General features: G+C 70.3%; 64 protein-coding genes (2 of these 64 cut by a window edge). 8 read left to right on the top strand and 56 right to left on the bottom strand.

Annotated features, from left to right (window positions below):
- The 3 genes in view from C2L58_RS37955 to glmS are tightly spaced (at most 56 nt apart) and all read right to left on the bottom strand, a layout consistent with a single transcriptional unit that may run on beyond the window.
- Positions 1-32, bottom strand: the 5' end (the start) of a protein-coding gene (locus C2L58_RS37955) for a DeoR/GlpR family DNA-binding transcription regulator (RefSeq protein WP_103342448.1). 814 nt of this gene lie to the left of the window's left edge; only the first 32 of its 846 coding nucleotides appear in the window; the start codon lies at positions 30-32; its stop codon lies beyond the left edge, outside the window.
- Positions 33-88: 56 nt separating this feature from the next.
- On the bottom strand, positions 89-1528 hold the full coding sequence (locus C2L58_RS37950; protein WP_103342447.1) for an NAD(P)H-hydrate dehydratase: 1440 nt from the start codon (positions 1526-1528) through the stop codon (positions 89-91).
- Between the two features lie 15 nt (positions 1529-1543).
- Positions 1544-3406: a glutamine--fructose-6-phosphate transaminase (isomerizing) gene (gene glmS / locus C2L58_RS37945; RefSeq protein WP_103342497.1), complete on the bottom strand. Its 1863-nt coding sequence runs from the start codon at positions 3404-3406 to the stop codon at positions 1544-1546.
- 340 nt (positions 3407-3746) lie between these two features.
- Here glmS and C2L58_RS37940 point away from each other — a divergent pair, with 340 nt between their 5' ends.
- Positions 3747-4571, top strand: coding sequence for a dienelactone hydrolase family protein (locus C2L58_RS37940; protein ID WP_103342446.1), 825 nt, complete (start codon positions 3747-3749; stop codon positions 4569-4571).
- A 19-nt stretch (positions 4572-4590) separates the two neighbouring features.
- On the opposite strand, the gene C2L58_RS37935 is transcribed toward C2L58_RS37940, so the two are convergent.
- The 5 genes from C2L58_RS37935 to C2L58_RS37915 form a co-directional block, all read right to left on the bottom strand.
- On the bottom strand, positions 4591-5058 hold the full coding sequence (locus C2L58_RS37935; protein WP_103342445.1) for a hypothetical protein: 468 nt from the start codon (positions 5056-5058) through the stop codon (positions 4591-4593).
- 96 nt (positions 5059-5154) lie between these two features.
- Positions 5155-7725: a WXG100 family type VII secretion target gene (locus C2L58_RS37930; RefSeq protein WP_103342444.1), complete on the bottom strand. Its 2571-nt coding sequence runs from the start codon at positions 7723-7725 to the stop codon at positions 5155-5157.
- Positions 7725-8039: a hypothetical protein gene (locus C2L58_RS37925; protein WP_233226169.1), complete on the bottom strand. Its 315-nt coding sequence runs from the start codon at positions 8037-8039 to the stop codon at positions 7725-7727. The genes C2L58_RS37930 and C2L58_RS37925 overlap by 1 nt, the downstream gene beginning before the upstream one ends.
- Before the next feature lie 154 nt (positions 8040-8193).
- On the bottom strand, positions 8194-8454 hold the full coding sequence (locus tag C2L58_RS37920) for an acyl carrier protein (RefSeq protein ID WP_103342443.1): 261 nt from the start codon (positions 8452-8454) through the stop codon (positions 8194-8196).
- Positions 8447-9985 (bottom strand): fatty acyl-AMP ligase, encoded by a 1539-nt coding sequence (locus tag C2L58_RS37915; RefSeq protein WP_103342442.1) that lies wholly within the window; start codon positions 9983-9985, stop codon positions 8447-8449. Before C2L58_RS37915 ends, C2L58_RS37920 begins: the two co-directional genes overlap by 8 nt.
- A 30-nt stretch (positions 9986-10015) precedes the next feature.
- Between C2L58_RS37915 and C2L58_RS37910 the strand changes: the two genes are divergently transcribed.
- Positions 10016-10900, top strand: a complete 885-nt coding sequence (locus C2L58_RS37910) for a cytochrome P450 (RefSeq protein ID WP_103342441.1) — start codon at positions 10016-10018, stop codon at positions 10898-10900.
- A gap of 35 nt (positions 10901-10935) precedes the next feature.
- On the opposite strand, the gene glmM is transcribed toward C2L58_RS37910, so the two are convergent.
- The 3 genes from glmM to rplM form a co-directional block, all read right to left on the bottom strand.
- On the bottom strand, positions 10936-12270 hold the full coding sequence (glmM, locus tag C2L58_RS37905; RefSeq protein ID WP_103342440.1) for a phosphoglucosamine mutase: 1335 nt from the start codon (positions 12268-12270) through the stop codon (positions 10936-10938).
- A 185-nt stretch (positions 12271-12455) separates the two neighbouring features.
- Entirely contained in the window at positions 12456-13040 is a 585-nt protein-coding gene (gene rpsI / locus C2L58_RS37900) for a 30S ribosomal protein S9 (RefSeq protein ID WP_103342439.1), read from the bottom strand.
- A 14-nt stretch (positions 13041-13054) separates the two neighbouring features.
- Positions 13055-13507 (bottom strand): 50S ribosomal protein L13, encoded by a 453-nt coding sequence (rplM, locus tag C2L58_RS37895; protein WP_103342438.1) that lies wholly within the window; start codon positions 13505-13507, stop codon positions 13055-13057.
- Positions 13508-13768: 261 nt separating this feature from the next.
- Between rplM and C2L58_RS37890 the strand changes: the two genes are divergently transcribed.
- Together C2L58_RS37890 and C2L58_RS37885 are read left to right on the top strand one after the other, a co-directional pair.
- Positions 13769-14662, top strand: a complete 894-nt coding sequence (locus C2L58_RS37890) for a hypothetical protein (protein ID WP_103342437.1) — start codon at positions 13769-13771, stop codon at positions 14660-14662.
- A gap of 29 nt (positions 14663-14691) precedes the next feature.
- Entirely contained in the window at positions 14692-15408 is a 717-nt protein-coding gene (locus tag C2L58_RS37885) for a DUF4333 domain-containing protein (protein WP_103342436.1), read from the top strand.
- A 93-nt stretch (positions 15409-15501) separates the two neighbouring features.
- On the opposite strand, the gene C2L58_RS37880 is transcribed toward C2L58_RS37885, so the two are convergent.
- The 5 genes from C2L58_RS37880 to eccCa all read right to left on the bottom strand — a co-directional run bounded on the left by C2L58_RS37880 (position 15502) and on the right by eccCa (position 22902).
- The gene (locus C2L58_RS37880; protein WP_103342435.1) at positions 15502-15795 is read right to left on the bottom strand and encodes a WXG100 family type VII secretion target; all 294 of its coding nucleotides are present in this window, start codon (positions 15793-15795) and stop codon (positions 15502-15504) included.
- 57 nt (positions 15796-15852) lie between these two features.
- Positions 15853-16179, bottom strand: a complete 327-nt coding sequence (locus tag C2L58_RS37875) for a WXG100 family type VII secretion target (RefSeq protein ID WP_103342434.1) — start codon at positions 16177-16179, stop codon at positions 15853-15855.
- Between the two features lie 255 nt (positions 16180-16434).
- Entirely contained in the window at positions 16435-16782 is a 348-nt protein-coding gene (locus tag C2L58_RS37870; protein ID WP_103342433.1) for a hypothetical protein, read from the bottom strand.
- 14 nt (positions 16783-16796) lie between these two features.
- On the bottom strand, positions 16797-18785 hold the full coding sequence (locus tag C2L58_RS37865) for an Hsp70 family protein (RefSeq protein WP_103342432.1): 1989 nt from the start codon (positions 18783-18785) through the stop codon (positions 16797-16799).
- Between the two features lie 103 nt (positions 18786-18888).
- Positions 18889-22902 carry a type VII secretion protein EccCa gene (gene eccCa / locus C2L58_RS37860; RefSeq protein ID WP_103342431.1) on the bottom strand — a complete coding sequence of 1338 codons (4014 nt, stop codon included), beginning with the start codon at positions 22900-22902 and terminating at the stop codon, positions 18889-18891.
- Between the two features lie 308 nt (positions 22903-23210).
- Between eccCa and eccD the strand changes: the two genes are divergently transcribed.
- Both eccD and C2L58_RS37850 read left to right on the top strand, forming a co-directional pair.
- Positions 23211-24575, top strand: coding sequence for a type VII secretion integral membrane protein EccD (gene eccD / locus C2L58_RS37855; RefSeq protein WP_103342430.1), 1365 nt, complete (start codon positions 23211-23213; stop codon positions 24573-24575).
- A 20-nt stretch (positions 24576-24595) separates the two neighbouring features.
- Positions 24596-26203: a S8 family serine peptidase gene (locus C2L58_RS37850; protein ID WP_103342429.1), complete on the top strand. Its 1608-nt coding sequence runs from the start codon at positions 24596-24598 to the stop codon at positions 26201-26203.
- A gap of 39 nt (positions 26204-26242) precedes the next feature.
- Here the strand turns inward: C2L58_RS37850 and C2L58_RS37845 are convergent, their stop codons facing one another.
- The 3 genes from C2L58_RS37845 to eccB form a co-directional block, all read right to left on the bottom strand.
- On the bottom strand, positions 26243-27307 hold the full coding sequence (locus C2L58_RS37845; RefSeq protein WP_103342428.1) for a WXG100 family type VII secretion target: 1065 nt from the start codon (positions 27305-27307) through the stop codon (positions 26243-26245).
- A complete protein-coding gene (locus C2L58_RS37840; RefSeq protein WP_233226168.1) occupies positions 27304-27621 on the bottom strand; it encodes a hypothetical protein in 318 nt (105 codons plus the stop codon). The genes C2L58_RS37845 and C2L58_RS37840 overlap by 4 nt, the downstream gene beginning before the upstream one ends.
- Positions 27622-27685: 64 nt before the next feature.
- A complete protein-coding gene (gene eccB, locus C2L58_RS37835) occupies positions 27686-29323 on the bottom strand; it encodes a type VII secretion protein EccB (protein ID WP_103342426.1) in 1638 nt (545 codons plus the stop codon).
- A 663-nt stretch (positions 29324-29986) separates the two neighbouring features.
- Between eccB and eccE the strand changes: the two genes are divergently transcribed.
- Both eccE and C2L58_RS37820 read left to right on the top strand, forming a co-directional pair.
- A complete protein-coding gene (gene eccE / locus C2L58_RS37825) occupies positions 29987-31168 on the top strand; it encodes a type VII secretion protein EccE (RefSeq protein WP_199191645.1) in 1182 nt (393 codons plus the stop codon).
- Complete coding sequence (locus C2L58_RS37820) at positions 31165-31884, top strand: hypothetical protein (RefSeq protein ID WP_103342423.1); 720 nt, start codon at positions 31165-31167, stop codon at positions 31882-31884. The genes eccE and C2L58_RS37820 overlap by 4 nt, the downstream gene beginning before the upstream one ends.
- 58 nt (positions 31885-31942) lie before the next feature.
- Here C2L58_RS37820 and truA read toward each other — a convergent pair whose 3' ends face one another.
- From truA to fusA, 37 genes are all read right to left on the bottom strand, one after another.
- Complete coding sequence (gene truA / locus C2L58_RS37815) at positions 31943-32776, bottom strand: tRNA pseudouridine(38-40) synthase TruA (RefSeq protein WP_103342495.1); 834 nt, start codon at positions 32774-32776, stop codon at positions 31943-31945.
- Positions 32777-32849: 73 nt separating this feature from the next.
- On the bottom strand, positions 32850-33398 hold the full coding sequence (rplQ, locus tag C2L58_RS37810) for a 50S ribosomal protein L17 (protein WP_103342422.1): 549 nt from the start codon (positions 33396-33398) through the stop codon (positions 32850-32852).
- Between the two features lie 44 nt (positions 33399-33442).
- Positions 33443-34513 carry a DNA-directed RNA polymerase subunit alpha gene (locus C2L58_RS37805; RefSeq protein ID WP_004558887.1) on the bottom strand — a complete coding sequence of 357 codons (1071 nt, stop codon included), beginning with the start codon at positions 34511-34513 and terminating at the stop codon, positions 33443-33445.
- 106 nt (positions 34514-34619) lie between these two features.
- A complete protein-coding gene (gene rpsD / locus C2L58_RS37800) occupies positions 34620-35225 on the bottom strand; it encodes a 30S ribosomal protein S4 (RefSeq protein ID WP_013222624.1) in 606 nt (201 codons plus the stop codon).
- A 23-nt stretch (positions 35226-35248) separates the two neighbouring features.
- Positions 35249-35656 (bottom strand): 30S ribosomal protein S11, encoded by a 408-nt coding sequence (gene rpsK / locus C2L58_RS37795; RefSeq protein WP_004558885.1) that lies wholly within the window; start codon positions 35654-35656, stop codon positions 35249-35251.
- An 18-nt stretch (positions 35657-35674) separates the two neighbouring features.
- The gene (locus C2L58_RS37790) at positions 35675-35860 is read right to left on the bottom strand and encodes a hypothetical protein (RefSeq protein ID WP_013222623.1); all 186 of its coding nucleotides are present in this window, start codon (positions 35858-35860) and stop codon (positions 35675-35677) included.
- The gene (rpsM, locus tag C2L58_RS37785; RefSeq protein WP_034285908.1) at positions 35857-36237 is read right to left on the bottom strand and encodes a 30S ribosomal protein S13; all 381 of its coding nucleotides are present in this window, start codon (positions 36235-36237) and stop codon (positions 35857-35859) included. The genes C2L58_RS37790 and rpsM overlap by 4 nt, the downstream gene beginning before the upstream one ends.
- Positions 36238-36443: 206 nt before the next feature.
- Positions 36444-36557 carry a 50S ribosomal protein L36 gene (gene rpmJ / locus C2L58_RS37780; RefSeq protein WP_004558882.1) on the bottom strand — a complete coding sequence of 38 codons (114 nt, stop codon included), beginning with the start codon at positions 36555-36557 and terminating at the stop codon, positions 36444-36446.
- A 33-nt stretch (positions 36558-36590) separates the two neighbouring features.
- Complete coding sequence (infA, locus tag C2L58_RS37775; protein WP_004558881.1) at positions 36591-36812, bottom strand: translation initiation factor IF-1; 222 nt, start codon at positions 36810-36812, stop codon at positions 36591-36593.
- 291 nt (positions 36813-37103) lie between these two features.
- On the bottom strand, positions 37104-37880 hold the full coding sequence (gene map / locus C2L58_RS37770; RefSeq protein WP_103342421.1) for a type I methionyl aminopeptidase: 777 nt from the start codon (positions 37878-37880) through the stop codon (positions 37104-37106).
- A gap of 44 nt (positions 37881-37924) precedes the next feature.
- A complete protein-coding gene (locus C2L58_RS37765) occupies positions 37925-38479 on the bottom strand; it encodes an adenylate kinase (RefSeq protein ID WP_103342420.1) in 555 nt (184 codons plus the stop codon).
- Positions 38476-39783 (bottom strand): preprotein translocase subunit SecY, encoded by a 1308-nt coding sequence (gene secY / locus C2L58_RS37760; RefSeq protein ID WP_103342419.1) that lies wholly within the window; start codon positions 39781-39783, stop codon positions 38476-38478. Before secY ends, C2L58_RS37765 begins: the two co-directional genes overlap by 4 nt.
- 254 nt (positions 39784-40037) lie before the next feature.
- On the bottom strand, positions 40038-40652 hold the full coding sequence (locus C2L58_RS37755; protein ID WP_103342418.1) for a LysE family translocator: 615 nt from the start codon (positions 40650-40652) through the stop codon (positions 40038-40040).
- A gap of 19 nt (positions 40653-40671) precedes the next feature.
- Positions 40672-41334, bottom strand: a complete 663-nt coding sequence (locus C2L58_RS37750; RefSeq protein ID WP_233226166.1) for a hypothetical protein — start codon at positions 41332-41334, stop codon at positions 40672-40674.
- 491 nt (positions 41335-41825) lie between these two features.
- Entirely contained in the window at positions 41826-42272 is a 447-nt protein-coding gene (gene rplO, locus C2L58_RS37745) for a 50S ribosomal protein L15 (protein WP_103342417.1), read from the bottom strand.
- Positions 42269-42454, bottom strand: a complete 186-nt coding sequence (rpmD, locus tag C2L58_RS37740) for a 50S ribosomal protein L30 (RefSeq protein WP_013222615.1) — start codon at positions 42452-42454, stop codon at positions 42269-42271. The genes rplO and rpmD overlap by 4 nt, the downstream gene beginning before the upstream one ends.
- A 1-nt stretch (position 42455) precedes the next feature.
- Positions 42456-43103, bottom strand: a complete 648-nt coding sequence (gene rpsE, locus C2L58_RS37735) for a 30S ribosomal protein S5 (RefSeq protein ID WP_103342416.1) — start codon at positions 43101-43103, stop codon at positions 42456-42458.
- A gap of 37 nt (positions 43104-43140) precedes the next feature.
- Complete coding sequence (gene rplR, locus C2L58_RS37730) at positions 43141-43539, bottom strand: 50S ribosomal protein L18 (protein WP_233226165.1); 399 nt, start codon at positions 43537-43539, stop codon at positions 43141-43143.
- Positions 43540-43541: 2 nt separating this feature from the next.
- The gene (rplF, locus tag C2L58_RS37725; RefSeq protein ID WP_103342414.1) at positions 43542-44081 is read right to left on the bottom strand and encodes a 50S ribosomal protein L6; all 540 of its coding nucleotides are present in this window, start codon (positions 44079-44081) and stop codon (positions 43542-43544) included.
- A 16-nt stretch (positions 44082-44097) separates the two neighbouring features.
- Entirely contained in the window at positions 44098-44496 is a 399-nt protein-coding gene (gene rpsH, locus C2L58_RS37720) for a 30S ribosomal protein S8 (protein WP_103342413.1), read from the bottom strand.
- 90 nt (positions 44497-44586) lie between these two features.
- Positions 44587-44772 carry a type Z 30S ribosomal protein S14 gene (locus C2L58_RS37715; RefSeq protein ID WP_004558870.1) on the bottom strand — a complete coding sequence of 62 codons (186 nt, stop codon included), beginning with the start codon at positions 44770-44772 and terminating at the stop codon, positions 44587-44589.
- Between the two features lie 4 nt (positions 44773-44776).
- A complete protein-coding gene (gene rplE / locus C2L58_RS37710) occupies positions 44777-45340 on the bottom strand; it encodes a 50S ribosomal protein L5 (RefSeq protein ID WP_103342412.1) in 564 nt (187 codons plus the stop codon).
- Positions 45340-45654 carry a 50S ribosomal protein L24 gene (gene rplX, locus C2L58_RS37705; protein WP_013222610.1) on the bottom strand — a complete coding sequence of 105 codons (315 nt, stop codon included), beginning with the start codon at positions 45652-45654 and terminating at the stop codon, positions 45340-45342. Before rplX ends, rplE begins: the two co-directional genes overlap by 1 nt.
- Entirely contained in the window at positions 45654-46022 is a 369-nt protein-coding gene (gene rplN / locus C2L58_RS37700) for a 50S ribosomal protein L14 (RefSeq protein WP_004558867.1), read from the bottom strand. Before rplN ends, rplX begins: the two co-directional genes overlap by 1 nt.
- A gap of 108 nt (positions 46023-46130) precedes the next feature.
- On the bottom strand, positions 46131-46409 hold the full coding sequence (gene rpsQ, locus C2L58_RS37695) for a 30S ribosomal protein S17 (protein ID WP_103342411.1): 279 nt from the start codon (positions 46407-46409) through the stop codon (positions 46131-46133).
- On the bottom strand, positions 46406-46654 hold the full coding sequence (rpmC, locus tag C2L58_RS37690; RefSeq protein ID WP_013222608.1) for a 50S ribosomal protein L29: 249 nt from the start codon (positions 46652-46654) through the stop codon (positions 46406-46408). The genes rpsQ and rpmC overlap by 4 nt, the downstream gene beginning before the upstream one ends.
- Positions 46654-47073: a 50S ribosomal protein L16 gene (gene rplP / locus C2L58_RS37685; protein WP_004558864.1), complete on the bottom strand. Its 420-nt coding sequence runs from the start codon at positions 47071-47073 to the stop codon at positions 46654-46656. Before rplP ends, rpmC begins: the two co-directional genes overlap by 1 nt.
- A gap of 3 nt (positions 47074-47076) precedes the next feature.
- Positions 47077-47916, bottom strand: a complete 840-nt coding sequence (rpsC, locus tag C2L58_RS37680; RefSeq protein WP_013222607.1) for a 30S ribosomal protein S3 — start codon at positions 47914-47916, stop codon at positions 47077-47079.
- Positions 47916-48335 (bottom strand): 50S ribosomal protein L22, encoded by a 420-nt coding sequence (gene rplV / locus C2L58_RS37675; protein WP_013222606.1) that lies wholly within the window; start codon positions 48333-48335, stop codon positions 47916-47918. Before rplV ends, rpsC begins: the two co-directional genes overlap by 1 nt.
- A gap of 31 nt (positions 48336-48366) precedes the next feature.
- A complete protein-coding gene (rpsS, locus tag C2L58_RS37670; protein ID WP_003102083.1) occupies positions 48367-48648 on the bottom strand; it encodes a 30S ribosomal protein S19 in 282 nt (93 codons plus the stop codon).
- Positions 48649-48666: 18 nt separating this feature from the next.
- A complete protein-coding gene (gene rplB / locus C2L58_RS37665; protein WP_003102084.1) occupies positions 48667-49503 on the bottom strand; it encodes a 50S ribosomal protein L2 in 837 nt (278 codons plus the stop codon).
- A gap of 15 nt (positions 49504-49518) precedes the next feature.
- A complete protein-coding gene (gene rplW / locus C2L58_RS37660) occupies positions 49519-49830 on the bottom strand; it encodes a 50S ribosomal protein L23 (RefSeq protein ID WP_003102087.1) in 312 nt (103 codons plus the stop codon).
- A complete protein-coding gene (rplD, locus tag C2L58_RS37655; protein ID WP_103342410.1) occupies positions 49827-50516 on the bottom strand; it encodes a 50S ribosomal protein L4 in 690 nt (229 codons plus the stop codon). Before rplD ends, rplW begins: the two co-directional genes overlap by 4 nt.
- On the bottom strand, positions 50513-51169 hold the full coding sequence (gene rplC, locus C2L58_RS37650; protein WP_013222604.1) for a 50S ribosomal protein L3: 657 nt from the start codon (positions 51167-51169) through the stop codon (positions 50513-50515). Before rplC ends, rplD begins: the two co-directional genes overlap by 4 nt.
- Before the next feature lie 34 nt (positions 51170-51203).
- Complete coding sequence (rpsJ, locus tag C2L58_RS37645; RefSeq protein WP_003102098.1) at positions 51204-51509, bottom strand: 30S ribosomal protein S10; 306 nt, start codon at positions 51507-51509, stop codon at positions 51204-51206.
- A 504-nt stretch (positions 51510-52013) separates the two neighbouring features.
- Complete coding sequence (gene tuf / locus C2L58_RS37640) at positions 52014-53207, bottom strand: elongation factor Tu (protein ID WP_103342409.1); 1194 nt, start codon at positions 53205-53207, stop codon at positions 52014-52016.
- A gap of 129 nt (positions 53208-53336) precedes the next feature.
- A protein-coding gene (gene fusA, locus C2L58_RS37635; protein WP_103342408.1) for an elongation factor G crosses the window boundary here: on the bottom strand, positions 53337-54664 show its 3' portion. Its footprint extends 772 nt past the window's final position; 1328 of the gene's 2100 nt are visible here — the last part of the coding sequence; the start codon falls outside the window, past its right edge; its stop codon occupies positions 53337-53339.

The following is a 54664-nucleotide window of genomic DNA, read 5'->3' as shown; positions in this document are numbered from 1 at the left end:
GATGATGATGCAGATGCTGTGCCGCCGCTCACACGGACTTCTTACCAGATTTATCGCGCGAAGTTAACAGAGAACTCGATAAGTCTTCTCAGGACGTTAGCGAGCGGATCGACCGGATGGCCTCCGGGATCGCGTGGACCAGGCCGGACGCCGAGGTCGGCGCGTTTTGCGCCGCGATCGCCCCGGCCAGCGAGTGCACGTCGGCCGCGGCGGCGGCCGCCAGCCAGGGGTCCAACCCGGCGGCCAGGAGGGCGCCCACCAGGCCCGACAGCACGTCGCCGGAACCGGCCGTGGCCAGCCAGGCTCCTCGGGGGCGGTTCACCGCGACCCGGCCGTCCGGGGCGGCGATCACCGTGCAGTGCCCCTTCAGCAGCACCACCGCGTGGTACTTCTTCGCCGCTTCGCGCGCCGCCGTCACCCGGTCCGGGCCCGGCTTGCGGCCCATCAGCCGCTCGTACTCGCCCGCGTGCGGGGTCAGGACCAGCGGCGTGTCCGGGTCGCGGGCGTCGAGGACGTCCGGGGACTTCGCGATGATCGTCGTCGCGTCGGCGTCCGCGCAGACCGGGACGCCCTGGCCGAGGACGTACCGCAGCACATCGCGCCCGTCGGAGCCGGTGCCGATGCCCGGCCCGACCACCCACGCCTGGACCCGGCCCGCGTCGGCCACCGTGCCGGTCGCGATGACCTCCGGCCACTGCGCGCGGACGACGTCCGCCGCGTGGCCGGCGTACCGCACGAGACCCGAGGTCGCGCGGACCGCCGAGCCCGCGGCCAGCACCGCCGCGCCCGGATACGTCGCCGAACCCGCCGCGACGCCCACCACGCCCTGGCTGTACTTGTCGTCCTCCGGGCCGGGCACCGGCCAGGCCGCGGCGACGTCCACGATGTCGAGCCGCCGGAGATCGGGGTCCGTCAGGTCGAGGCCGATGTCGACCAGCACGACCTCGCCGCACCACGACGGCGCCAGCACGTGCACCGGCTTGAGCGCGCCGAACGTGACGGTGCGGGTGGCTTTGACCGCGGGCCCGTCGACCGCGCCGGTGTCCGGGTCGACGCCGCTGGGCAGGTCGACCGCCACGATCGGGGCCTCGGCCAGCTCGACCAGCCGGGCCGCGTCCGGCCGCAGCGCACCGCGGCCGGAGATGCCGACGATCCCGTCGACCACGACGTCCGCCTGGGCGATCCACTGTGGACCGTCCTCGGCGGACACCACGCGGCCCCCGGCTCGCTTCAGCGCCGCGAGCCCCTTCGCGTGCGCCTTCTCGGGCTTGAGCAGGATCGCCGTCACCGCGACCCCGCGGCGGCGCAGGAACGCCCCCGCCCACAGCGCGTCGCCGCCGTTGTCGCCCGAGCCGACCAGCAGGACCACCCGGCGGCCGGAAATCCCGCCGGTGTGGTCTTCGAGGAAGTCCGCGAGCTGCACCGACAAGCCGAACGACGCTCGCCGCATCAGCTCGCCCTCGGGCGTGACGGCGAACGCCCGCCCCTCCGCCTCGCGAATCCGTTCCGTGGTCCAGATTCCCTGCACGGCGGCAACCCCGCTTTACTCGACGGTGACGGACTTCGCCAGGTTACGCGGCTTGTCGACGTCGTACCCGCGGGCGCGGGCGATCTCCGCGGCCAGCACCTGCAGCGGCACGGTGGACACCAGCGGCTGCAGCAGCGTCGGCACCGCCGGGACCTCGATGAGCTCGTCGGCGAACGGCCGGACCGTCTCGTCGCCCTCTTCGGCGATCACGATCGTGCGGGCGCCGCGCGCCTGGATCTCGCTGATGTTCGACACGAGCTTCGAGTGCAGCACCGCGCGGCCCTTGGGCGAGGGCATCACGACGACGACCGGCAGGCCGTCTTCGATCAGCGCGATCGGGCCGTGCTTGAGCTCGCCGGCGGCGAAGCCCTCGGCGTGCATGTACGCGAGTTCCTTGAGCTTCAGCGCGCCTTCGAGCGCCACCGGGAAGCCGACGTGCCGGCCGAGGAACAGGATCGCCTTCGAGTCGGCGATCCGGCGGCCGAGATCCCGCACCTGCTCCACAGTGGACAGTACCTTTTGGACGGCCGCGGGCATGGCCTCCAGCTCGGCGTACTCGCGCGCGACCTCGTCCGGGTACTTCGTGCCGCGGGCCTGCGCCAGCGCCAGGCCGACCAGGTAGTTGGCCGCGATCTGGGCGAGGAACGCCTTCGTCGAGGCGACGCCGATCTCGGGCCCGGCGTGGGTGTAGAGGACGGCGTCGGACTCGCGCGGGATCTGCGCGCCGTTGGTGTTGCAGACGGCGAGGACGCGCGCCTTCTGCTCACGCGCGTGCCGGACCGCTTCGAGCGTGTCCGCCGTCTCGCCGGACTGGGAGACGGCGACGACCAGCGTGTCGCGGTCGAGGACCGGGTCGCGGTAGCGGAATTCCGAGGCCAGCTCGACCTCGACCGGCAGCCGCGTCCAGTGCTCGATGGCGTACTTGGCGACCAGGCCGGAGTGGTAGGCCGACCCGCAGGCGACGACGAAGACCTTGTCGACGTCCCGGAGGTCCTGGTCGGAGATGCGCTGCTCGTCGAGGATGATCCGGCCGGACTCGAAGTGCCCGCGCAGCGTGTTGGCCAGCGCTTCGGGCTGCTCCTCGATCTCCTTGAGCATGAAGTACTCGTGGCCGCCCTTCTCGGCGGCACTGAGGTCCCAGTCGACGGTGAACGGCTTGGCCTGGGCGGCGTCGCCGTGGAAGTCCAGGACGTCGTAGCCCTCGCGCGTGATGACGACGAGCTGGTCCTGGCCCAGCTCGACGGCCTCGCGGGTGTGCTCGATGAAGGCGGCGACGTCGGAGGCGACGAAGTGCTCCCCCTCGCCGACCCCGACGACCAGCGGCGACGACCGGCGCGCGGCCACGATCGTGTCCGGGTGGTCGGCGTGCGTCACGACCAGGGTGAACGCCCCTTCGAGGCGGCGGCAGACGGCGGCGACGCTGGCGGTGAAGTCGCCCTTGGTGTCGCCTTCGGTGTACGCGCGGGCCACCAGGTGGGCGGCGGTCTCGGTGTCGGTGTCGCTGGCCATCTCGACACCGTCGGCTTCGAGCTCGGCGCGGAGGGCGGCGAAGTTTTCGATGATGCCGTTGTGCACGACGGCGACGCGCTCCGAGGCGTCCCGGTGCGGGTGCGAGTTGCGGTCGATCGGCGCACCGTGGGTGGCCCAGCGGGTGTGCCCCATGCCGGCGGTGCCGCCGAAGTGCTCGCGGCCGACCTCGTCGAGCCGGCCTTCCAGGTTGGCCAGCCGGCCCGCCTTGCGCTCGACGGTCAGCGCACCGGCGCCGTCGAGGACCGCGACACCGGCGGAGTCGTAGCCGCGGTACTCCATGCGCCGGAGCCCGCCGAGGACGACGTCCAGAGCCGGGCGGTGCCCGACATATCCCACGATTCCACACACGCTCACCAGCCTAACGAGGGATATTCAGCGGGCCGACCGGGTCCGCAAACCACCCCCGACCTGCGGAAAAACGCAATACGTGGTTCGAACCAATAATACGTACCCGGAGAGTCGGCCCGCGTATCCGGAGGGTCGGTTCGCGTACCCGGAGAGTCGGCCCGCGTATCTGGAGGGTCGGCCGGTGAACCGACCGTGTGGGTACGCGGGCCGACCGTGTGGGTACGCGGGCCGACCGTGTGGGTACGCGGGCCGACCGTGTGGGTACGCCGGCCGACCGTTTGGGCGGCGCGCCGGGGCGGCGGGCGAGCCGCGGGAGGGCTCGCACAGTAGGGTTCCGGACATGGCCAGCAAGCCCAAGCAGCTGCTCGCGGAGTTGACGCACCCGGGTCCGCACGAGGTCCTGCGGGGCAACCTCGCCCTGGTCGGGCTGCCCGGCGTGGTCTTCACGCCGCGCGCCGGGCTCGGGTTGCCGGCCGTGGCCTTCGGGCACGGGTGGCTGCAGCCGCCCGATCGGTACCGGGAGCTGCTGCGGCACCTCGCCAGCTGGGGCATCGTCGCCGCCGCGCCGGCCACCCAGCGGGGGCCGCTGCCCTCGCACCGGCTGCTCGCCGCCGACCTCTTGACCACCCTCGACGTCGTCACGACCGTCCGGCTCGGCCCGGACGGCATCAGCGTCGACCCCGGCAAGCTCGGCCTCGCCGGCCACTCCACCGGCGGCGGCTCCGCTGTCCTCGCCGCGGCGCAGGACGCGCTGAGCGAGCACCCGCGGATCAAGGCCGTCGCCACCATCACCGCGGCTCAGACGCTGCCGCCGGCCAGCGAGTCGGCGAAGGCGATCACCGTCCCCGGGCTGCACCTCGCCGCCGAGGCCGATCTGGTCGCCCCCGCCTCCGCGCACGCCGAGGCCATCGCGGGCGCCTGGGGCGGTGACGACGTCCAGCTGCGGTTCCTCGGCAAGGCGTCCCACCTGGGCGTCACCGAGGGCAGGCACTGGTCGCAGCTGTTCATGCACGGCAAGCCGCACCGCAAGACGCAGCAGCTCACGCGCGCGCTGTTCACGGCCTTCTTCCTGACCCACCTGACCGGCACCGACAAGTACCGGCCCCTGCTCGAGGCGGACGTCAAGCGCGCCCCCATCGAGCGCGAAGAGGAGCCCGCCCACTGACCCGGACGGGTTCCTCTGCTCAGACCAGCCAGCTGGTGCTGGAGAAGTCGTCCTCGTCGTCGGGCTGACGCGCGTGCCGCCCCCGCTTCGGCGGCTCGGGCGCCGCCGGTGGGGGTTCCGGTGCCGGTTCCGGCCGGGGCGGGACCACCGCCGCCGCCGGGGTTCCGTAGCTCGGGGTCGGGTAGTTCGTGTAGCCGGTGTCCGCCTCTTCCTCGTGGACGCCGAACTCCATCAGCGACTCGCGGGACTTGTCGGCCAGCGTCTTCTCAGTCGCCCAGCCGCCCGCGCTCTGCTTGCGCTTGTTGAGCTCGTCCATGTGCTCGGCGTACTTCTGCGCGGCGGCCAGCTCCTTCTGCATGCCTTCGCGGGCCTGCTGCTGGGCCTCCGCGAGCCGGCGTTCGCGCAGCCCCCGCTGCTCGTCCTGCTCGCGTGCCGCCGCTTCCATCGTCGAAATCGCCGCGCGATACCGGTCTTCGGCGCTGCTCATGCGCCGGCCTCGCTGACGCTCAGCTCGGCCTGAGCGGCGAGCGCTGTGTTGAATGATTCGTTCGCAAGCTCACTCATCGGCCCTCCTCGGCCCTCGTCACCGGTCGTACCGGATCGAACGGTCACCCTCGTCGTCGAGCGAGCCGCTGATGCGGCCCTTCGCGCCACTCGTCTCGAACACGCCGCCCTCGATGCGGTACTGGCTGGGCCCGCGCTGCTGGTCGCCGCCGCCGCCGCCACCGGGCGCGCCGCCCATGCCGCCCATCATGCCCATGCCGCCCATGCCCGACATCGCGCTCGAGCTCGACGAATTCGCGGCCGCCTGGTGCATGCCGGGGTCGACCGGAGTCGCCCCGAGCCCGCCGCCGTCGGACATCGGCAGCGAAGCGTCGCTGCCCGTCTGGGCACGCGGGTCGAGCGCGACGGCGCCGGCGAAGTCCGGCGACCCGCCGCCGGTGACGGCCGAGCCGAAGTCGCTCGCGCCGGCCGTCGTGGTCGAGTCCGCGGAGCCGGCACCCGCCCCGACGCCCGCGTCGGCCGTCGCCACCGCCGGCTCGGCCCCGACGCCGACACCGCTGCCGCCTCCGCCGAGGTCACCCTCGAAGCCGCCGGGCGCGCTGAACCCGCCGCCCCCAGAGGCCGCTTCGCTGCGCGTGAAGCCCGGGTCGGGGTTGACCGGTGCGGGGTCCTTGGCCGACGGGAGCTCGGCGTTCGCGTCGTGCCGGATCTCCGCGCCCGCGCCGTCGGTCACCGGCTTGACGTCCGCCTTGAGGGCGTCCCCCTTGAGGTCCGCGGCCTTGGGGTCGTCCTTCTCGTCCAGGGTGTAGGTGGTGGGCTCGCCCTTGCCGTCGTCGACCGTCACGATCGTCGGGCCGTCCGGGCCCTCCGGCCGCTCCGCGGTGATCTTGAGGTTGCCGTCCTGGATGTGGATCTTGCCGTCCGGGCCTGGCTTGTAGGAGCCGTCGGCCGAGGGCTGGCCCTCCTTGACCCCCTGCGGCCCGAAGGCGGCCTTGTCCCCGGTGGCGGCGCCGTCCTTGCCGGCACCATCCTTGCCCGCGCCGTCCTTGCCGGCCTCGGCCTTGTCGTCGTCACCCCAGTCGAGGTGGTAGTCCTTCTTGTTGCCGTGGCCGTCGTCCACGGAGATGTCCTGCTTGCCCTCCTTGTCGGGCTCGGACATCGCGATCGTGTTGTCGCCCTTCTTGACCGACACCGTGTCCGTGTCGTCGGTGTCCTTGATGGCTTCGCCGGTCTTCGGGTCGATCGGGTACGGCTCACCGGTCGACGGGTCGACTTCGAGGGGCTTCCCGGTGATCGGGTTCTTGCCCTCTTCGGGCTTCGCGGGCTCCTCGGCCTTCGGGGGCTCGGCCGCCGACGGCGTCGTGGCGCCGCTCCCGGTGCTGCCCGTGCTCCCGGATCCGGTGCTGCCCGTGCTGCCGGTGCCGGTGCTCCCCGTGTTCCCGCTGTTGCCGCTGTTGCCGGTGTTCCCCGTGTTGCCGGTGTTCCCCGTCTTGTCGCCGCCGCCTTCGTTCTTGGCCTCGGTCAGCTGGTTGCGGTAGCCGTCCATGTACCGTGCCAGCGCACCGAACTGCTGGTCGATGGTCTGCTTGGCCGCCCGGCACGAACCGTCGAACGCGGTGATCAGGCTCTTGTACTCGGTCGAAAACGCGCCGTCGCGCCAGTAGCGGCAGACGTTGCGGCCGTATTCCTTGTTCTCGTCGTTGAAGCCGCAGTCGTCGTTCTGCAGGCGCTCGGCGAGGTTCGACGGGTTGCCGTTCTTCGCGTTGACGGCGTCGATCCAGCCGGCGACCTTCATGAAGTCGTCGAATTCCCCGGTGTCGCCGTTGGCGATCTTGAGGACGTCCTTGGCCATCGGGATGTCCGCCTCGGCGATCACCGGGCGGTGCAGCTGCAGGACCTCGTCGACCTTCTTCTTGACCGCGGTGAAGACCTGCGTCACGGTCTGCGGGATCAGCTTCGCCGCCCCGTCGATCTGCTGCGACAGCTCCTTGGCGTGCGGCTTGATCGTCTCGTCGTACTTGATCTCCGCGGCGTTGGCGCCCTTGCCCTTCCACTCGCCGAAGAGGGTCTGGAGCTCGGTGTCGCTCTTGCCGAGGGTGTCCTCGACGACCTTGTGCGCCTTGCCGAGGTCGTCGGCGTCGCTCAGGAACTTCTGGTACTGGATCCCGCGGTTCTCGTGGAACTTGTCCTTGAGGTCCGTCTGGGAGTTCTTCTTCTCGCTCTCGCCGCCCTTGATCTGGTTCCAGACCTCGTCGGTCCACTTCGCCAGCAGGTCGACCGCGACATTGCCCTGGTCGAGCTGTTCGTCGGAACTCTTCGCGCCGACCCCCAGCGTCGGTGTGGCGATTCCGTCGAGGTTCTTCTTCGCCTGGTCACGCTCGGCGGTCTGCCGCTGGTGTTCCTGGTTCTTGGCCGCGGATTCCTGCTGGGCTTCCTTCAGCGCTTCGTCGACGTCGGAGGACGAACCCGGCAGCCAGTCGTTGGTGGGGTTCCAGCCGGAGTAGTCCTCGATGTACTTCTTCGCGTATTCCTCTTCTTCCGCGTTGAAGTTGAACGTGTCCTCGCCGTATTCGTCCATCAGCTTGGACTTGGCGGCCATGGAGACGTTCGGGTCGTCGAGGACCTTCTTGATCTCAGCCCATTCGGCCATCAGCGGTTACCCCCGGCCTGGTTCGCCGTCGCGCCGGCGTTCGCTTCCTGCGTGGTGTACTTGCCGCCCGCGGTCCCGATTCCGCCGCCGAGGTTCATCAGGGCGTTCGACAACCCCGTCAGGCCCGCGCCGATCTCGTCCATCCCGGCCTTGTACTTGCCGAAGCTCTCCTGGTGCACGCGGCCGAAGTCCACGGCGACGATCTCCGTCGGCGCGACCTTCTTGGCCTCGGCCGCCGGGTCGTCGGCGACGTCCGCCAAGCGGATCTGCGCCCGCGTCATCGCCTCCGAACTCGCTTCATACCCGTTCGGCATGGTCGCTGCCCCCTTCGATCCCCACAGGTCCCTACTGACGTTCCGGGACTGTGACGCGCCCGGACACCGTTCGGTGCCGTCGCAGATGCACACAGAGTCTAGCGGTCGGCCGGGCGGCGGACCTGGGCTTCCGCCAACTGCACCCGGCCGGGACCTACCCGCCGGCGCGCTGCGCCGCGACCGCCTCGGAGATCACCTCGGCGACGCCGCGGATGTCCACCAGCCGGTCGAGCTCGTCGAGGTCGACCGAGACGCCGTAGTTCACCTCGACCCGCGCCAGCAGCTGGATCCGCTGGCGGGACGTCATGCCGAGGTCGTCGAACGGCGTCGTGTCGGCGAGCCGCTCGGGCGGGATCTCCAGCGCGAAGCTGATGATCCGCCGGATCTCGTCGACGTAGGTGCCCGGGTCAGCCATGCCGCTCATTCTCGTCCCACCAGCGCTCGCGGGCGGCGGTGCGGGACACCTTGCCGCTGGTGGTCCGCGGCACCTCGCCCGGCCGCACCAGCCACAGGGCGCGCAGCGGCAGGTCGTGGGCCGCCGAGACGGCCCGCCGCACGGCCGTCTCGACCGAGGCGTCCGGCGCGGTGCACCCGGCCACGACCGCGACGCCTTCGCCGTGGCCGTCCCGCACGGCGAACGCGGCGACGCGCCGGATGCCGGGGTGCGCGGCCTCGACGGTGGCTTCGATGTCCTGCGGGTGGTGGTTGCGGCCGTCGACGATGATCAGGTCCTTGAGCCGTCCGGTGACGTAGAGCTCGCCGTCGTGGACGAAGCCGAGGTCGCCGGTGCGCAGCCAGCCGCCGGGGGCGATGACGTCGTCCCGCCCCCAGTAGCCGTCGGCGACGTTGGGCCCGGACACCTGGATCTCTTTGTCGACAATGCGGATCCGCTGGCCGTACGGCCGCCCGACCGACACGCGCGGCTCGCCGTCGAACGTCCGCACGGTGGGCCCTTCGGCGCCCGCGCTCGTGACGAACACCGTCGCCTCGGCCAGCCCGTAACACGGCTTGTGCGCGGCCCGCGGCAGCCCGAAGGGGGCGAAGGCCCGCGCGAAGGCCTCGACGGTGGCCGCGCGGACCGGCTCGCTGCCGTTGAGCACCGAGTTCACCCGCGAGAGGTCGACGGCTTCGAGGTCCCCCGCCGCTTCCGCGGCCAGGTCGAAGGCGAAGTTGGGCGCGGCACTGACGACTCCCGGCAGCTCGGCCAGCAGCCGGATCCAGCGCAGCGGGTCGCGCACGAACTCCATCGGCGTGCCGAAGACCGACCGCGAGCCGAGGAAGACCGGCGTGCCGATGAGCAGGACCAGGCCCATGTCGTGGAAGAACGGCACCCAGCCGGCCAGCGGGGTCGACGCGTCGGCGCCGTAGCACCGCGTGGTCTGCCAGCAGGCGGCCACCAGCGCGCGGTGCGAGATCACCGCGCCGGCCGGGCGGCGCGTCGAGCCGGACGTGTACTGCAGGTACGCCGGGTCGGTCATCGCCACGGCGGCGGCCGGCTCGGCGTCGCCGGGCCCGGCGTCCTCGATGTCCTCGACGGCGAACGCGGTGCCCGGCGGGACCTTGTCCAGGAAGTCCTTCGAGGTCAGGCAGGCCGCCGGGGTGGCGTCCGCGAAGGCCGCCTCGATCCGGGCGCGGCCGGTGCGGCCGGTCGGGACGGACAGCGGCACCGCGACGCGCCCCGCGTAGAGCGTCCCGAGGAAGGCGGTGACGTAGCCGAGGTCCTGCCGGGCGACGATCGCCACCCGATCACCCGGCCGGGTGACGCGCCGCAGCTCGCGGGCGACCCCGCGGACGCGGGCCAGCACCTGCGGCCAGGTCAGCGTGTGGTCGGCCGGTCCGGGGAACGTGCGGCAGGTGAACGCGGGGCGGTCCGCGGCCGCGTTGCGGAGCAGGTAGTCCGTGAACGGCGTGGCCAGGACGTCATCCGGGACGGCTGCGGGCGGCACCGCCCCATCCTGCCCTACGGTGTCGAAGCGATGGACGAGTTCGAACGGCACGGCATCGGGGTGGTCTCCGGCCGCGACGCGTGCGCGCGGGCCCTGCGGTCACCCGAGCTGACGTCGGATCCCGGCGGCGGCTCGCCCAGCGTGCTGCTGCGGGACGGCGAAGAACACACTCGCCTGCGCGCGGTGCTGCGGGAGATCATCGCCGGCCTGGAGCCGTTTCCCGCGTCCCTCCGAGCCGGGATCGAAACGACCGTGGCCGGGCTGGGGACGTCGTTCGACCTGGTGCGTGACTTCGCGCGGCCGGTGGCGGGCGCGGTGACGTCGGCGGTGCTGGGCGTGCCCCTCGACGACGTGTTCCTGGACCACCTCGAGGCGACGACGGCGAACCTCGACGTCTTCGGCGGCACCGACCGGGCGGGGCAGGTGTCGGCGTTCCGGCTGGCCGTGCAACTCAGCCGGACCCAGGCGGGGCCGGGCGGGCTGACGGCGCTGCGGGCCGCGCACGTGGCCGGGCGGGTGGACGACGACGAGCTGATGTTCAACCCGGTGGTCTTGGCGCACGCGGCGTACGAGAACTCGCTGAACTTCCTGGCCGGCGCCGGCCTGGAACTCGCGACTTCGGGTCCGCGGAGCGTGCGGGAGCTGGTGACGGCGATCTGCCCGGCCCGGTACGTCCTCCGGTTCGGCCCGGACGGCCCGGTGGCGATCTCCCTGGCCGGCGGCCTGCCGTTCGGCCTCGGCCGGCACGCGTGCCCCGGCTCCGGGGTCGCGGTGGCCGAAGGCGAGATCGCGCTCACGGCGCTGGCGAAGGTCCTCGGCCCCGGCTGCCGGGTGGACGAAGTCCGCTGGAAGACCCACCCGGTGTTCCACGGCTTGGCCTCGGCGCACGTCGTCGTGAGTGGTAAGGCGGGTTAGAACCCGCGTTACCACTCACGACAGCCGCGGCAGACTCAGGAAACCGCTGAGACGACGCCGGCCAGGCGGTCGGCCGCGGCCTGGGCGGTGGACTGCGCCGGCGCCTCGACCATCACGCGGACCAGCTGCTCGGTGCCGGACGGGCGCAGCAGCACCCGGCCCTCCTCGCCCAGCTCGGCCTCGACCTCGCCGACGGCGGTGCGGACCTCGGAGGAGCCGGCGACCGCGGCCTTGTCGGCGACCGGGACGTTGACCAGCACCTGCGGCAGGCGGTTCATCACGGCCGCCAGGTCGGCCAGGGACTTGCCCGTCTCGGCCATGCGGCTCATCATGCGCAACGCGGTCAGCAGGCCGTCGCCGGTGGTGGCGTGCGCCGGGAGCACGACGTGACCCGACTGCTCGCCGCCCAGCGCGAACCCGCCGGCCCGCAGCTCCTCCAGGACGTACCGGTCGCCCACCGCGGCCGTGACCACGGTGATGCCGTGCGCCTTCATGGCCAGGTGCAGGCCGAGGTTGCTCATCACGGTGGCGACCAGGGTGTCCTTGGTCAGCTCGCCGGACTCGGCCAGCGCGAGCGCCAGGACCGCCATGATCTGGTCGCCGTCCACCAGCTCGCCGGCGGAGTCGACGGCCACGCAGCGGTCGGCGTCGCCGTCGTGCGCGATGCCGAGGTCGGCGCCGTGGGCGACGACCGCTTCGCGCAGCTTCTCCGGGTGGTTGGAGCCGCAGTGCTGGTTGATGTTGATGCCGTCCGGGTCGGCGTGCAGCGCGACGACCTCGGCCCCGGCGCGGCGGTAGACCTCGGGCGCGGCGGCCGACGAAGCCCCGTTGGCGCAGTCGACGACCACCTTGAGCCCGGCGAGCGGGTTCGGCGTGGCGTCGAGCAGGTGGGCGGCGTAGCGGTCGAGGGCGTCTTCGACGTCTGTGACGCGCCCCACACCGGCACCCGTCGGGCGGACGGCGTCGGCGGACACGCCGGCTTCGATCTCGTCCTCGATGCCGTCGGGGAGCTTGTGCCCGCCCGCGGCGAAGAGCTTGATGCCGTTGTCGGGCATCGGGTTGTGCGACGCGGAGATCATCACGCCGAGGTCGGCCTCGAGCGCGCCGACCAGGTGGGCGACGGCCGGCGTGGGCAGCACCCCGACGCGGCGCACGTCGGCCCCGGCGGACGTGAGGCCCGCCACGACCGCGGCTTCCAGCATCTCGCCGCTGGCGCGCGGGTCGCGGCCGACGACCGCAACCGGCCGGTGCGAGCGGTCGTGCGCGGCGAGCACGCGGGCGGCACTGGCCGCCAGCGCCAGCGCGAGCTCCGGCGTCAGCTCGGCGTTGGCCAGGCCACGGACCCCGTCGGTTCCGAACAGGCGTGCCATCTGTCGACCTCCTTCTGCGACCACCACGACAACCTAGCGATCCTCGCGGACCGCGTTCCCCCACCCCGATGATGTCGCTCCGGGGCACGGAAACGACACGGTGCCCGAGGCAACCCAGAAAAACGCCGGAGCGCCCATCCGATGGACGGATGGGCGCTCCGGTGGTTCGCGCCTGGAGGGCGCGATCAGCGCTTGCTGTACTGCGGGGCCTTGCGGGCCTTCTTGAGGCCGTACTTCTTCCGCTCCGTGGCGCGCGCGTCACGGGTGAGGAAGCCGGCCTTCTTGAGGGCCGGGCGGTCGTCGGCGTCGACCTCGATGAGCGCACGGGCGATCGCCAGGCGCAGCGCGCCCGCCTGACCCGAGACGCCGCCACCGTGGAGGTTGGCGAAGATGTCGAACGAGTCCGGCTTCTCGACCAGGACCAGCGGGTCCTTGATGAGCTGCTGGTGCACCTTGTTCGGGAAGTACTCCTCGAGGGTGCGGCCGTTGAGCTTGAACTGGCCGGTACCCGGGACGACCCGCACGCGGACGACGGCTTCCTTGCGGCGGCCGACGGTCTGCGCGTTGCCGCCCGCGGCGCGCGACGGGCGCGGCGCGGCGGCGCTCTCGCTCGTGGCGACCGGGGTCTCGCTGGTCGCAGCGGGGGTTTCGCTGGTCGCGGCGGGGGTCTCGCTGGTCGCGACCGGGGTTTCGCTGGTCTCGACGGCGCCGGACTCGGTCGCCTCGGGGGCCTCGACGACCTCGGGGGTCTCGGTCTCGGTGCTGGTCACAGACTGTTCCTCACTCACTGCGCGACCTGCGCGATCTTGGTGATCTCGCGCGCCTGCGGCTGCTGCGCGGCGTGCGGGTGCTGCGAGCCGGCGTACACCTTCAGCTTCTTCGCCTGGGCGCGGCCGAGCTTGTTCTTCGGCAGCATGCCCTTGACGACCTTTTCGACAAGGTGCTCGGGCTTGGTGTCCAGCAGCTCGCCGAACGAGCGCTTCCGCAGACCGCCCGGGTAACCGCTGTGCCGGTACGCGAACTTCTGCTCGCGCTTGTTTCCGGTGAGCGCGACCTTCTCGGCGTTGACGATGATGACGAAGTCACCGGTGTCCACGTGCGGGGCGTAGGTCGGCTTGTGCTTGCCGCGCAGCAGCGTGGCGACCTCGGTCGCCAGCCGTCCGAGCACGACATCCTCGGCGTCGATCACGTGCCAGGCACGAGTGACGTCGCCGGGCTTGGGGCTGTACGTGGGCAAGGGTCTACCTCGTCGTCAACATTGCGTGTGGGTTCTGTGCGGGCCTAGCGCTTACGCGCCGCAGCGCACAACGACATATGAAGATACCCCCACGGTCACCGCACCCGCGCATGGGGGGTGGTGGAAGCGCCCATATTAGGCTCCTAGCGGCCCGGGCGCAGCCGGGACCCTACCGGATTTTCGCGCCGAAGCGCCTGCACGCACCGCCGCGGCACGCGAGGATGGGGCGATCCGGACGGCACCAGGCGAGCAGGGGACGGCATGAGCAAACGACCGACGGCGATCTTCGTCCTGGGCGCCCTGCTGGCCCTGGTCAGCGCCTGCGGCCAGGCGAAGGCGGGCACCGCGCTGCCGAAGGGCGACGACGCGGCGGACTACGTCGGCGCCAAGTTCGAGCAGGTGATCGGCAAGCTCTCCGACGCCATCACCGACACGCGCGACGTCACCAACTCGCTGGACGCCTACTTCAAGTTCGACGACAAGTGGATCCACAGCACCGTGACGTCGGCGCGCACCGGCAACCCGGAGAACCGCGCGGTGCGGCACCGGTCGCAGAAGAACCCCGACGAGATCATCGACACGTACACGCCCGCGGACGGCACGGTGGAGTACACCTACCTCGGCCCGGTGTACGTGCAGAAGGGCGTCTCGCCGACGGCGTGGGTGTCGATGCCGAAGCCGGAGGGCGGGCTGGTCGTGCCGTGCGCCTGGGGCGGGGTGCTGACGCCCTGCCGGATGGCGGACTCGGCCGTGGAGGCGTACCAGGCCGACAAGCGCGCCGTCCGCGGGGCGAAGAGCCTCGGCGACGGCAAGACCGCGCTGACGGTGAACGTGCCGTTCGGGATCTTCGTCAAGGACAAGGTCGAGATCCTGCCGCCGAGCATCACCGGCCAGATCGGGCCGGAGCTGAAGAAGGCCGCGGTCCCGGCCACCATCACGCTGAACCCGGACGGCAGCCTCGCCTCCTTCGCGATGGAGGCCAAGTTCGCCGGCGACGGCCACCAGCTCGAACTCAAGTACGAATTCCGGTTCACCGGAAAGGCGAGCCTGCAGGACATGCCGAAGCTGCCGGACGCGAGCCAGATCACGGTGCTGCCCGACCGGGCGGCGATGGACGACTTCTACCGCCGGCTCGGCGAAGCGCAAGGCAGCTGAGGCGTGCCCACGACCCGAGGTGATCTCCGATGACGCCACCGTCACCACCGTCCCAGCCACCCGGCCCGCAGCAGCCGCAGTGGTGGCAGCCGCCGACGAACCCGCCCGGCACCCCCGCGGGGTGGCCGCCGGAACAGCAGGCGACCGGCCCGCACGCCGGGCAGTGGCAGCAGAACGCCGGCCCGGGCGCGCACCCCGGCCCCGACACCACCGGGTCCCACCCCGGCCAGTGGAACCCGGGGCAGCCGTCGGGCTCGTTCTCCGGGCCGTGGCAGCCCGGGCCGCCGAACAGCGGCCCGTGGCAGCCGCCGTCCCAGCCGACGCCCCAACAGCAGCAGCCGGCTCCCGGGCCCGGGCAGCAGTACGGCGGCGGGTTCCAGCCCACGCAGTACGGCGGTCTCGGCGCTTTCGCCGTCGAGCCGCCGAAGAAGCCGAAGTCGAAGAAGCCGCTGCTGATCGCCGCCGTGGCGGTGCTGGTGCTCGCGCTGGGCGGCGGCGCGGCTTGGCTGCTGGGCGCGTTCCGCGGGGACGTCCTGGCGCAACAGTCCCTTCAGGACGGTGTGGTCAAGGTCCTGAACGAGAACTACGGCGAGCCGGACGTGAAGAACGCGCAGTGCCCGGCGAACGAAGCCGCGCGCAACGGGACGACGTTCGACTGCACGGTCACGATCGGCGGGCAGCAGAAGAAGGTGACCGTGCGGGTGCTCAACGACCGGCCCGAGTACGAGGTCGGCGCCCCGCACTGAGTTTTCCTCGCCCGCAAAAGCTCTGCTGCCCAAAAGAAAACGGCGGGCCCCGCACCGGAGTGCGGGCCCGCCGTGGTTTCCGGGGTTACCGGCTCAGAACAGGCCTTCGACGGCGCTGTCCGTCGACTGGTAGCCGTCGGCGATCTGCGGCAGGGCGGCGGCGATCTGCGCCAGAACCTGCTTCAGGTCCTCGAACTTCTGGTCCCAGTTGCGCTGGGCGGCGTCGTACTGCTCCTTGGCGGAACCGGTCCAGGTGGTGGTCAGCGGCCTCAGGTCGTCCTTGAGGCGGTCGAAAGCCTGCTGCAGCTCGCCCCCGGTCTGCGTGCAGTCATCCGCGGCCGCGCGGATGGTGGCGTAATTGACGACAATGCCGGCGCCATCAGGCATGACTTACTCCTTTTGAGCTGAAGATGCTGGGGTGGTGGGAAAGGATTCGGAAGGTGCTCAGCCGAGGGCGTCGAAGCCGCGGTTCACGGCGCCGAGGATCTCCTGCTGCTGCTGCTCGGAACGCTCGTACTTGGAGCCGGCCTCGCGGAGCAGCTCACCGATGCGCTGCAGCGCCTGGTTCATGCCACGAGCGTCCTCGTCGAAGCGCAGCATCACGTGGTCGAACGCCTTCTGCGCCTCACCCTGCCAGCCGGCGCGGGTGGCCTCGATGCGGTCGCGCAGCGTCGAGAGGTTCGTGTCCATCTGGGCCCGAACCTCGGTGACCTTGCCCTCGGCATCGGTGAACTGGGCAACTGTTCCTTGGAATCCCTGTCCGGCGCTCATACCGGTACCCCCTTCATAAGAGTGGTGGTTGTCCGTACCAAGCTTGTTCGTTCGTACGGCCCTACGACGCAGACACTGCCATGTCCGGTTCCCCCTTGTCGTGGTTTGCCCGGAAGTAGTTGCTTGCGTGAACGCCCGCACCGGGAACCGGTCGCCGCGGGTATCCGGAGAACGCCCCGAACCCGTGGCGCAGCACCCGGAAATGCGTTCCTCACCAGCGGGATTAGCACGCGCACAGCAACCGGTGGCGCGGTTTCACTGATCGCGCTGCATGATTCGCATCTGGGAAAAGTCTTCGTCGTCGTCACCCGATCGAGGGATCCGCGCCGGAAGTTGCGAACGCGAAGGAACCGGATCGGCCGCCGCGGGAACCGCCAGCCCGCGGGCGCGGCGGAATCGCTCGGCGGCCGCGCGCAGCGTGCCGGGCGTGGGGTCGCCGGACTTCGTGCCGCGCCCGCTCTGCTTCAGCAGTTCGGCGTTCTCGCCGCGCCGCCGCCGGCTGCGCGCGAGCGCGTTCCCGGTGACCCGCCGGGAATGCGTCACCGCGTCCTGCCCGATCCGCGTGAAGGACGCCGCGGCGCTTTCGAATTCTTCGGACGGCACCGCGTGCCCTCCTCTCAGTTGAGGATTTCCACCGTGCGCACGGCTTGCACGCAGGCGGCCGCGACCCGATCCCGCAGCGGGGCCGTCGCGTACTGGCAGCCGACGTGGACGCGGATCCGGCCCTTCGCCACGACGTACCAGTCGACCTGGAGATCGGGCCGGTCCGGCTTGCTCTCGTGGTACCCGATCACCGTCTTGCCGGCGTACGACAGGCTCGGGTCGAACGCGCTGTAGCGCGACTCCCGCTCCGCGCTTTGTTTCAGCGCGTCGACGAGCTTCTGCGGGTCGGCGGTCGCGTCGTAGTCCATGACGTACTCCTGCGCGACCAGCAGGTCGTTGCCGTCACGGGACTCCTGCGGGTGGATCACGACCTGCTTGTCGGCGACCCTGTCGTCGGTTTGGACCCAGTCCTCCGGTGCGACGAACTTGAAGTCGTACTGCGAAAGCGTCCGGCCGCTCTCGGCCTGGTTCCCCGAGTTCGCGAACACGAGCACCCCGGCGACGACGAGCGCCGCCACGACGACCACCGCGGCCGCGATCAGGCCCCACAGCTTGAGGCGGCTCTTCCCGGCCGGTTCCGGTGCGGGACGGGCGCCGGCGGGCGGGCCCGGCGGGTTCGGCCGGGCGGGCTGCCCGGCGGGCGGCGTCCACAGCCGGGCCACCGGCTGGCTGGCCGGCGGCGACGGCGGGGGCGCCGGGCGGTTCGGGAACCCACCCGGACCGGAGCGGGGCGGTGCCGGGCGCGGGGCGACGTCGCCGGGGCGGACGACCTCCGTGCGCTGCGCCGCCGGGTTGAGGGCGCCGCCCGGTGCCGCGCCCAGCCGGGCCATCGCTTCGCCGGGCAGCGCGCCGGTGCGGTCCGGGTCCACCAGCACCGCCCGCAGCGCGCCGCGCGCGACGACCGTCTCGGGCTGGTCGAGGCTGGTCGGCACGACACCGGTGCGTTCGTGCACCAGCCGCGAGATCATCGGAATCCGGCTCGACCCGCCGACCAGGAAGATCGCCGTGAGCTGCTTCGGCCGCAGACCGGCGTCGCCGATCGCGGCGACCGTCAGCTCGACGGCCCGGCCCAGCGGCGCCGTGATCAGCCGCTCGAGGTCCTCGCGCGTGACGTGCGCGTCGGCGAACGGCGGCGGCATCGGCACGTCGGTGTAGGCGTGCCGCGACAACGTCTCCTTCGCGCCTCGCACGTCTTGGCGCAGTACCCGGCGGCGGCGCCGGTCGGCCAGCTCGCGGCCTTCGACGAGCTCGCGCCAGGCGTCCGGATCGGCCGCGGAAACCAGCGAACCGAGGTGCTCCAGCAAGGCCTGGTCGATGTCGGCGCCGCCGAAGGCGGGATCGCCGCGGGTGGCGAGCACCTGGAAACCGCCGCGCTGGGGACGGCCGGCGCGGTCCCGCGCGGTGTCCGGCGGCAGCCGGCGCACCACGCTGACGTCGACCGTGCCGCCGCCGAGGTCCAGCACCGCCAGCGCTTCGCCGGGGCGGCCGCTGAACTCGACGGTGCGATCGTCCTTCATGTCCTGCGGCGCGAACGTCGCCGCGTGGTAGACCGCCGCGGCGACCGGCTCCGGCACCAGCGCGACTTCGCGCGCCAGCCCGCCCGCGGCCTGCCGCAGCAGCCGGGTGCGGATCGCGCCCCAGTCCGCGGGGTGGGTCAGCACGAGCAGGTCGACCTCGGCGTCCCCGGCCAGGCGGCGCGCTTCGGACACCGCGCGCCCCAGCACCGCGTGCACGACGTCGGTGACCCGCAGGACGTTCTCGCCGAGCAGCAGCTCGCCCTCGTCGATCCGCCGCTTCGGGTTCGGCTCGTACCGCGACGGGTCGACCGCCGCCTGCCGCTCGGCCTCCTGGCCGACGAACAGCGTGCCGTCCGCCGCCGCGTAGACCGCCGAGGACATCAGCGGCTGGCCGTCGATCACCACGACCTGCGGCTCGCGCCCGTTCACCGAGGCGACGACGCAGGTGCTCGATGTCCCGAAGTCCACCGCAACCCGGACCGTCACCGGCAGCTCCCGCCCATTTCGTCGCGTTCCCCCGCGCCCCGCCGCCGGGACGCGCCCTCGGGGAGGAACCTACCCACCTCGCCGGGAGCGCGTCCGGCCGCCATCAGTCCGGCTGGATCCACGACACCTGGATGAGCTGCTTGCCGTACTTGCGGGTGAGCATGTTGCCCCGCCCCGGCGGCATCGGGCCGGCCTTGATGTTGCCGACCAGCGCGCCCTCGTCCCGCGAGCCGTTCATCACCATGCCCGGGGCCGCGATCTCCTTGAGCTTGCCGATGATCGGGTCGTACATCGCCTTGCTCGCGCCACCGGTGCGCCGCACGACCACCAGGTGCAGACCGACGTCCTTGGCCTGCGGCAGGAAGTCGGAGATCTTCCGCAGCGGGTTGTTCGACGACGTGGCGACCAGGTCGTAGTCGTCGACGAGGATGAACAGCTCCGGGCCCTTCCACCAGGACCGCGTCTTCAGCTGCTCCTGCGTGACGTCCGGGCCCGGCAGGCGGCGCGTCATCGAGTTGAAGACGTCGCCGACCATGCTCTCCAGCTGCGCGGCCGAAACCGCGTAGCCGAGCAGCGAATCGCCCTGGATGAAGCCGAGCATCGTGCGCCGGTAGTCGACCAGCAGGATCAGCGCTTCCTTGGCGGTGTAGCGCTCCGAGATGCCCCGGGCGATCTGCCGCAGCAGGTTCGTCTTGCCCGACTCGCCGTCCGCGAAGGCGTAGAAGTGCGGTTCGGCGTTGAAGTCGAGGTAGACCGGCTGCAGGTCCTCTTCGTTGACACCGATCGGGACGAGCTTGGAGTCCCGGGCGGAGTCGAGCTTGAGCACGTCTTCGTAGGTGATCAGCTCCGGCAGCAGGCGGACCTGCGGCGCGACCCGGCCGCGCCAGGCGCCCTTGATCTTCGCCACCGCGTCGGCCACGCCGGACGCGACCGTCTCCGGGTCGCTGGACCCGTCGATCCGCGGGAGTCCGCCCAGCATGTGCAGCTTCTCGCGGGTCAGGCCCCGGCCCGGCCGCCCGGCCGGGATGTTCACCGCGATGCGGCGGTCGATGTCGGACTCGGTCGGGTCACCGAGGCGCAGCTCGAACCGGGTGCCCAGCATGTCCTTGATCGCCGGGCGGATGTCGGCCCACCGGTTGGCGGAGATGATCACGTGCACGCCGTAGGACAGACCCTGCGTGGCGAGCCGGGTGATCGTGGTTTCGAGCTCTTCGAAGTCGTCGCGCAGGGCGCGCCAGTTGTCGACGACCAGGAACGCGTCGCCGAACGGGTCCTGGTCCGGCCGGATTTCGCCGCGGCGCTTGCGGTTGCGGAACTCGGTCATCGAGTCGATGCCCATCGCCCCGAACCGGCCTTCCCGCTCGGTGAGCAGGGTGGTCAGCTCGGCCACGATCCGGCGGGCCTTGTCCGGCTCGCGCCGCGCCACCGCGACCCCGCCGACGTGCGGCAGGCCGGCCAGCCCGGCCAGCGTGCCACCGCCGAGGTCGAGGCAGTAGAACTGCGCCTCCTCCGGCGTGTGCGTCAGCGCCATCGACATGATCAGCGTCCGCAGCATGGTCGACTTGCCGGTCTGCGGGCCGCCCACGATCACGCCGTGGCCCGCCGCGCCGGAGAAGTCGGCCCACAGCGGGTCGCGGCGCTGCTCGTACGGCCGGTCGATGATGCCCAGCGGCACCTGCAGCCGCCCGTTGCCGAAGAAGCCGACCGGGGACAGGCCGCGGTCGTCGGTCGGGTTCAGGTTCGGCAGCAGGGTGTCGAGGGAGTTCGGGTCCTTCAGCGGCGGCAGCCACACCTCGTGCGCCGGCGGGCCCTGGCCCACCAGACGCGAGACGATGACGTCGAGCTCGCTGGGTTCGACCGCCTCTTCGGACTGCCGCTGCTCTTCCTTCGGCGCCGCCTCGACGAACTGCGGTTCCGGCTCCTTCGGGAGCTCGACGAAGTCCGGGACGAACAGCTGCGGCCGCTTGTCCGCGCGGACCACGGTCGCCGCCGGGCCCGCCGCCTTGAGACCGGCGGGCCGGTACGGACCCGAGACGTAGGCCGCCTTGAACCGCACCAGCGTCGAGGTGTCGTACTTCAGGTAGCCACCACCGGGGACCGACGGCAGCTCGAACGCGTCCGGCACGCCGATCGCGGCGCGGGACTCCGCCGCCGAGAACGTCTTGAGGCCGATCCGGTACGACAGGTGCGAGTCCAGGCCGCGCAGCTTGCCTTCCTCGAGGCGCTGCGAGGCGAGCAGCATGTGCATCTGCAGCGACCGGCCCAGCCGGCCGATGGCGACGAACAGGTCGATGAAGTCAGGCTTCGCCGACAGCAGCTCGGAGAACTCGTCACAGACGATGAAGAGCGCGGGCAGCGGGTCGAGGTCCGCGCCGTTTTCGCGGGCTTTCTCGTACTCCCAGACGTTCTTGAAGTTGCCGCCGTTCTTCAGCGCTTCCTGGCGCCGGTTCATCTCGCCGGCCAGCGCGTCCTTCATGCGGTCGACCAGCGTGACCTCGTCCGCGAGGTTGGTGATGACCGCGGAGACGTGCGGGGCCTTGTCCAGGCCCATGAACGTCGCGCCACCCTTGAAGTCGACGAGGACGAAGTTCAGCGTGCTCGACGAGTGCGTGGACAGCAGGCCCAGTACCAGGGTGCGGAGGAACTCGGACTTGCCGGAGCCGGTGGCGCCGATGCACAGGCCGTGCGGGCCCATGCCTTCGGCGGCGGCTTCCTTGATGTCCAGCTCGACCGGCTGGCCGTACTCGCCGACGCCGAAGGGCACGCGGTAGCGGTCACGGATCGGCCGCGGCCGCCACGCCTGCTGGACGTCGAAGGTCATCGGGTCGCCGGGGATGCCGAGCAGCTCCAGCAGCGACGGGTTGGACAGCAGCGGCTCTTCGTCGCCGACGTCCTGGCCGGCGGCGCCGCCGACGCGGTACGGCGAGATGAGCCGGGCCAGCGACTCGGTCTCGACCAGGCTGAGGGTGTCCGGGCGGCCGAACCACTCGACACCGCCGGCGCTGCGCGCACCCAGCCTGTCGGCTTCGACGACCAGCCGGAGGCCGCGGCGGGCGGCGAGGTTGCCGAGAGAGTCGGACAGGTCGATCAGCGTGACGCCGACCAGGCCCTCCTCCAGGACGATCTGCTCTTCGCGGGTGACCTCGGCGTCGTCGATGATGATGACGACGTGCGGCTGGTCCGGCGCCGGCGTGGCGTTGCGGGAGAAGCGCTGGCGGTCACGCAGTTCTTCGTCGAGCCAGTCTTCGATCTGGGCCAGCGAGCCGGCCATCATCCGGAGCTGGCCGATGCCGTCCGACAGCGTGGGGTGCTGGGCGTGCGGCAGCCACTTAGCCCACTCCCACTCCTCCTTCGCCCGGCCGGCGGTGGCGACCGCGATCAGCACGTCGTCGGGGCTGTGGAAGGAAACGAGCTGCGCGAGCATCGCGCGGGTGAGGCCGCGGGTCAGCGCGCGGTCGCCCTGCATGCTGACCGCGGCGAACCCGCGGAGGGTGATCTGGGTCGGCAGGTCGGGGACGATCGAGTGCGCGCGCACGAACCGGCGCAGCGCGAGGGTGGCGATCGGCTCCAGCTCGTCGACGGGCCCGGTCTGGGGCGGGACGAGCCGGGTGGCGAGCCGGTGCGAGCTGCGCCCGACGCGCAGGTGCAGGAAGTCCTGGTCGTTCTGGCGGCGTTCCCACATCCGGCGGCTGGCGGCCAGCGACCAGAGGGACTGCGGGTCGGGGTGCACCCACTCGAGGGCGGCGCGCTGGTCGACCATGGCCTCGCGGGCGCGATCGCGCATCTGGCCGAGGTAGCGGAGGTAGTCCTTGCGGTCCTCGTCCATCTCGGCCCGCTTGGCACCGCCGCCCTTGCCACCGCCGCCGGCCATCATCCCGAGCGTGCCGACGACCATCATGCCGCCCATGGCCATCATCATCGGGTTCCGGTTGCTGGCCTGGAACATGAAGACCATCATCCCGAGCGACGCGACGATCATGACGACCGGAAGCGCCTTCATGACGATGTTCCCGGGGATGACGCGCGGCACCTCGGGCGGCGGCTCGAGGTGCACCTCACCACCCGGCGGCCGCGGTGCCGCCAGCCGCGGCGACTTCTTGAACTGCAGCGTGCTCATCGAAGGACCCCTCATTCAAACGCGACGATGGCGGCCACCGCGCAAGGTGTGCGCGACCAACCTATCGAACGCCCCCCGGGAATTCCGCCGGATGCCGGAACCCCCCGGAAACGCTGCCCGATCGTCGTCAGGCGAGTGTACGGCCCGGCACCGACAGTAATGTCGGCTTCGCGGCCCTGAGCTGCGGTGGCCGGTGATTTTCGGACGTTCGGTGATGCCCGCGGCGTGGTTCGGTATAAGTTCCCCACGAGCAGTATCGACCGAGCGGGGGCAGTGCAGTGGCTACGGGCACGACAGTTTTCAGCAGGGTGACGGTCGTCGCGCCGTCCACCCGGATCGACGTGGCGCTGCCCGCCGACGTCGCGGTGGCCGATCTGCTGCCGATGCTGCTGGACATGGCCAAGGAGACCGCGCCCGACGGTGGGGCCCGCCACGGTGGCTGGGCGCTGGCGAAGCTCGGGGACGCGCCGCTCGATCCGAGCCGCACCCTCGCCTCGCTCGGGGTGGTCGACGGCGAGCTGCTCCAGCTGCGCAAGCGCAACGAAAACCCGCCGCCGCCGCTGTACGACGACGTCGTCGACGCCATTGCCGAGTCGTCCCCGGACAGCTTCCGGCCGTGGACGAAGGAGACCGCGAACCGGTTCGGGCACGTGGCCGGTGGGCTGGCGCTGTTCGCCGCCGCCGTCGCGCTGTTCATGAGCGGCTCCTTCTACGGCGGGAGCGCGCTGGGCGCGGCCATCGCCGGCGGGATCGGCGCCATCGCCTGCGTCGCCATCGGCGCGACGCTCGCCAAGGGCTACCAGGCCGAGCCGACCGGCGTGCTGATCGCCGCGGCGGGTGGGCTTCCGCTGGCCTTCGTCAGCGGCTTCTACATCGTGCCCGGGCTGTCGCTGCGGGCGAACCTGCTGCTCGGCGCGGTCCTGGTGATCATCGTCGCCTCGGTCTGCATCATGGTCATCGGCGCCGGCATCACGACCTTCATCGCCGCGGCCACCGCGGGCACCTTCGGCGCGCTGGCCTTCCTGTTCGGCACGCTCGTCGCGCACCCGGCGGCCGGGATCGCGGCCGGCACCGTCGCGGTCGCGCTCGCCTGCATCTCGATCCTGCCGCGCGCCACGATCTGGCTCGCGAAGCTCCCGCTGCCGCACGTGCCGAGCAACGCCGAAGAGCTGAAGGAAGACTCCGGCTTCCCCGACTACCGGGCGATCGAGCGCCGCACGGCGATCGCGCACAACTACATGACCGGCCTGATGGTCGGCTGCGGTGCCACGGTGGCCGTCTCGGCGGTCATCGCCGCGAGCGCGCCCGGGACGTTCGGGATCATCCTCGGCGTCGTCGCGACGCTCGTCCTGCTGCTGCGCGCCCGCGCGTACGCCAACGGCAGCCAGGCGATCGCCCTGCTCACCACCGGCCTGGTCTCCGCCACCGGGATCGCCGTCGGCTGGCTGATCTCGGCGAGCGCCCAGAACCGCCTGCTCTACGTCTTCGGCGTGCTGATCCTGCTCGCCGCGGGCGCGCTCGTCGTCGGCGTGATCTTCCCGAACCAGCGGTTCTCGCCGCCGCTGCGGCGCACGGTGGAGATCATCGAAGCGATCTGCATCGCCTCCGTGCTGCCCCTCGCCCTCGGTGTGATGGACCTCTACACCACCCTGCGGCACCTGAACTTCAAGTGACCGGATCGGGTGACTCTCCGATGGCTGCAGCACGGCGTCCCGGCGCCCCCCGAAGGACCACGACGGCCCTGCTGGCCGGCACGATCGGCCTCCTGTCGCCGCTGACGCTCGCCGTGCCCGCGGGGGCGCAGGCCGCACCGGCCGACGGCTACTTCGGGACGCCGCCGCCGGTCGACATGGACAAGCTGATCCCCGACACGCGCCAGCCCGACAAGACGTACACGCAAACGAAGGGCTGCGTGCAGCGCAGCACCCTCGGCCAGGACATCCAGATCAAGAACCGGCCGTGGGGCCAGGAGTACCTGCAGATCTCCAAGGCGCAGGAGATCGTCAAGGCGGCCAGGGGCAGCGCCGGCGGCGGCGTCCGCGTCGCGGTGATCGACACCGGCGTGACGAAGCACCCGTGGTTCCAGGACCGGCTCAAGTCCGGCGGCGACTACGTGGCCACGCCGACGAAGGGCCAGCAACCGGGGCTCGAGGACTGCGACGGCCACGGCACCGAGGTCGCCGGGATCATCGGGGCGAAGCCGGACAACCCGGAGGTCGGGTTCGTCGGCGTCGCGCCGGACGCCACGATCGTTTCCTACCGCCAGCTCAGCGAGAACTACGAGCCCGCCAAGCAGACCGCGACCCCCGGCTCGAGCACGCCGCCGTCGTCGAGCACCAACCCGCCGTCCGGGTCGAGCACCGAACTGCCGCCGGGGGGTGGCGGCGGCGCCGCCGAAGGCGACGGGACGTCGCCCGGGCAGTCCAACGGCGGGCGGCAGCTGGAAAAGGCCGGCACCGCGGGCACGCTGAAAACCCTGGCCGAGATCATCCACGGCATCGCCGAGCGGCACGAGGCCGACGTCATCAACATGTCGGTCGACAACTGCCGCCAGGCCAGCGGGTCGATCACCGAAGGCGAACAGCAGGTCCAGGCAGCCGTGCGCTTCGCGGCGGACGCCGGCATCGTGATCGTCGCCGCCGCCGGCAACGCGACGGACACCTGCCCGCAGAACGACCAGCCGGACGCGCGGAAGCCGAAGACGATCGTGACGCCGCCGTGGTTCGCCGACGACGTGCTGTCGGTCGGGGCGATCGACGAGTTCGGCAGCGTGGCGCCGTTCAGCGTGCACGGCCCGTGGGTCGGCGTCGCGGCGCCCGGCACGAAGATCGTCTCGCTCGACCCCGCCGAGGGGTCCGGCAGCCTGGCCAACCTGACCTTCGAAAACGGCGACAAGGCCAGCGAAATCCAGGGCACCAGCTTCGCGTCTCCGTACGTGGCGGGCCTGGCGGCGCTGGTCAAGGCGATGTACCCGAAGCTCACCGCCAAGGGCATCGTCAACCGGATCAAGGAGACGGCCCAGCACCCGGCGGCCCCGGGCGGCCGCGACAACTTCGTCGGCTACGGCGTGATCGACCCGGTGGCGGCGCTGACGCAGGTGCTGCCGTCGGAGGTCGGGAACCAGGCGCCGATCCCCGCCCCGCAGATGGCCCAGCTCCCCCCGGCGAACGACCACAGCTCGACGCCGATGATCGTGGCGCTGGCCGGCACGGCGGGCGGCGTGCTCGCCCTGCTGATCACGTTGTTCGTGATGCACACGATCCGCCGCAACCGCCCGGCCGAAACCGGCACCCGCCGCTGACCCCTGGGCCGGAACGGGATCCGTTCCGGCCTGAGGGGGTCACGTCGCGGGCGGGGCCGGCGGTTTCTTCGGCTGCGGGGTTTCGTCTTCGCCGATCACCGGGGGTGCGACCAGGCCCGGCTCGCCCAGCAGGTCGGACGACTTCGTGACCGGGCGCGTCTTCGACGGGCGGCGAGCCTGGCCGCCGCCCGAGCCGAACGCCCCGAAACCCATCATCGGCATCATCGGGACCCCGCCTGACGAGCTGTGGTCCTGCTCCGCGGGCGGCGCCTGAGGAGCGGCGGCATTGGCGGGCTGCGCGGGGTCGGGGGTTCCCGCGCCCGTGTGACGGCCCTCCGCCTGGCCGTCGGCCGAAGACGGGGTCATCACCTCGTCGTCCGAGGACGGCGACGAAGCCGTGTCCGTGGCGTCCGTGGTGGCCTGCTCGCCCGCTTCGTTCAGGGCGTCGTCGTGCAGCTTGAAGCGCTCCGGCGGGTACCGGTGCCGGATCTCGATGGTGCGGGACGCCGCGTCCGGGTCGTCGACGCCGTCGCACAGCCGGTCGAACGCCTCCATGACGTCGCGCGCGGTCTCGTGCAGCGCCTTCGCCGACTCCTGCGTCTCCTCCAGCTGGGCCCGCGCCCGCTTGGGGCCGCCGGCCGGGAGCAGCATCGTCTCCGACGTCAGCTCCGCCGCGTCCACCAGCACCTCGACGAGGTCGACGACCACGTGCCGCACGGTCGTCACCAGCTCGTCCAGCGCGCCGGCCAGGGTGTCGAGCGCCTCGTGGAGGTCGCCGCCCGCTGCGCCGACCGCGCGGATGTACGTGACGAACGAGTCCGCGTCGCGGCCCTCCCAGCCCGCGTCGAGCCGGCCGAGCTCGTCGTCCAGGCGGGTCGAGACCTCGGCCGCGACCGAAGCCGCCTGGCGCAGGCGATCCGCTTCGGCACCGAGGTCGGCCCAGCGGCCGAGCAGCGGCCGGAAGTACGTCTCGACGGGGTCGATGACGCCCAGCTGCCGCGCCAGGTCCGTGAGGTACGCCAGGTACGGCTCGGCCGCCGCGGTGATGTCCTCGCCCGCGGGCACCGGCACTGAAGCCGCCGGGGAGCCGGTCTCGGTCGTCATCCGTCGAGCCTCCCGGCCCGCTTGATCAGCTCCGCGGCTTCCGCGTCCTGCCCGCCGTGGCGGATCGCCACCTGCCGCAGCGCCTCCGCGGCCGAACGCAGCGCCTCGGCGCCGTCGGCCAGTTGCCGCCGCAACGCCCCGGACGCGCGGCCGTAGGACTCGCCGAGGCCGATCTGCGCGCCCAGCGTCCCGTAGGACTCCGCGGTGACGTCCCCGCCGACCTCGGCCGCCGCCACGTCCAGCTCGGCCGCGGCGGCGTCGGCCGTCTCGGCGTACCGGGCGACGACGACGCCGTCCATCCTCAAGCCGGCCACGGCACCTCCACTCACGAGAAAGACCCTCGAGCGTGGGACGCCCGGCGCGGCCCGGCGGTTCCGCTCAGTTCCCGGGCTGCGGGGTCGGGTACGCGCCGGCGTTCGGGTCGATCGGCACGGCGTCGAACTGCCGCAGCACGTCCTGGGTGTTCAGCGACGCCCCGGTCGGCAGCAGCCCGATGATCGACTCCGGTGCCGGCTGCCGGTTGTTCATGCCGATCGCGTCCGCGGTCTGGGCGTCCGGGACGCTGTAGCGGACGCCCCGGTCGGAGATCAGCTGGATCTGGCCCTTGCCGAAGCTGGCCTTGCCGGTGGCGGACTGGACGACCGCGGCGAACCCGGGCTTGAGGTAGAAGCCGTTGAGCGGCACCCGGTTCGGGCCCGGCGTGGTCACCGTCATCGGGACGAACTTCTCGCCGCCGCTCTTCTGGCCGGGCAGCTGCGTGTCGACGTACACCGAGGTGTGCGCGTCCTGGTCGGGGCCGGACCCCGCCAGCGACCAGCCCAGGCACGCGACCGACGAGTTCTTCGTCGCGTCGAGGACCGTCGGCACCGAGCGCGGGAAGTCGTCGACCGCGATGTAGTCGGGGTCGGCCGGCTGCATGGTGTGCACCCCGGCGAGCTTGTCGAGGCCCAGCGTCTGGATCCGGCCGGAGCTGCCGTTCTTCGCGACGCGGATGATGTCGGCGACGGCGTTGGACACCCGCTGGATGCCGCCGCGGGTGATCGCCCAGTAGTTCAGCGTCGTCTCGCCGGCCTGCTGGGTGGCGAAGACGTCGCCGACGGTCAGGCCGTCGAAGTCGGCCGGGACCTGGCCGTTGGCGATCTTCGGCGGCGTCAGCTTCGCGACCTCGGGGATCGCGTTGAGCAGCCCCTGCGTGATCTTGCGCGGCGCCGGCGGCAGCTGCAGCGCCGTCCGGACGGCGTCATTCGGGTTGTCGACGTCGATCTCGGCGCGCACGGTGTTCGCGTTCGGCCGGTTCCGGGAGCTCGGCAGCCGGTAGACGAGGTAGGTCTTCCCGTTGTCGGCCTTCGCCAGCAGCGCCTCGTTCTCGCGCAGCTCGGTGCCCAGGCCGCTCGGCGCGATGCCGCCGAAAACGTAGGTGTTGGTCCGGCCGGTGTCGGGGTTCGGCAGCGACGGGTCCAGCTGAACCTGGTCGCAGACGGCCCAATTCGGGGTAATTCGCTGGGAATCCGTCGGGATCAGCTGCGGTCCGTCCGGAATTCCGGTCAGTTTCTCGCGCGGAATGTCCTTCAGCTGCTCGTCGGAAACGACCGTGGGATTCTTCACACTCGCCGGGCTCGCCGCGGCGGGGGCCGGGGTGGCGGCCGCACCGCCGGCGCCCGCGTCCGAACTGGTCGACTTCTGCTGGGCCAGCAGCAACAGCCGCGCCGACGCGAGGTTGAACGTCGGGATCAGCTTCTTCGGGTTGCCCGTCACCACGTACACCGTGCCGGACTGCTCGCCGATCACGATGTTCCCGGCCTCGGGCACCGAAGGCGCCGGGCTGAGCAGGCCCCAGACGACGAACACGATCATGCCGAGCGCGCCCAGCACGACCCCCACGATGGTGGCCCGCGTGTGGGTGCGCATCGGGTCGTGCAGCATCACGGCGTCCCGCCGGACCAGCGCCGACTGCATCCGCCGTAGGACGAACTGATACGCCTGGACCTGAGACTTAGTCGTCGGTGTTGATGGCATTCTCGACCTACAGCTCTCCCCGTCGCGGTACGGTTCCGCAGGATAGCCGTACGGGGACCGTCTGGTGTGGGGTTTCTACCAACTCCAGCTAGGGTCGGGCTCCCCGGGACCCGGCTTCCGGGTACGCAGCAAGCACGAGGGGAAGAGAAAGCGCGGATGTCCGTCACCACTCCTCCACGTCCGCCTGGCCCGCCCGGGCCCCCGCCGCCCGGTGGCCGTCCGCCGGGCCCGCCGCCCCGGCCGGGCAGACCCGGTGGTCCCGGTGGTCCCGGCGGTCCCGGTGGTGTTCCCGGCGGCCCCGGCGGACCTGGTGGTGTACCCGGCGGACCTGGAGGCGGACCCGGTGGCGTCCCTGGCATGCCCCCGCGCGGTCCCGGCGGCCCGGTTCCCGGTGGTCCTGGTGGACGCCCCGGCGGCCCGGGTGGCCCTGGCGGCCCGGGTGGCCCTGGCGGCCCGGGTGGTCCCGGCGGCCCAGGTGGTCCCGGCGGCCCTGGCGGCGGCGGTCCCGGCGGCCCCGGTGGTCCCGGCGGCGGTGGCCCGGGTGGTCCCGGCGGCCCGCAGGGGCCCGACGACAGCGGTCCCGCCACTCCCCCGTCCGGCGCGACCCGGGTGGCCCCGCCGGCGCGGCGGCGGTCGGCCGGCGTCACCCTCGGCCCGCTGCCCGTGGCCAACCTCGTCGTGCTCGAAGTCGGCCTCGCGATCGGCCTGGTCCTGCTCGCGATCGACATGTCGCTCAAGTGGGTCGGCGTCGGCATCGTCGGCTTCGCCCTCATCGTCGCGCTGCTGCGCTGGCGCGGGCGCTGGTTCACCCAGTGGGTCGGCCTGACGCTGCGCTACACCTTCCGCTCGCACGACCGGGTCGCGGACCCGCTGCCGCCGAGCACCGTCGAAGCCATGACCGCCGAAGAAACCACGGTCACCGGCCCCGACGACGCCCGCGTGAACCTGCTCCGCATCGCGGTGCCGGACCTCGTCGTCGCCCACGGCGTCGACCACGAGCGCCAGCAGGTGGGGCTCGCGTGGAACGACGGCACGTGGACGGCGGTGCTGCTCGTCGAGCCGGCCCCGGCGTTGATCACCCAGGCCGATGGCGCACCGAGCCTGCCGCTGTCGGCGCTGGCCCCCTGCCTCGAGGACCGCGGCGTGGTCCTCGACTCGATCCAGACGATCTGGCACTGCTACCCGGGCAGCGCGGCGCTGCCGTCGGACTCGCCGGCGCTGAGCTCCTACATGGAGGTGCTGGGGCCGCTGCCCGCGGCCGCCCGGCGCACGACGTGGGTGGCGATCCGGCTCGACCCGCGGCGCTGCCCGGCGGCGATCCGGGAGCGCGGCGGCGGCGTCGTCGGCGCCCACCGCGCGCTGATCGGCGCGCTGTCGCGGGTGCGCAACGCACTCGAGTCCCAGGGCGTGCCGACGCGGCCGCTCGACCCGGACGAGCTGCTGCGGGCGAGCATTTCGGCCGCGGAGCTGACCTCCGTTGCCGGGTCGCCCACCAAGGTGACGCTGCAGGAACGCTGGTCCGGCGTGACCGCGGCCGGGATCGGCCACGCGAGCTACGCCATCACCGGCTGGCCGAAGGGCAAGGTCGCCACCAGCCTGAACGCGCTGACGAGCGTCCGTGCGCTGTCGGCGACGTTGGCGATGTCGATTTCCCCGGCGTCCGACGAGGGCAAGATCGGGCTGCGCGGCGTGGTCCGGCTGAGCGCGCGGAACCCGCGTGAGCTCGACGCCGCCGACCAGCGGCTGCAGGGGCTGTCCGAGCGGCTCGGGGTGGCCCTGACGCCGCTGCGCGGCCTGCAGGTTTCCGCGTTCGCCGCGACGTTGCCGATCGGAGGCACAGCATGAGTTCGCGCGTCCGTGACGCCGGGCAGAACAGCGGTGTGGCGCCGGAGTTCACCGTCGACCCCGCGATGCTCGACGCGATCAGCCCTTCGGGTGACCGCGGCGGCATCGTGCTCGGCTCGGGCCTCAAGGGCGAGCCGCTGACCATCTCGGCGTTGCGCTCGACCCCCACCCGGATCGTGCTGGTGGGCGGGCTCTACCTGGCCCGCCAGGTGGCCATGCGCGCGATGGCGGTCGGCGCCTGGGTCGTCGTCGCCACCGGGCGCCCGACCGAGTGGCAGGTGCTCTCCCGGGCGGCCGGCAGCCGCGACGGGCGGCCGTCGCCGCTGGTGCAGATCCGCCGGCTGTCCCCGGTCGAGCTGCCGCGGCCGTCGGAGGACGCGCCGCTGCTGGTGGTGACCGACGGCGGCCCGACGCCGCAGGACCTGTTCCCGCCCCGCTCGCCCTGGCAGACGACGGTCTACGTGCTCCCGTACCTGCACCCGCAGGCGGGCGCGACGGCCAACGCGGCGGATCTGGTCCTGATGCAGCGCCTCCCGGCCGGCCAGGCCGAGCTGGCGGCCCGCATCTGGCGCCTGCCGCCCCAGATGATGCGCCAGCTGACGACGTTGAAGGACGACCAGGCGGTGGCCCTGGGCCGCAACCTCTGGCGACCGCTTCGCCTGGTCACCACGGGCAAGGAGCAGCAGCTCCTCGGCCCGGTCCGCCGCGGCGACTGAGCCCGCTCCCCGCACCGCGGTCGTGAGTGGAAAAGAGGGTTCTAGCCCTCTTTTCCACTCACGACGGTGAGGTGCGGACGTTGCGGGTCTGCTCGGCCCGCGCCGCGAGTTCTTCGTCCGGCGGGTAGTCCACGCCCAGCAGCGTGAGGCCGTGGGCCGGAGCCACCGCGCTGTCGCGGATGCCGCTCTCCAGCACCTTCGACGGCCACGCGTCCGTGCGGCGGCCGTCGCCGACCAGGAGGAGAACGCCCACCAGGCTGCGGACCATCGAGTGGCAGAACGCGTCCGCCGAGACCCGGACCTCCAGCAGGTGCTCGTCCACCCGCGCCCATTCCAGGCGCTGCAGCTCGCGGATCGTCGTGCCCGTCTCGCGCTGCTTGCAGTAGGCCGCGAAGTCGTGCAGGCCCAGCAGCTCCGCGGCGGCGGCGTTCATCGCGTCCGTCGAGAGCGGACGGTTCCACGCCAGGGTGTCGTGGCGGCGCAACGGGTCCACGCCCCACGGCGCGTCCGAGACGCGGTAGCGGTAGTGCCGGCGGATCGCCGAGAACCGCGCGTCGAAGCCCTCGGGAGCGACCCGGGCACCCAGCACCCGGACGTCACCCGGCAGCAGGCGGTTCCAGCGGCCCGCCATGCGCGTCAGGTCCGGGATGCCCTCGGCGGAGACCGGGACACGGCCTGAGGAGCCCGGAGCGAGCGGCACGACGTCGACGTGCACCACCTGGCCGGTCGCGTGCACCCCGGCGTCCGTACGGCCCGCCACGACGACGGACTTCGGCACCGCGGCTCCCGGTGGCTGCCGCTGCAGGGCCTCCTCCAGGACGCCCTGGACCGTCCGGCGGCCCGGCTGCCGGGCCCAGCCCGAGAAGTCCGTGCCGTCGTAGGAGACGTCCAGGCGCAGACGAACGAGCCCGCCCTCCCCGAAGGGAGTGGCGGGCTCGTCCGGTGTCGAATCGGCCGTCAGGACGTCAGTCCTTCTTGGCGTCGGCGTCGGTCTCCTCCGAGGCCGGAGCCTCGGTGGTCGCGGCGTCCTCGGTGGCAGCCGGAGCCTCCTCGGCAGCCGGAGCCTCGGTGGTGGTCTCCTCGGCAACCGGGGCGGCGGCCTTCTCGTCCTTGGCGAACTTCGTCTTGCGAGCGCGCTCGGCCTCGGACGTCACGGTCTTCTCGGACACCAGCTCGATGACGGCCATGGCGGCGTTGTCGCCCTTGCGCGCCATCGTCTTGGTGATCCGGGTGTAGCCGCCCGGGCGCTCCGCGAAGTGCGGACCGATCTCGGCGAACAGCTTGTGCACGACGTCCTTGTCACGGACGACCTTCTGCACCTGACGGCGGTTGTGCAGGTCGCCCCGCTTCGCCTTCGTGATCAGCTTCTCGGCCAGCGGGCGGACCCGGCGGGCCTTCGCCTCGGTGGTCGTGATCTTGCCGTGCTCGAACAGCTGCGTGGCCAAGTTGGCCAGGATCAGCCGCTCGTGCGCGGACGACCCGCCGAGCCGGGCTCCCTTGGTAGGGGTGGGCATTGGTTCTCCTACTAGTTCAGCTCGCAGCGTCCAGGCACAGAGCCCTAGAGCTGCTCGGTCTCTGCGTAGTCCTGGCCATCGTCGTGGCCGTCCGAAATCCCGTCGGCGATGCCACCGACACCCTCCGACCAGCCTTCACCGTCGTAGCTGGCCGCAGCCGCGGTCGGGTCGAACCCGGGCGGGCTGTCCTTCAGCGCGAGGCCGAGGCCGACGAGCTTGAGCTTGACCTCGTCGATCGACTTGGCGCCGAAGTTGCGGATGTCGAGCAGGTCCGCCTCGCTGCGCGAGACGAGCTCGCCCACCGTGTGGATGCCTTCGCGCTTGAGGCAGTTGTACGACCGGACGGTGAGGTCCAGGTCCTCGATCGGCATCGCGTAGGCGGCGATGGTGTCCGCCTCCTGCGGCGACGGGCCGATCTCGATGCCCTCGGCGTCGACGTTCAGCTCGCGAGCGAGACCGAACAGCTCCACCAGCGTCTTGCCGGCCGACGCGACCGCGTCGCGCGGCGTGATCGACGGCTTGGTCTCGACGTCCAGGATCAGCTTGTCGAAGTCGGTGCGCTGCTCGACACGGGTGGCCTCGACCTTGTAGGTCACCTTGAGCACCGGCGAGTAGATCGAGTCGACCGGGATCCGGCCGATCTCCGCGCCCGCCTGCTTGTTCTGCAGGGCCGGAACGTAACCGCGGCCGCGCTCGACGACGAGCTCGATCTCGAGCTTGCCCTTGCCGTTCAGCGACGCGATGTGCAGATCCGGGTTGTGCACGGTGACACCCGCCGGCGGCACGATGTCGGCCGCCGTGACCTCACCCGGGCCCTGCTTGCGCAGGTACATGGTGACCGGCTCGTCCTCTTCCGAGGACACCACGAGCTCCTTGAGGTTCAGGATGATGTCGGTGACGTCTTCCTTCACCCCGGGAACGGTGGTGAACTCGTGCAGCACGCCGTCGATGCGGATGCTCGTCACGGCCGCGCCCGGGATGGACGACAGCAGCGTACGACGCAGCGAGTTGCCGAGCGTGTAGCCGAAGCCGGGCTCCAGCGGTTCGATGGTGAACCGGGAGCGGGTCTCGTTGACCGTCTCTTCGCCGAGAGCCGGCCGCTGGGAAATCAGCATTTCTTCCTAATTCCTTTCCAGACGACGCCCGCCATATGACGTCGAAGGGATGGCGCGGCGGCGGCGCACCTGTTGCGCCGCCGCCCGTACTCCAGCCGGGGCCGGACTACTTCGAGTAAAGCTCGACGATCAGCTGTTCCTGAACCGGAACGTCGATCTGCGCACGCTCCGGGAGCTGGTGGACAAGCACGCGGAGGTTGGACTGGACGACCTGCAGCCACGCCGGGATCGGGCGGTCGCCGAAGGACTCCTTGGCCACGACGAAGGGCAGCATCGAGAACGACTTCGGCCGCACGTCGATGATGTCCCACTTGGTGACCTGGTACGACGGGACGTTGACCTTGACGCCGTTGACCAGGAAGTGGCCGTGGCTCACCAGCTGACGCGCCTGACGGCGGGTGCGGGCGATGCCGGCGCGGTAGATCACGTTGTCCAGGCGGGACTCGAGGATCTGGAGCAGGTTCTCACCGGTCTTGCCCGGACGCCGGACGGCTTCCTTGTAGTACCGGACGAACTGACGCTCGAGAACGCCGTAGGTGTAGCGAGCCTTCTGCTTCTCCTGCGACTGCAGGAGGTACTCGGACTCCTTGATGCGCCCGCGGCCGTGCTGGCCCGGCGGGTAGGGGCGACGCTCGAAAGCCTGGTCGCCGCCGATGAGGTCAACCTTGAGGCGACGCGAAATACGCGTCGCGGGGCCGGTGTAACGAGCCATTTCTTCTTACTCCTCCCCGTTCCTCAGACCCGGCGCCGCTTGGGCGGGCGGCAGCCGTTGTGAGGCTGCGGGGTCACGTCCTGGATGGTGCCGACCTCGAGGCCGGCCGCCTGCAGCGAGCGGATCGCCGTCTCGCGGCCCGAACCCGGGCCCTTCACGAAGACGTCGACCTTCTTCATGCCGTGCTCGGCGGCCTTGCGGGCAGCGTTCTCGGCGGCCATCTGCGCGGCGAACGGGGTGGACTTGCGGGAGCCCTTGAAGCCCACGTGCCCACTCGACGCCCACGCGATCACGGCACCGGTCGGGTCCGTGATCGAGACGATGGTGTTGTTGAAGGTGCTCTTGATGTGCGCGTGACCGTGCGCGACATTCTTCTTTTCCTTGCGGCGGACCTTCTTGGCCCCGGCCGCAGTACGAGACTTCGGTGGCATGTTGTGAGGGATCTCCTGTTAGCGCGCGTTCTCTTGGTGAGCGGCGACCGCTTCGGCCTGTCCGCGCCGGATGATCGAACCGGCGTCGGTGTACAGGTTGCGGAGCGCCATCGGGCGGGCGTAGAGCGCCTTGGGCGAGACACAAGCCGAGCCGCGGCGCTGAACGCCACCCATCTGCACGACCTTCTTGCCCTGGACGCTCACTTCTTGCCAGCCTTCTTCTTGCCGGCGACCGTCTTCTTCGGACCCTTGCGGGTACGGGCGTTGGTCTTCGTGCGCTGACCACGGACGGGAAGTCCGCGGCGCCAGCGAAGGCCCTCGTAGCACCCGATCTCGATCTTCCGACGGATGTCGGCGTTCACCTCACGGCGAAGGTCACCCTCGACCTTGAAGTTCTCTTCGATGTACACACGCAGCTTCGCGAGGTCGTCATCGCTGAGGTCTTTGACGCGGGTGTCCGCGTTGAGCTCGGCAGCCTTGATGAGCTGCTTCGAGCGGGTACGGCCGATGCCGTAGATGTAGGTAAGCGCGATCTCCAACCGCTTTTCGCGGGGGAGGTCTACGCCAGCGAGTCGTGCCATTGGCGTTGATGCTCCTTCTTCGGTTTCATCTTCAGGTCTGCTCCCCGTCCGGTTCCGGGACCGACTCGCCTGTCGTGCCCTCGGCTTGCGCTTCGGGTGTCCCGGCCCCGGCCTGAAGCCCGGGGGTGAACCGCTTCACTCGCGTGAACCGGCAGGTGCGGGGAGGTTGTGTAGCCGTCAAGCCACTCTGGTCGAGTGCTTGGCAATCAGCCCTGCCGCTGCTTGTGCCGCAGGTTCTCGCAGATCACCATGATCCGGCCGTGACGGCGGATCACCTTGCACTTGTCGCAGATCTTCTTGACGCTCGGCTGGACCTTCACGTCTTCTGCTCTCCTAGTAGCTGCTCTTCGTGATCACTTGTAGCGGTAGACGATGCGACCACGAGAGAGGTCGTAGGGCGAGAGCTCCACGACAACCCTGTCCTCGGGCAGGATGCGGATGTAGTGCTGCCGCATCTTGCCGCTGATGTGTGCCAGGACCTTGTGGCCGTTCTCCAACTCGACGCGGAACATCGCGTTGGGGAGCGGCTCGACTACGCGGCCTTCGACCTCGATGGCCCCGTCTTTCTTCGCCATGTCCTCCGCATTTCCTTTGTCGACACTGTCTGTCGCTACAGTCTGTGACCAACCGGAGCACTAGTGCTGGTTGGGCGGTGCGTCGGCACACCGGTGCCCGAGTCCCAGTAGACCGTGAATTCACGAGCGCGCAGGATCCGGGCGCGATAAGTGCGCCGACTTGACAGTGTACGCAACTCGTGTCGCGACCCCCAAACCGGGGTGACCATGGTAAGCGAACGGGCGACAGCGGTCGTGAGTGGTAAAGAGGGTTAGAACACGCCTTACCACTCACGAGGGCGTTTGCGCAGGTCAGGCGTCTTCAGCCGCGGTGAGCACCCAGGGACCGTCTTCGGTGATCGCGACGGTGTGCTCCCAGTGCGCAGCGCGGGAGCCGTCGGCCGTGACGACCGTCCAGCCGTCGTCCAGCTCGCGGGTCTCGCCGCCACCGCCGGTGAGCATCGGCTCGATCGCCAGCGCCATGCCGGGCTTCAGCCGCGGGCCCTTGCCGGGCTTGCCGACGTTGGGCAGGAACGGGTCCATGTGCATCTCGCGGCCGATGCCGTGGCCGCCGTACTCGACGATCATCCCGTACTCGATGCCGTCGTCGCGGCCCGCGCGCTCGGCGGCGGACTGGACGGCGTAGGAGATGTCGGTGAGCCGGCCGCCGGCGGTGACCGCCTCGATCCCGGCCCACATCGCCGCCTCGGTCGCCGCGGACAGCGCGAGGTCGGCGTCGGAGACCTGGCCGATGGCCAGCGTCACGGCGGAGTCACCGTGCCAGCCGTCGAGGATGGCCCCGCAGTCGACGGAGATGATGTCGCCGTCGGCCAGCACCTGGGACTTCGCCGGGATGCCGTGGACGATCTGCTCGTTCACCGAAGCGCAGATCGACGCCGGGAAACCGTGGTAGCCCTTGAACGACGGCACCGCGCCGGCGTCCCGGATCGTCTGCTCGGCCAGCTCGTCGAGCTCGGCGGTGCTGACGCCCGGCTTCGCCGCGGCGCGCACCGCCGCGAGCGTGCGGGCGACGACGAGGCCCGCGGCCCGCATCGCCTGCAGCTCGTCCGGCGTCTTGACTTCGATCATGCGCCCACGGCGGAGCACTTGCAGAACACGCAATCCTCCGAGGTTCACGTGCGGTCGCGCAGCGCTTTCAGCACCCGGCCGGAGATCTCCTCGACACTGCCGACACCGTCGACGGTCACCAGGATGTCGGCGTAGTACTCAAGCAGCGGCGCGGTGTCCGACACGTAGATCTGCTGACGGCGGCGGATGACCTCTTCGGTGTCGTCCGCGCGGCCGCGCGACATGAGCCGCCCGACGACGACGTCCTCCGGGACCTGCAGCTGGATCACCGCGTCGAGCGAAACGTCCGCGTCGCCGAGGATCTCGCCGAGGACCTCGGCCTGCTTGGTGTTGCGGGGGAAGCCGTCGAGCAGGAAGCCGGCCTTGGCGTCCGGCTCGGCGAGCCGCTCGCGGACCATTTCGTTGGTCACCGAGTCGGGCACGAGCTCACCCGAGTCCAGGTAGCGCTTCGCCTCCTGGCCGAGGGGGGTTTCCTGGCCGACGTGCGCGCGGAACAGGTCACCGGTGGAGATGTGCGGGACACGCAGCTGCTCGGACAGGGCCACCGCCTGCGTGCCCTTGCCCGCGCCGGGCGGGCCCACGAGAACCAGGCGCGTCACTTCAAGAACCCTTCGTAGTTGCGCTGCATCAGCTGGCTCTCGATCTGCTTCACGGTGTCGAGGCCGACACCGACCATGATCAGCACAGCGGTGCCGCCGAACGGGAAGTTCTGGTTGTTCCCGCTACCGGTCAACGACAGGAAGAAGTTCGGAAGGATCGCGATGATGCCCAGGTAGAGCGAACCCGGCAGGGTGATCCGGCCGAGCACGAAGCTCAGGTACTCCGCCGTCGGGCGGCCCGGGCGGATGCCCGGGATGAAGCCGCCGAACTTCTTCATCTCTTCCGCACGCTCGTCCACGTTGAACGTGATCGTGATGTAGAAGTACGTGAAGAAGATGATCAGGGCGAAGTACAGCGCGATGTGCACCCAGCTGGACTGGTTCACGATGTAGTTCTTGACGAACACCTGCCAGCCGGAGTTGGCGTTCTGGTCGCCGACGAGGCGGCTGATCAGGTCCGGCAGGTACAGCAGGGACGACGCGAAGATGACCGGGATGACACCGGCCTGGTTGACCTTGATCGGCAGGTAGGTCGACGTGCCGCCGTACATCCGGCGGCCGATCATGCGCTTGGCGTACTGCACCGGGATCCGGCGCTGCCCCTGCTCGACGAAGATGACGCTGGCGATGATCACCAGGCCGAAGACGCAGACGATCGCCAGGCCCACGCCACCGGCGTTGCTGAGGATGTTGCCGCCCTCGACCGGGATGCGCGCCGCGATGTTCAGGAAGATCAGGACGGACATGCCGTTGCCGACGCCGCGCTCGGTGATCAGCTCGCCCAGCCACATCATGACGGCGGTGCCCGCGGTCATCGTGATGACGATGATGGCCAGCGAGTAGACGCTGTTGTCCGGGATGATCGGCGACTGGCAGTCGGGGAAGAGCTGCTTGCGGTCCGCGAGCGCGACCACGCCGGTGGCCTGCAGGATCGCCAGCGCGATCGTCAGGTACCGGGTGTACTGGGTCAGCTTGCCCTGGCCGGACTGCCCTTCCTTCTTCAGCTCCTCGAACCGCGGGATGACCACGGTGAGCAGCTGGATGATGATGCTCGCCGTGATGTACGGCATGATGCCGGTCGAGAAGAGCGACAGCTGCAGCAGCGCACCACCGCTGAACAGGTTCAGCAGCTGGTAGACGCCCTCCTGCTGCGCCTGGGAGCTACAGGCCTGTACGGCACCGTACGAGATGCCGGGCGCCGGAATGGTCGCACCGATTCGGTAAACCGCGACGATGGCTAGCGTGAACAGGATCTTCTTGCGTAGATCCGGCGTCGCGAGAGCCGAGCGGAAGGCGCTGAGCACGCGGGGGACCTCCTCGGCGTCGTCGGCTGTCCTAACCGACGATCGGCTTGGCCGGCACGGGGCCGGCAGGAACACACAGCACTACTGGCACGCAAGCCAGGAACGCTTCGGGGCACACTCGTCCCGAAGCGTGTCGCCGACTCTAACAGCTTCACAGGGCGTGTCCGCAGTCCGTGTGCGTTTTCCGTACCAAGGTTGCTCCGGCGGGTTGATCCACATCGCCGTCTTGCCCGGATTCCTTGACAGATTGCGGCTCAGGCGTTCGACATCGCGAGCGCGCCGGCCAGGCCGACGAGGACCGCGCCGGTGCCCCGATCGACGTTGCGCCGGGCCCGCCGGGAGAGCCTGATCGTCTTCACCGCGGCGCCGACGCCGACGTAGACCGAGCCGGCCAGGAACTCGGCCAGCAGGTAGCCCGCGCCCAGCAGCGCGAGCTGCCCCGGATATGACCCGTGACCTGCGTCGATGAACTGCGGGACGAAGGCGGTGAAGATCAGGATCGCCTTCGGGTTGGTGAGCGCGACACCGAACTCCTTGCGCGTGACGCGCCAGGCCGTCGTGGGGGTTTTCGGCAGCTCTTTCGGGGTGTTTTCGCCGCGGAAGGTGGACCAGAGCAGGCGGACTCCGAGGTAGAGCAGGTAGGCGGCGCCGGCCCATTTGATGATCGTCAACGCGGTCTCGGACGCGGCCAGCAGCTGCCCCAGCCCGGCCGCGACGGCGGCGATCAACAGGGTGAAAGCGGCCAGCCGGCCGCCCAGCCCGGCGAGGCCGTGGCGGACACCGTGCGTCATGCCGTGGTGGAGACCGAGCAGGTTGTTCGCCCCAGGCGTAAGGGCGACGAGCACGGAGGCGCCGAAGAAGACCCACACGCCTCCACGGTAGCGGCGGTCAGGGCTGTTCGTCCTCCGGCGGCAGGACGGTGATGGCGACCCCCGACGGCGGCGTCGGGGTGTCGGCGTAGGCGAGCGCCGGATCGGCCCAGCCGGGCGGCTGCCGCCAGGGCAGGTACGCGACGACCGCGGCGGCCGCGGCCAGGACGGTGCCGCCGATCAGCAGCCACAGGCCCGGCCCGGTGGCGACCGTGACCTCGATCTCGCCGGACCTGGCGGACCACCCGATCCCGCTCGTGCCGGCGGTGCTGACCACGCCGGCGGCGAAGGCGGCCCCCGCGGCGATCAGCCACCGCCCGAGCCGGTGGCCCGGGCGGCTGAAGGTGATGAGCGCGGCGGCGACCAGGACCACGACGGCGAAGAGGAGCGGGACGCCGACCGGGGCACCGGCCTGGTCGGTGACCCCCTGGTCCGGGACTTCGATGGTGTGGCCCCAGGCGGTCTCGGTGATGAGTATCTGGGTGTCCAGGTACCGCTGGCCGGCGCCGAGGTGTTCGCGGATCCGGAAGAGCGGCAGGAAGGCCCCGAGCAGGGTCATGACGGCCGCGACGACGGCGAGCACGGGCGGAGCGAACCGCAGGAGGGAAGCGGCGGCGGGAGCCGGCGGCCCGGCCCCCGGCTGGTCGGCGGCCTGCGGTGGCGGCTGGGGGCTACTGGACACGGCTCCCGGGAGGTGAGCGACGGGGTACGGCAGCTCGGCGGGGTGGAAGGTCGGTCCGGGCGGCGGAGACGCGGACGCGGCACCGGGGAACGGCGACGGCTGGGATGGGGCCGATACGTCGGCGGGCTGGAGGGCGGTCTGCGAGGGCGCTTCGGGCCGCGGAGCGTCCGCTGGGAAGCGCAGCGGCTCAGCCTGCGGCGGCACATCAGCGGCCTGGAAAGCCCCCTCCGCCCCCGAAGCCTCCGCCGGGAAGCGCAGCGGCTCGGCCGGTGGCGCGCCCGCTCCCGGTTCAGGGCCGGCGGGCCGCGGTGCTTCGACCGGGAAGCTCAGCGGCGACTCGGCGCCGTCGGGTTGTGCTGCGGGCTCCTGCGACGGTCTGTCCACCCCTTGATCCTCCGTCCGGGATCCCTTCCCGGCAAGGAACCGCCGTCAGGAGCAGACGGCGAAGGCCCGCCTGGCAGAGCCAGACGGGCCTTCGAACGAGAACGAGCTCAGTTGGTGGTGGCGGAGCCACCGGCCGCTTCGAGCTTCTCCTTGGCCGAACCGGAGAACGCGTCGGCGGTGATGTCCAGCTTGACGCCGTTGACATCGCCGTTGCCGAGCACCTTCACCAGCTTGCCCTTGCGGACGAGACCGCTCTGCGCGAGCTCCTCGGCGCCGATCTTGCCGCCGTCCGGGAAGACGCGGGCGATGTCGCCCACGTTCACCGGCTGGTACTCGGTGCGGAAGCGGTTCTTGAAGCCGCGAAGCTTCGGGAGCCGCATTTGGATGGGCATCTGCCCACCCTCGAACCGGGCTGGCACGTTCTTCCGGGCCTTGGTGCCCTTCGTACCGCGACCGGCCGTCTTGCCCTTGGAACCTTCACCACGACCGACGCGCATCTTCTCGCGCTTGGCGCCCGGAGCCGGACGCAGGTGGTGGATCTTGATGGCCGTCATGCCTGGACCTCCTCGACCTCCACCAGGTGGCGGACGGTGTGGATCAGGCCGCGCACCTGGGGGGTGTCATCACGCACGACGCTCTGGCGGATCTTGCGCAGCCCGAGGGTGCGCAGCGACTCGCGGTGAGCGTGCTTCGTGCCGATCTTGCTCTTGACCTGGGTGACCTTGAGCTGAGCCATGTCAGACCCCCTGGCCCGCACGCTGGCGCAGCATCCGGGCCGGCGCGACGTCCTCGAGCGGGAGACCGCGGCGAGCCGCGACCTCTTCGGGACGCTGCAGACCCTTCAGGGCCGCCACGGTCGCGTGCACGATGTTGATCGCGTTGTCGGAGCCGAGCGACTTCGACAGCACGTCGTGGACACCCGCGCACTCCAGCACGGCACGCACCGGGCCACCGGCGATGACGCCGGTACCGGCGGAAGCCGGGCGGAGCAGGACGACACCAGCGGCTTCCTCACCCGTGATCGGGTGGGGAATGGTGCCGCCGACGCGCGGAACGCGGAAGAAGTTCTTCTTCGCTTCCTCGACGCCCTTGGCGATGGCCGCGGGAACTTCCTTGGCCTTGCCGTAGCCGACGCCGACCTGACCGTCGCCGTCGCCGACGACCACCAGGGCGGTGAAGCTGAAGCGACGACCACCCTTGACGACCTTGGCGACGCGGTTGATCGTCACGACCTTCTCGAGGTGCGGGGTCTTGTCCTGGCCGGCCCCGCCACGGCCGCTGTCGCGCCGGTCCCGGCCGCCACCGCGACGGTCATTGCGGTCGTTGCCGCCCTGCCCGCCGGGTCCGCCCTGTCCGCCGCCGAATTGCCGTGTACGTCCCGGCATCAGGCTTCCTCTCCGTGCTTCTGCAACTGCGTCATACTCAGAACTCCAACCCCGCCTCACGGGCGGCGTCGGCGAGCGCGGCGATGCGGCCGTGGTAGGCGTTGCCCCCACGGTCGAACACCACAGCCGAGATCCCGGCGCTCTTGGCCCGCGCGGCGACGAGTTCCCCGACCTTGGCGGCCTTGGCCTTCTTGTCGCCGTCGACCGCCCGGACGTCCGCCTCGAGGGTGGACGCCGACGCCAGCGTGTGGCCGGCGAGGTCGTCGATCACCTGCACGGCGATGTGCCGCGAGGACCGCTTGACGACCAGGCGCGGTCGCTGCTCGGTGCCGGAGACCTTCTTGCGGAGCCGGAAGTGCCGACGGGCCTTCGCGACGCGGCGGCGGGTCGAGATGTCCTTGCCCACCGGCTTGCGCTTCGTAGTCGTGTCGCTCATGATCACTTACCCGTCTTTCCGACCTTGCGGCGGATCTTCTCACCCTCGTAGCGCAGGCCCTTGCCCTTGTACGGGTCCGGGCGCCGCAGCTTGCGGATGACGGCCGAGATCTGGCCGACCTTCTGCTTGTCGATGCCCGAGACCGAGAACCGGGTGGGGGTCTCCACCTTGAAGGTGATGCCCTCCGGGGCCTCGATCTTGACCGGGTGCGAGTAGCCGAGGGCGAACTCGAGGTCCGAGCCCTTGGCCTGCACGCGGTAACCCACGCCGTGGATTTCCATCTTCTTCTCGTAGCCGGCGGTGACGCCGACGACGAGGTTGTTCACCAGCGTACGGGTGAGCCCGTGCAGCGCCTTGCTGGTGCGCTCGTCATCCGGGCGCTTGACCAGCAGCGTGCCGTCGTCGTCGCGCTCGACGGTGATCGGCTCGGCGATGGTGTGCTCGAGGGTGCCCTTGGGCCCCTTGACCTTGATCTGCTGACCGTCGATGGTCACCTCGACCCCGGAAGGGACGGCGACCGGCAGCTTTCCGATGCGTGACATGCCTGTTCCCCTTCCCTTACCAGACGTAGGCGAGGACTTCGCCGCCCACGCTGTTGCGCTTGGCCTGCCGGTCCGTCTGCAGGCCACCGGACGTCGAGATGATCGCGATGCCCAGGCCGCCGAGCACGGACGGCAGTTCGGTCGATTTTGCGTAGATCCGCAGACCGGGCTTGGAGACGCGCCGGAGGCCGGCGATGCTCCGCTCACGGTTGGGGCCGTACTTGAGCTCGACGACGAGGTTCTTGTGCTTCTCGCCCGGCTCGTCGTGGTAACCCGCGATGTAACCCTCACGCTTGAGGATCTCGGCGATGTTCGCCTTGAGCTTCGAGTGCGGGAGCTTGACCTCGTCGTGGTACGCCGAGTTCGCGTTACGCAGACGCGTCAAGAAGTCTGCGATGGGGTCGGTCATCGTCATGGTGACCTGTCAACCTTTCTCGCCTGGTTCCCCACCGTCCGGAACACGGACGGCAGGGCCTGTGGCGAAGTGGGAGTTAAAAAGAAGCTCTTACCAGCTGGACTTGCGGACGCCGGGCAGCTCGCCCGCGTGCGCCATCTCGCGAAGGCAGATCCGGCAGAGCCCGAACTTGCGGAACACGGCGTGCGGGCGGCCGCACCGCTGGCAGCGGGTGTAGGCGCGCACGGCGAACTTCGGCTTCTTCGCGGCCTTGTGGACCAGGGCTTTCTTGGCCATCGGCTCAGTTCTCCTTGAACGGGAAGCCGAGCTTGCGCAGCAGCGCCCGGCCCTCGTCGTCGTTCGTGGCGGTGGTGACGACGGTGACGTCCATACCGCGCGGGCGGTCGATGGAGTCGGGGTCGATCTCGTGGAACATCGACTGCTCGTTGAGACCGAACGTGTAGTTGCCGTGGCCGTCGAACTGCTTCGGCGAAAGCCCGCGGAAGTCGCGGATACGCGGCAGCGCGATGGTCAGCAGCCGGTCGAGGAACTCCCACATCCGGTCGCCGCGCAGCGTGACGCGCGCACCGATCGGCTGGCCTTCACGCAGCTTGAACTGCGCGATGGACTTGCGGGCCTTCCGGACCTCCGGCTTCTGGCCGGTGATCAGCGCGAGGTCCTTGACCGCGCCCTCGATCAGCTTGCTGTCGCGGGCGGCGTCGCCGACGCCCATGTTCACGACGACCTTCGTCACGCCCGGGATCTCGTGGACGTTGGCGAAGGAGAACTCAGCCTGCAGCTGGCCCTTGATTTCCTCGCGGTAGCGCACCTTGAGGCGCGGCGAGGTCTTCTCTGCGGTGGTCATCAGATGTCCTTACCGTTCCGGCGCGAGATCCGGACCTTCTTGCCGTCCTCGCCGATGCGGTAACCCACCCGGGCCGGCTTGCCGTCCGAGTCGACGACCATCACGTTCGAGACGTGGATGGGCGCCTCCTGCGTGACGATGCCGCCGGACTGCGCACCGCGCTGGGTCTGGCTGATCCGCGTGTGCTTCTTGATCCGGTTCACGCCCTCGACCAGCACGCGCTCGCGCTCGGGGTAAGCCTGGATGACCTTGCCCTTGGCACCCTTGTCCTTGCCGGCGATGACGACGACCGTGTCGCCCTTCTTCACCTTCATCACAGCACCTCCGGCGCGAGCGAAATGATCTTCATGAACTTTCGGTCGCGCAGCTCGCGGCCCACCGGGCCGAAGATGCGGGTGCCGCGGGGCTCGTTGTCGTTCTTGATGAGCACGGCGGCGTTCTCGTCGAACCGGATGTAGGAACCGTCCGGACGACGGCGCTCCTTGACCGTGCGGACGATGACGGCCTTGACGACGTCGCCCTTCTTCACCCCGGCGGCCGGGATGGCGTCCTTCACGGTGGCGACGATGATGTCGCCGATGCCGGCGTAGCGCCGCCCGGAGCCACCGAGAACGCGGATGCAGAGGATTTCCTTCGCACCCGTGTTGTCGGCTACCCGAAGCCGCGACTCCTGCTGGATCACGTCAACTCCTGTATGTCGCGCCGGTTCTCGCCCGCTTGTGAGGTTTCACGGCTTGTGAGGTTCACAGTGGCGAGCCTTGCGGAACTAAAGACTCCGATGGAGCCCTGCTTACTTGGCCTTCTCCACGATCTGCACCAGGCGCCACCGCTTCGTCGCCGACAGCGGGCGGGTCTCCATCAGGAGGACCCGGTCACCCTCGCCCGCCTCGTTGTTCTCGTCGTGCACCTTCACCTTGGAGGTGGAGCGGACGACCTTCGAGTAACGGGGGTGCTTCTTGCGGTCCTCGAGCTCGACCACGATCGTCTTGTTCATCTTGTCCGAGACGACGTAGCCCTCGCGGACCTTGCGGTCGTTCCGGGCCGGCGTCTCGGTGGTGGGCTCGCTCATGCGGCACCTTCACTCTCGGCGTCGGGGGCAACGGACAGGCCGAGTTCGCGCTCGCGCATGACCGTGTAGATCCGCGCGATGTCCGTGCGGACGGTGCGCAGACGGCGGTTGTTGTCGAGCTGCCCGGTCGCCATCTGGAAGCGGAGGTTGAACAGCTCCTCCTTGTATTCCTTCAGACGCAGGACGAGCTCTTCCGCGGTGAGCTCACGCAGCTCCGATGCCTGTGCGGCACCTGCGTTAGCCATCAGAACTCACCACCTTCACGGGTCACGATGCGGCACTTCATGGGCAGCTTGTGGATCGCGCGGCGCAGCGCCTCGCGAGCCGTCTCCTCGTTCGGGAACGAGATCTCGAACATCACGCGGCCCGGCTTCACGTTGGCGATCCACCACTCGGGCGAACCCTTACCGGAACCCATCCGGGTCTCGGCCGGCTTCTTGGTCAGCGGGCGGTCCGGGTAGATCGTCGTCCACACCTTGCCACCACGCTTGATGTGACGGGTCATGGCGATACGAGCGGACTCGATCTGCCGGTTCGTCACGTAGCTGTGCTCAAGCGCCTGGATGCCGTACTCGCCGAAGCTGACCTTCGTGCCACCCTTGGCGGCGCCGTGGCGCTTCGGGGAGTGCTGCTTCCGGTGCTTGACCCTGCGCGGGATGAGCACGTCTCAGCCCTCCGTCTTTTCTGCGGTCTCGGTGGCCGGAGCCGCCGGGGCCTCGGTCGTGGCCGCAGCGGCGGCGCGACCGGCTTCGGTCGAGGTGGCGGTCGTGCCCGAGGCGCCGGAACGACGCGGACGGGACGGCCGGTCGCTGCGGTCGCGGTCGCGACCACCGCGCGGCGCGCGCTCGGCGGCGTCGCGGGCTTCGCGGGCCTTCAGGCCACCGACGAGCTCACCCTTGTAGATCCACACCTTGACGCCGATGCGACCGAACGTCGTCTTGGCCTCGAAGAAGCCGTAGTCGATGTCGGCGCGCAGCGTGTGCAGCGGGACGCGGCCATCGCGGTAGTGCTCGGAGCGGGACATCTCGGCACCGCCGAGACGACCACCGCACTGCACGCGGATGCCCTTGACCTGCGGCGAGCGCATGGAGGTCTGGATCGCCTTCCGCATCGCGCGGCGGAACGCCACGCGGTTGGAGAGCTGCTCCGCGACCGCCTGGGCGACCAGCTGGGCGTCGGCCTCGGGGTTCTTGACCTCGAGGATGTTCAGCTGGACCTGCTTCTTGGTCAGCTTCTCCAGCGCGCCGCGGATCCGGTCGGCCTCCGCACCGCGGCGGCCGATGACGATGCCCGGCCGGGCGGTGTGGATGTCCACGCGGACGCGGTCACGGGTGCGCTCGATCTCGACCTTGGAGATGCCGGCCCGCTCCATGCCCGTGGCGAGGAGCTTGCGGATCTTGACGTCCTCGGCCACGTACTCGGCGTACTGCTTGTCGGCGTACCAGCGCGACTTCCAGTCCGTGGTGATACCCAGGCGGAAACCGTGCGGGTTGATTTTCTGGCCCACTACCGGCCACCTGCCTTCTTCTTGCTCTGAGCCTTCTGCGCGACGGCCGGACGCGACTCCACCTCGACGGTGATGTGGCTGGTCCGCTTGCGGATCCGGTACGCGCGGCCCTGGGCCCGCGGGCGGATGCGCTTGAGGGTGGGGCCCTCGTCGGCGTACGCGTTCTTGACCCAAAGCGTCTCCGGGTCCAGCTGAAGGTTGTTCTCGGCGTTGGCCACGGCGCTGGCGAGCACCTTCGCGACCGGCTCGCTGGCCGCCTGCGGGGCGAACCGGAGCACGGCCAAGGCGTCGGCGGCGCTACGTCCCTTGATGAGCTCGATCACCCGGCGCACCTTGGTGGGCGAGTCCCGGACGAAGCGAGCCCGCGCGTACGCCGTAGGCAGTTCAGCCTCGGTCGTCGCGTCGTTCTGGGCGTTCATCGCTACTTCCCTTGTCTCTTATCGTGCCCGCTCAGCGGCGGCGCGACTTGCGGTCGTCCTTGATGTGGCCCTTGAAGGTCCGCGTCGGGGCGAACTCGCCCAGCTTGTGACCCACCATCGCCTCGGTGACGAACACCGGGACGTGCTTGCGGCCGTCGTGCACCGCGATCGTGTGACCCAGGAAATCCGGGATGATCGTGGAACGCCGCGACCAAGTCTTGATCACGGTCTTCTTGCCCGATTCGTTCAGCGCGTCCACCTTCTTGAGCAGGTGGTCGTCCACGAACGGGCCCTTTTTGAGGCTACGTGGCATTTGGTTCTACCTCCCTGCTCAGCGCTTGTTCTTGCCGGTACGCCGGCGGCGGACGATGAGGGCGTCGGACGCCTTGCGGCGACGCGTGCGGCCCTCGGGCTTACCGTTCGGGTTGACCGGGTGGCGACCACCGGAGGTCTTACCCTCACCACCACCGTGCGGGTGGTCGACCGGGTTCATGACGACACCACGGACCGTGGGGCGCTTGCCGCGCCAGCGGTTGCGGCCGGCCTTGCCCCAGTTGATGTTGGCGTGCTCGGAGTTGCCGACCTCGCCGACCGTGGCGCGGTTGCGCACGTCCACGTTGCGGATCTCACCCGAGGGGAGACGCAGCTGGGCGTACGGACCGTCCTTGGCGACGAGCTGCACCTTCGCGCCGGCGGACCGCGCCATCTTCGCGCCGCCACCGGGGCGGAGCTCGATCGCGTGGATCACGGTGCCGACCGGGATGTTGCGCAGCGGCAGGTTGTTGCCCGGCTTGATGTCGGCCCGGGGGCCGTTCTCGACGGTGTCGCCCTGCTTCAGCTTCTCCGGCGCGATGATGTAGCGCTTCTCGCCGTCGGCGTAGTGCAGCAGCGCGATGCGAGCGGACCGGTTGGGGTCGTACTCGATGTGCGCCACCTTGGCGGGGATGCCGTCCTTGTCATTGCGACGGAAGTCGATGACGCGGTAAGCGCGCTTGTGGCCGCCACCCTTGTGCCGGGTGGTGATCTTGCCGGACGAGTTGCGACCGCCCGAACCGCTCAGCGGACGAAGCAGCGACTTCTCCGGGGTGGAGCGGGTGATCTCGGCGAAGTCCGAGACGCTCGAACCGCGACGACCCGGGGTCGTCGGCTTGTACTTGCGGATGCCCATTGTCAGCTCAGTCCTTTACGCGGTGGGTCCGCCGAAGATCTCGATCGCCTTGCTCTCAGGCGAAAGAGTCACGATGGCGCGCTTGGTGTCCTTGCGCTTGCCGAAGCCCGCGCGAGTCCGCTTCCGCTTGCCCTGGCGGTTGGCCGTGTTGACGCTGACCACCTTGACGCCGAACACCTTCTCGACCGCGATCTTGATCTGGGTCTTGTTGGCGTCCGGGCGGACGATGAACGTGTACTTGTGGTCCTCGAGCAGCCCGTAGGACTTCTCGGAGATGACCGGCGCGAGCAGGATGTCGCGGGGGTCCGGAATGGCGACCGAACTCACTTCTCGTCACTCCCTTCCGTGACCTCGCCCGACCGCGCGGAAGCCTTGACGGTCTTACCGCGGACGGGGCCGGCGACGAACGCGTCGTACGCGGCCTTGGTGAACACGACGTCGTCGTTGACCAGCACGTCGTAGGTGTTGAGCTGGTCGGCCCAGAGGATGTGCACCTCGGGCAGGTTCCGCAGGGAAACCCAGCTCAGCTCGTCGTCCCGGTGCAGCACCACGAGCACGCGCTTCGCCAGCGTCACCGCGGCGAGGGCGGCCTTGGCGGCCTTGGTGTTCGGCTTCTCACCGGTCACCAGTTCGGTGACGACGTGCAGCTGGCCGGCGCGGGCCCGGTCGGAGAGAGCGCCACGCAGGGCGGCGGCCTTCATCTTCTTCGGGGTGCGCTGCGAGTAGTCACGCGGCGTGGGGCCGTGGACGACGCCACCGCCGACGAACTGCGGCGCGCGGGTCGAACCCTGGCGGGCACGGCCGGTGCCCTTCTGGCGGTACGGCTTCTTGCCGCCACCGCGAACTTCGCCACGGGTCTTCGTGTCGTGCGTGCCCTGGCGAGCGGCGGCCTGCTGGGCCACCACGACCTGGTGCATCAGCGCGACATTGGCCTGCACGTCGAAGATCTCCTCGGGGAGGTCCACGGTGCCGTCGGCTTTACCGGCCGGGGTCTTCAGCTCGACGCTTGTCATTCGGAGTTACCACCCTTCGCGGCGCTGCGAACGAACAGCACGCCGCCCTTGGGACCGGGCACGGCGCCCTTGATCAGCAGCAGGCCGTCGTCGGCACGCACGGCGTGCACGGTCAGGTTCTGCGTGGTGACCCGGTCGTTGCCCATCCGGCCCGCCATGCGCAGGCCCTTGAAGACGCGGCCGGGGGTGGCACAGCCACCGATGGAACCCGGCTTGCGGTGCACGGCCTGGGCACCGTGGCTTGCGCCCTGGCCCTTGAAACCGTGGCGCTTCATGACGCCCGCGTAGCCCTTGCCCTTGCTGGTCCCGGTCACGTCGACCTCGACGCCGGCGGCGAACACCTCGGCGGTGATCTCCTGGCCGACCTCGTAGGTCTCGGCGTCGGTGGTGCGCAGCTCGGCGAGGAACCGGCGCGGCGTCACGCCCGCCTTGTCGAAGTGGCCGGTGCGCGGCTTGTTCACCTTGCGCGGGTCGACCGCGCCGAACGCCAGCTGCACGGCCGTGTAGCCGTCCTTGTCCTGGGTCCGAACCTGGGTGACCACGTTCGGACCGGCCTTCACGACGGTGACCGGGACAACCCGGTTCTGTTCGTCGAAGACCTGGGTCATGCCGAGCTTGGTGCCCAGGATGCCCTTCATCTGCCTGTCAGACATGAGTCTCTTACTCTCCGCCGCTCGCCCGCCGCTACTACTGGATGTTGACGTCGACGCTCGCCGGCAGGTCGATGCGCATGAGCGCGTCGACCGTCTTCGGCGTCGGGTCGAGGATGTCGATCAGACGCTTGTGCGTGCGCATCTCGAAGTGCTCGCGCGAGTCCTTGTACTTGTGCGGCGAGCGGATGACGCAGTAAACGTTCTTCTCGGTGGGCAGCGGCACCGGCCCGACAACACGGGCGCCGGTGCGCGTGACCGTCTCCACGATCTTGCGCGCCGAGGTGTCGATCGCCTCGTGGTCGTAGGCCTTGAGCCGGATGCGGATCTTCTGTCCCGCCATGGTGGCTGCTCGTTCCTTGTCGTCTCGTGCCGCTATCTCACAAACCCCGCTGGGTGTTGCCACCCTGAGCCTGGGTTTCCGCAGTTCAACGGCCCTGTCCCCGGTCCACGCGGTCGGGCGTGTCGCGCCCGACGCACAGACGGATCCCGCGGGATCGTCGTCTTGCCTGGTCTTCCTCAACGTGAGGAGGCTATGAGCCGACTCCGCTTTTGCAAGCGTGGGCGTCTCACTGCCTTTGCCCGCTCGCCTCACCCGAAGGAAAGAGCTCCGCGGACCGTGGCCACTCGCACCGGAGCGGCCGGATCCCCGAAGGGATCGGCCGCCCCAGGACGAGCAACCTGAATAGTGTCGCACACGTGATTTGACGCCCCGAACCCGGGGGTGTATCAGCACCCTCCGCGGCCTTGCGCGGATACAGATCTGCGCAAGATTCCGGAGTGGGGCGCGCGTTGTGGTCACCGAGGTGCCGCGCGGCACGCCCCGTAGCCCGGTGGGGCGCCTAAATCACTTGTTGATCTTGGTAACCTGGCCCGCACCGACGGTCCGGCCACCCTCGCGGATGGCGAAGCGCAGACCCTCGTCCATCGCGACCGGCTGGATCAGCGCGACCGTGATGTCGGTGTTGTCGCCCGGCATGACCATCTCGGTGCCCTCGGGGAGGGTCACGACGCCGGTCACGTCGGTGGTGCGGAAGTAGAACTGCGGGCGGTAGTTGTTGAAGAACGGGGTGTGACGGCCACCCTCGTCCTTCGACAGGATGTAGACCCGGCCCTCGAAGTCGGTGTGCGGGGTGGTGGTGCCCGGCTTGACGACGACCTGGCCGCGCTCGACGTCCTCGCGCTTGATGCCGCGGACCAGCAGGCCGACGTTGTCGCCCGCCTGGCCCGAGTCGAGCAGCTTGCGGAACATCTCGACACCGGTGACGGTGGTCTTGGTCGACTTCTCGCGGATACCCACGATCTCGACCTCTTCGTTGACGTTGATCTGGCCGCGCTCGACGCGACCGGTCACCACGGTGCCACGACCGGTGATGGTGAAGACGTCCTCGATCGGCATCAGGAACGGCTTGTCGAGCTCGCGCACCGGGTCCGGCACGTTGTTGTCGACGGCGCTCATCAGCTCGAGAACGGCCTCGGACCACTTCTCGTCACCCTCGAGGGCCTTCAGGCCGGAAACGCGCACGACCGGCGCGTCGTCGCCCGGGAACTCCTGCGAGGACAGCAGCTCGCGGACCTCCAGCTCGACGAGCTCGAGGATCTCCTCGTCGTCGACCATGTCGGCCTTGTTCAGCGCGACCACGATGTAGGGCACGCCGACCTGGCGGGCGAGCAGCACGTGCTCACGGGTCTGCGGCATCGGGCCGTCGGTGGCGGCCACGACCAGGATCGCACCGTCCATCTGGGCGGCACCGGTGATCATGTTCTTGATGTAGTCCGCGTGACCGGGGGCGTCCACGTGCGCGTAGTGACGCTTCTCGGTCTGGTACTCGACGTGCGAGATGTTGATCGTGATGCCGCGCTGCTTCTCTTCCGGCGCGTTGTCGATCTGGTCGAACGCCCGCGACTCGTTCAGCTCCGGGTACTTGTCGTGCAGCACCTTGGTGATGGCCGCGGTCAGAGTCGTCTTGCCGTGGTCAACGTGACCGATGGTGCCGATGTTGACGTGCGGCTTGGTCCGCTCGAATTTCGCCTTCGCCACTGGAATGTCCTCCTGGACTGATTTCGCTTTGTGCTCGTGGGGCGGCGTGGCTGCCGCCCCACGATTGTTCCTTCGTCGGTGCTGCGGACGTTCAGGAGAGTCCCTTAATGCCCGCGAGCGCTGGGGGGATTACTCCCCCGTCGCCTTCGCGATGATTTCCTTCGCGACGTTCGCGGGAACCTCGGCGTAGGAGTCGAACAACATGGAGTAGTTCGCCCGGCCCTGGGTGCGGGACCGCAGGTCGCCGACGTAGCCGAACATCTCCGACAGCGGGACCAGCGCCTTCACGACGCGGATGCCCGCCCGCTCCTCCATGGCCTGGATCTGACCACGACGGGAGTTGAGGTCACCGATGACGTCACCCATGTAGTCCTCGGGCGTGGTCACCTCGACCGCCATCATCGGCTCCAGGATCACGGGGTGGGCCTTCTTCGCGGCTTCCTTCATCGCCATGGAACCGGCGATCTTGAACGCCATCTCCGAAGAGTCGACCTCGTGGTAGGCACCATCCAACAGGGTGAACTTCAACCCGACGAGCGGGTAGCCGGCCAGGACGCCGTACTGCATCGCGTCCTGCGCGCCCGCGTCCACCGACGGGATGTACTCCCGCGGCACGCGACCACCGGTCACCTTGTTGTCGAACTCGTAGAGCGCGCCGTCGGTGCGCTCGAGCGGCTCCAGCTTCACGATGACCTTCGCGAACTGGCCGGAACCACCGGTCTGCTTCTTGTGGACGTAGTCGAGCTTGTCGACCGTCTTCTTGATCGTCTCACGGTAGGCGACCTGCGGCTTACCGATGTTCGCCTCGACCTTGTAGTCGGACTTCATCCGGTTGACCAGCACCTCGAGGTGCAGCTCGCCCATGCCCGCGATGATCGTCTGGCCGGTGTCCTCGTCCAGCTTGACCTGGAACGTCGGGTCCTCTTCGGCCAGCTTCTGGATCGCCAGGGACAGCTTCTCCTGGTCGGCCTTCGTCTTCGGTTCGATCGCGACCCGGATGACCGGCTCGGGGAACGTCATCGACTCCAGCACGATCGGGTTCTGCGGGTCCGCCAGGGTGTCACCCGTGGTGGTGTCCTTCAGCCCGATGACCGCGTAGATGTGGCCGACCTGGGCGTCGTCGACCGGGTTCTCCTTGTTGGAGTGCATCTGGAAGATCTTCCCGATGCGCTCCTTGCGTTCCTTGGTCGCGTTGATGACCTGCGCGCCGGCGGCGACCTTGCCCGAGTACACCCGGATGTAGGTCAGCTTGCCGAAGAACGGGTGCGCGGCGATCTTGAACGCGAGCGCGGCGAACGGCTCGTCGACCGACGCCTTGCGGGTGGCCACGGTCTCGCCGTCGGGCAGCAGGCCCTCGACGGCCGGGACGTCCAGCGGGGTCGGCAGGTAGTCGATGACCGCGTCGAGCATGGGCTGCACGCCCTTGTTCTTGAACGCGGAACCGGCCAGCACCGGGA

It is taken from the genome of Amycolatopsis sp. CA-126428, from assembly GCF_002904335.1.
GTDB lineage: Bacteria > Actinomycetota > Actinomycetes > Mycobacteriales > Pseudonocardiaceae > Amycolatopsis.
This window is presented reverse-complemented; position numbering and strand designations above follow the sequence as displayed.

What these genes read in the sequence shown, in the direction of transcription:
- C2L58_RS37820 (WP_103342423.1), top strand. Translation starts at nt 31,165, where the DNA reads ATGAGTTCGCGCGTCCGTGACGCCGGGCAGAACAGCGGTGTGGCGCCG.
- rplQ (WP_103342422.1), bottom strand. Translation starts at nt 33,398, where the DNA reads ATGCCCACCCCTACCAAGGGAGCCCGGCTCGGCGGGTCGTCCGCGCAC.
- C2L58_RS37885 (WP_103342436.1), top strand. Translation starts at nt 14,692, where the DNA reads ATGACGCCACCGTCACCACCGTCCCAGCCACCCGGCCCGCAGCAGCCG.
- infA (WP_004558881.1), bottom strand. Translation starts at nt 36,812, where the DNA reads ATGGCGAAGAAAGACGGGGCCATCGAGGTCGAAGGCCGCGTAGTCGAG.
- rplV (WP_013222606.1), bottom strand. Translation starts at nt 48,335, where the DNA reads ATGAACGCCCAGAACGACGCGACGACCGAGGCTGAACTGCCTACGGCG.
- C2L58_RS37940 (WP_103342446.1), top strand. Translation starts at nt 3,747, where the DNA reads ATGGCCAGCAAGCCCAAGCAGCTGCTCGCGGAGTTGACGCACCCGGGT.
- rpsS (WP_003102083.1), bottom strand. Translation starts at nt 48,648, where the DNA reads ATGCCACGTAGCCTCAAAAAGGGCCCGTTCGTGGACGACCACCTGCTC.
- eccCa (WP_103342431.1), bottom strand. Translation starts at nt 22,902, where the DNA reads ATGAGCACGCTGCAGTTCAAGAAGTCGCCGCGGCTGGCGGCACCGCGG.
- C2L58_RS37850 (WP_103342429.1), top strand. Translation starts at nt 24,596, where the DNA reads ATGGCTGCAGCACGGCGTCCCGGCGCCCCCCGAAGGACCACGACGGCC.
- C2L58_RS37880 (WP_103342435.1), bottom strand. Translation starts at nt 15,795, where the DNA reads ATGCCTGATGGCGCCGGCATTGTCGTCAATTACGCCACCATCCGCGCG.
- glmM (WP_103342440.1), bottom strand. Translation starts at nt 12,270, where the DNA reads ATGGCACGCCTGTTCGGAACCGACGGGGTCCGTGGCCTGGCCAACGCC.
- rplD (WP_103342410.1), bottom strand. Translation starts at nt 50,516, where the DNA reads ATGACAAGCGTCGAGCTGAAGACCCCGGCCGGTAAAGCCGACGGCACC.
- rpsE (WP_103342416.1), bottom strand. Translation starts at nt 43,103, where the DNA reads ATGCCGGGACGTACACGGCAATTCGGCGGCGGACAGGGCGGACCCGGC.
- eccB (WP_103342426.1), bottom strand. Translation starts at nt 29,323, where the DNA reads ATGCCATCAACACCGACGACTAAGTCTCAGGTCCAGGCGTATCAGTTC.
- rpmD (WP_013222615.1), bottom strand. Translation starts at nt 42,454, where the DNA reads ATGGCTCAGCTCAAGGTCACCCAGGTCAAGAGCAAGATCGGCACGAAG.
- rplB (WP_003102084.1), bottom strand. Translation starts at nt 49,503, where the DNA reads ATGGGCATCCGCAAGTACAAGCCGACGACCCCGGGTCGTCGCGGTTCG.
- rplR (WP_233226165.1), bottom strand. Translation starts at nt 43,539, where the DNA reads ATGAGCGACACGACTACGAAGCGCAAGCCGGTGGGCAAGGACATCTCG.
- rpsJ (WP_003102098.1), bottom strand. Translation starts at nt 51,509, where the DNA reads ATGGCGGGACAGAAGATCCGCATCCGGCTCAAGGCCTACGACCACGAG.
- rpsD (WP_013222624.1), bottom strand. Translation starts at nt 35,225, where the DNA reads ATGGCTCGTTACACCGGCCCCGCGACGCGTATTTCGCGTCGCCTCAAG.
- rpsM (WP_034285908.1), bottom strand. Translation starts at nt 36,237, where the DNA reads ATGGCACGACTCGCTGGCGTAGACCTCCCCCGCGAAAAGCGGTTGGAG.
- rpsK (WP_004558885.1), bottom strand. Translation starts at nt 35,656, where the DNA reads ATGCCACCGAAGTCTCGTACTGCGGCCGGGGCCAAGAAGGTCCGCCGC.
- C2L58_RS37805 (WP_004558887.1), bottom strand. Translation starts at nt 34,513, where the DNA reads ATGCTGATTTCCCAGCGGCCGGCTCTCGGCGAAGAGACGGTCAACGAG.
- rpsQ (WP_103342411.1), bottom strand. Translation starts at nt 46,409, where the DNA reads ATGAGCGAGCCCACCACCGAGACGCCGGCCCGGAACGACCGCAAGGTC.
- C2L58_RS37930 (WP_103342444.1), bottom strand. Translation starts at nt 7,725, where the DNA reads ATGGCCGAATGGGCTGAGATCAAGAAGGTCCTCGACGACCCGAACGTC.
- map (WP_103342421.1), bottom strand. Translation starts at nt 37,880, where the DNA reads ATGATCGAAGTCAAGACGCCGGACGAGCTGCAGGCGATGCGGGCCGCG.
- rplO (WP_103342417.1), bottom strand. Translation starts at nt 42,272, where the DNA reads ATGACGGCCATCAAGATCCACCACCTGCGTCCGGCTCCGGGCGCCAAG.
- C2L58_RS37890 (WP_103342437.1), top strand. Translation starts at nt 13,769, where the DNA reads ATGAGCAAACGACCGACGGCGATCTTCGTCCTGGGCGCCCTGCTGGCC.
- C2L58_RS37845 (WP_103342428.1), bottom strand. Translation starts at nt 27,307, where the DNA reads ATGACGACCGAGACCGGCTCCCCGGCGGCTTCAGTGCCGGTGCCCGCG.
- rplE (WP_103342412.1), bottom strand. Translation starts at nt 45,340, where the DNA reads ATGACCACCGCAGAGAAGACCTCGCCGCGCCTCAAGGTGCGCTACCGC.
- C2L58_RS37935 (WP_103342445.1), bottom strand. Translation starts at nt 5,058, where the DNA reads ATGAGCAGCGCCGAAGACCGGTATCGCGCGGCGATTTCGACGATGGAA.
- C2L58_RS37925 (WP_233226169.1), bottom strand. Translation starts at nt 8,039, where the DNA reads ATGCCGAACGGGTATGAAGCGAGTTCGGAGGCGATGACGCGGGCGCAG.
- rpsH (WP_103342413.1), bottom strand. Translation starts at nt 44,496, where the DNA reads ATGACGATGACCGACCCCATCGCAGACTTCTTGACGCGTCTGCGTAAC.
- rplC (WP_013222604.1), bottom strand. Translation starts at nt 51,169, where the DNA reads ATGTCTGACAGGCAGATGAAGGGCATCCTGGGCACCAAGCTCGGCATG.
- C2L58_RS37875 (WP_103342434.1), bottom strand. Translation starts at nt 16,179, where the DNA reads ATGAGCGCCGGACAGGGATTCCAAGGAACAGTTGCCCAGTTCACCGAT.
- C2L58_RS37715 (WP_004558870.1), bottom strand. Translation starts at nt 44,772, where the DNA reads ATGGCCAAGAAAGCCCTGGTCCACAAGGCCGCGAAGAAGCCGAAGTTC.
- rpmC (WP_013222608.1), bottom strand. Translation starts at nt 46,654, where the DNA reads ATGGCTAACGCAGGTGCCGCACAGGCATCGGAGCTGCGTGAGCTCACC.
- rplF (WP_103342414.1), bottom strand. Translation starts at nt 44,081, where the DNA reads ATGTCACGCATCGGAAAGCTGCCGGTCGCCGTCCCTTCCGGGGTCGAG.
- C2L58_RS37920 (WP_103342443.1), bottom strand. Translation starts at nt 8,454, where the DNA reads ATGGCTGACCCGGGCACCTACGTCGACGAGATCCGGCGGATCATCAGC.
- C2L58_RS37910 (WP_103342441.1), top strand. Translation starts at nt 10,016, where the DNA reads ATGGACGAGTTCGAACGGCACGGCATCGGGGTGGTCTCCGGCCGCGAC.
- rplX (WP_013222610.1), bottom strand. Translation starts at nt 45,654, where the DNA reads ATGAAGGTGAAGAAGGGCGACACGGTCGTCGTCATCGCCGGCAAGGAC.